The organism is Streptomyces blattellae, assembly GCF_009709555.1.
Lineage (GTDB): Bacteria > Actinomycetota > Actinomycetes > Streptomycetales > Streptomycetaceae > Streptomyces > Streptomyces blattellae.
Genome location: NZ_WJBG01000217.1, coordinates 1 through 57671, shown reverse-complemented (window position 1 = coordinate 57671; position 57671 = coordinate 1). Strand labels below are relative to the sequence as shown.

Annotated in this window: 42 protein-coding genes and 3 pseudogenes; 26 read left to right on the top strand and 19 right to left on the bottom strand. The window is 71.5% G+C overall.

The genetic code is table 11. The features are described from left to right. Positions 1-265: 265 nt before the first annotated feature. Positions 266-1135, bottom strand: coding sequence for a helix-turn-helix domain-containing protein (locus GFH49_RS30660; protein WP_155059316.1), 870 nt, complete (start codon positions 1133-1135; stop codon positions 266-268). A 247-nt stretch (positions 1136-1382) separates the two neighbouring features. Here GFH49_RS30660 and GFH49_RS30655 point away from each other — a divergent pair, with 247 nt between their 5' ends. Next, the gene (locus GFH49_RS30655; RefSeq protein WP_155059315.1) at positions 1383-2300 is read left to right on the top strand and encodes an alpha/beta hydrolase; all 918 of its coding nucleotides are present in this window, start codon (positions 1383-1385) and stop codon (positions 2298-2300) included. A gap of 382 nt (positions 2301-2682) precedes the next feature. Then, a pseudogene (locus GFH49_RS41765) lies at positions 2683-2967 on the top strand (hypothetical protein); the annotation flags it as partial. Between the two features lie 29 nt (positions 2968-2996). Here the strand turns inward: GFH49_RS41765 and GFH49_RS30650 are convergent. The 3 genes from GFH49_RS30650 to GFH49_RS30640 form a co-directional block, all read right to left on the bottom strand. Continuing rightward, positions 2997-3530: a TerD family protein gene (locus tag GFH49_RS30650; protein ID WP_155059314.1), complete on the bottom strand. Its 534-nt coding sequence runs from the start codon at positions 3528-3530 to the stop codon at positions 2997-2999. A gap of 1404 nt (positions 3531-4934) precedes the next feature. Beyond that, the gene (locus GFH49_RS30645) at positions 4935-6248 is read right to left on the bottom strand and encodes a type III PLP-dependent enzyme domain-containing protein (RefSeq protein WP_155059313.1); all 1314 of its coding nucleotides are present in this window, start codon (positions 6246-6248) and stop codon (positions 4935-4937) included. Between the two features lie 94 nt (positions 6249-6342). Continuing rightward, a complete protein-coding gene (locus GFH49_RS30640) occupies positions 6343-7224 on the bottom strand; it encodes a MurR/RpiR family transcriptional regulator (protein ID WP_155059312.1) in 882 nt (293 codons plus the stop codon). 275 nt (positions 7225-7499) lie between these two features. Between GFH49_RS30640 and GFH49_RS30635 the strand changes: the two genes are divergently transcribed. The 10 genes and pseudogenes from GFH49_RS30635 to GFH49_RS30595 all read left to right on the top strand — a co-directional run bounded on the left by GFH49_RS30635 (position 7500) and on the right by GFH49_RS30595 (position 18367). Then, complete coding sequence (locus tag GFH49_RS30635) at positions 7500-9041, top strand: ABC transporter substrate-binding protein (RefSeq protein ID WP_155059311.1); 1542 nt, start codon at positions 7500-7502, stop codon at positions 9039-9041. Further along, positions 9038-10018 (top strand): ABC transporter permease, encoded by a 981-nt coding sequence (locus GFH49_RS30630; protein WP_155059310.1) that lies wholly within the window; start codon positions 9038-9040, stop codon positions 10016-10018. Before GFH49_RS30635 ends, GFH49_RS30630 begins: the two co-directional genes overlap by 4 nt. Further along, positions 10015-10902 carry an ABC transporter permease gene (locus GFH49_RS30625; protein ID WP_155059309.1) on the top strand — a complete coding sequence of 296 codons (888 nt, stop codon included), beginning with the start codon at positions 10015-10017 and terminating at the stop codon, positions 10900-10902. Before GFH49_RS30630 ends, GFH49_RS30625 begins: the two co-directional genes overlap by 4 nt. Then, complete coding sequence (gene murQ, locus GFH49_RS30620) at positions 10899-11819, top strand: N-acetylmuramic acid 6-phosphate etherase (protein WP_155059308.1); 921 nt, start codon at positions 10899-10901, stop codon at positions 11817-11819. Before GFH49_RS30625 ends, murQ begins: the two co-directional genes overlap by 4 nt. Further along, the gene (locus GFH49_RS30615; RefSeq protein ID WP_155059307.1) at positions 11819-13000 is read left to right on the top strand and encodes an anhydro-N-acetylmuramic acid kinase; all 1182 of its coding nucleotides are present in this window, start codon (positions 11819-11821) and stop codon (positions 12998-13000) included. Before murQ ends, GFH49_RS30615 begins: the two co-directional genes overlap by 1 nt. Next, entirely contained in the window at positions 12997-14217 is a 1221-nt protein-coding gene (locus tag GFH49_RS30610) for a serine hydrolase domain-containing protein (protein WP_155059306.1), read from the top strand. Before GFH49_RS30615 ends, GFH49_RS30610 begins: the two co-directional genes overlap by 4 nt. Next, positions 14214-15881 (top strand): ABC transporter ATP-binding protein, encoded by a 1668-nt coding sequence (locus tag GFH49_RS30605; RefSeq protein ID WP_155059305.1) that lies wholly within the window; start codon positions 14214-14216, stop codon positions 15879-15881. Before GFH49_RS30610 ends, GFH49_RS30605 begins: the two co-directional genes overlap by 4 nt. Then, positions 15878-16429 (top strand): annotated as a pseudogene (locus tag GFH49_RS40590) (type 1 glutamine amidotransferase); the annotation flags it as partial. The gene GFH49_RS30605 and the pseudogene GFH49_RS40590, both read left to right, overlap by 4 nt. A 129-nt stretch (positions 16430-16558) precedes the next feature. Then, positions 16559-17623, top strand: a complete 1065-nt coding sequence (locus tag GFH49_RS40585) for a dipeptidase (protein WP_230396593.1) — start codon at positions 16559-16561, stop codon at positions 17621-17623. 96 nt (positions 17624-17719) lie between these two features. Further along, a complete protein-coding gene (locus GFH49_RS30595) occupies positions 17720-18367 on the top strand; it encodes an ATP-binding response regulator (RefSeq protein WP_155059303.1) in 648 nt (215 codons plus the stop codon). Here the strand turns inward: GFH49_RS30595 and GFH49_RS30590 are convergent. Genes GFH49_RS30590 through GFH49_RS30575 form a run of 4 tightly spaced genes read right to left on the bottom strand, consistent with a single transcriptional unit; the run spans position 18348 to position 24954 of the window. Next, on the bottom strand, positions 18348-19874 hold the full coding sequence (locus GFH49_RS30590; protein ID WP_155059302.1) for an aromatic amino acid ammonia-lyase: 1527 nt from the start codon (positions 19872-19874) through the stop codon (positions 18348-18350). The genes GFH49_RS30595 and GFH49_RS30590 overlap by 20 nt on opposite strands. A gap of 24 nt (positions 19875-19898) precedes the next feature. Further along, a complete protein-coding gene (locus tag GFH49_RS30585; protein ID WP_155059301.1) occupies positions 19899-21488 on the bottom strand; it encodes a class I adenylate-forming enzyme family protein in 1590 nt (529 codons plus the stop codon). After that, on the bottom strand, positions 21481-23025 hold the full coding sequence (locus GFH49_RS30580) for an NAD(P)-binding domain-containing protein (protein ID WP_155059300.1): 1545 nt from the start codon (positions 23023-23025) through the stop codon (positions 21481-21483). The genes GFH49_RS30585 and GFH49_RS30580 overlap by 8 nt, the downstream gene beginning before the upstream one ends. Positions 23026-23076: 51 nt before the next feature. After that, complete coding sequence (locus GFH49_RS30575) at positions 23077-24954, bottom strand: ABC transporter ATP-binding protein (RefSeq protein WP_155059331.1); 1878 nt, start codon at positions 24952-24954, stop codon at positions 23077-23079. 216 nt (positions 24955-25170) lie between these two features. Here GFH49_RS30575 and GFH49_RS30570 point away from each other — a divergent pair. From GFH49_RS30570 to GFH49_RS30550, 5 genes and pseudogenes are all read left to right on the top strand, one after another. Continuing rightward, positions 25171-25796: pseudogene (locus tag GFH49_RS30570) on the top strand (TIGR00374 family protein); the annotation flags it as partial. Between the two features lie 361 nt (positions 25797-26157). Next, positions 26158-27270 (top strand): mechanosensitive ion channel family protein, encoded by a 1113-nt coding sequence (locus tag GFH49_RS30565; protein WP_196218171.1) that lies wholly within the window; start codon positions 26158-26160, stop codon positions 27268-27270. A 287-nt stretch (positions 27271-27557) separates the two neighbouring features. Beyond that, positions 27558-29777, top strand: coding sequence for an NADP-dependent isocitrate dehydrogenase (locus tag GFH49_RS30560; RefSeq protein WP_155059299.1), 2220 nt, complete (start codon positions 27558-27560; stop codon positions 29775-29777). A 312-nt stretch (positions 29778-30089) separates the two neighbouring features. After that, the gene (locus GFH49_RS30555) at positions 30090-30881 is read left to right on the top strand and encodes an N-formylglutamate amidohydrolase (protein WP_155059298.1); all 792 of its coding nucleotides are present in this window, start codon (positions 30090-30092) and stop codon (positions 30879-30881) included. A 250-nt stretch (positions 30882-31131) separates the two neighbouring features. After that, positions 31132-32355, top strand: a complete 1224-nt coding sequence (locus GFH49_RS30550) for a cytochrome P450 (RefSeq protein ID WP_155059297.1) — start codon at positions 31132-31134, stop codon at positions 32353-32355. Positions 32356-32791: 436 nt separating this feature from the next. On the opposite strand, the gene GFH49_RS30545 is transcribed toward GFH49_RS30550, so the two are convergent. The 3 genes from GFH49_RS30545 to GFH49_RS30535 are packed head-to-tail and all read right to left on the bottom strand — an operon-like array spanning position 32792 to position 35348. Then, entirely contained in the window at positions 32792-33268 is a 477-nt protein-coding gene (locus tag GFH49_RS30545) for a hypothetical protein (RefSeq protein WP_155059329.1), read from the bottom strand. 20 nt (positions 33269-33288) lie between these two features. Then, a complete protein-coding gene (locus GFH49_RS30540) occupies positions 33289-33858 on the bottom strand; it encodes an RNA polymerase sigma factor (RefSeq protein WP_155059296.1) in 570 nt (189 codons plus the stop codon). Between the two features lie 59 nt (positions 33859-33917). Beyond that, positions 33918-35348, bottom strand: coding sequence for a S8/S53 family peptidase (locus tag GFH49_RS30535; protein WP_155059295.1), 1431 nt, complete (start codon positions 35346-35348; stop codon positions 33918-33920). A gap of 111 nt (positions 35349-35459) precedes the next feature. Here GFH49_RS30535 and GFH49_RS30530 point away from each other — a divergent pair, with 111 nt between their 5' ends. Further along, positions 35460-38063: a CHAT domain-containing protein gene (locus GFH49_RS30530; RefSeq protein ID WP_155059294.1), complete on the top strand. Its 2604-nt coding sequence runs from the start codon at positions 35460-35462 to the stop codon at positions 38061-38063. A 107-nt stretch (positions 38064-38170) separates the two neighbouring features. Here the strand turns inward: GFH49_RS30530 and GFH49_RS30525 are convergent, their stop codons facing one another. Continuing rightward, the gene (locus tag GFH49_RS30525) at positions 38171-40000 is read right to left on the bottom strand and encodes a LuxR family transcriptional regulator AbsR2 (RefSeq protein WP_155059293.1); all 1830 of its coding nucleotides are present in this window, start codon (positions 39998-40000) and stop codon (positions 38171-38173) included. A 97-nt stretch (positions 40001-40097) separates the two neighbouring features. Between GFH49_RS30525 and absR1 the strand changes: the two genes are divergently transcribed. Both absR1 and GFH49_RS30515 read left to right on the top strand, forming a co-directional pair. After that, the gene (gene absR1, locus GFH49_RS30520; protein ID WP_155059292.1) at positions 40098-41183 is read left to right on the top strand and encodes a beta-glucuronidase AbsR1; all 1086 of its coding nucleotides are present in this window, start codon (positions 40098-40100) and stop codon (positions 41181-41183) included. 134 nt (positions 41184-41317) lie between these two features. Beyond that, complete coding sequence (locus GFH49_RS30515; RefSeq protein ID WP_230396591.1) at positions 41318-41701, top strand: hypothetical protein; 384 nt, start codon at positions 41318-41320, stop codon at positions 41699-41701. Between the two features lie 189 nt (positions 41702-41890). Here GFH49_RS30515 and GFH49_RS30510 read toward each other — a convergent pair whose 3' ends face one another. Next, positions 41891-43330 (bottom strand): MFS transporter, encoded by a 1440-nt coding sequence (locus tag GFH49_RS30510; protein WP_230396590.1) that lies wholly within the window; start codon positions 43328-43330, stop codon positions 41891-41893. Between the two features lie 201 nt (positions 43331-43531). Here GFH49_RS30510 and GFH49_RS30505 point away from each other — a divergent pair, with 201 nt between their 5' ends. Beyond that, the gene (locus GFH49_RS30505; RefSeq protein ID WP_155059291.1) at positions 43532-44110 is read left to right on the top strand and encodes a TetR/AcrR family transcriptional regulator; all 579 of its coding nucleotides are present in this window, start codon (positions 43532-43534) and stop codon (positions 44108-44110) included. 45 nt (positions 44111-44155) lie between these two features. On the opposite strand, the gene GFH49_RS30500 is transcribed toward GFH49_RS30505, so the two are convergent. Beyond that, positions 44156-44920 carry a sugar isomerase domain-containing protein gene (locus tag GFH49_RS30500; RefSeq protein WP_155059290.1) on the bottom strand — a complete coding sequence of 255 codons (765 nt, stop codon included), beginning with the start codon at positions 44918-44920 and terminating at the stop codon, positions 44156-44158. Between the two features lie 161 nt (positions 44921-45081). Between GFH49_RS30500 and GFH49_RS30495 the strand changes: the two genes are divergently transcribed. Further along, on the top strand, positions 45082-45966 hold the full coding sequence (locus GFH49_RS30495) for a MurR/RpiR family transcriptional regulator (protein ID WP_155059289.1): 885 nt from the start codon (positions 45082-45084) through the stop codon (positions 45964-45966). Here GFH49_RS30495 and GFH49_RS30490 read toward each other — a convergent pair. Both GFH49_RS30490 and GFH49_RS30485 read right to left on the bottom strand, forming a co-directional pair. After that, on the bottom strand, positions 45926-48115 hold the full coding sequence (locus GFH49_RS30490; protein ID WP_155059327.1) for a glycoside hydrolase family 3 N-terminal domain-containing protein: 2190 nt from the start codon (positions 48113-48115) through the stop codon (positions 45926-45928). The two genes, GFH49_RS30495 and GFH49_RS30490, sit on opposite strands and share 41 nt — an antisense overlap. 56 nt (positions 48116-48171) lie before the next feature. Beyond that, positions 48172-49152, bottom strand: coding sequence for an N-acetylglucosamine kinase (locus tag GFH49_RS30485; RefSeq protein WP_155059288.1), 981 nt, complete (start codon positions 49150-49152; stop codon positions 48172-48174). Between the two features lie 142 nt (positions 49153-49294). On the opposite strand from GFH49_RS30485, the gene GFH49_RS30480 reads away from it, so the two are divergent. Then, positions 49295-50446, top strand: a complete 1152-nt coding sequence (locus GFH49_RS30480; RefSeq protein WP_155059287.1) for a Gfo/Idh/MocA family protein — start codon at positions 49295-49297, stop codon at positions 50444-50446. Here the strand turns inward: GFH49_RS30480 and GFH49_RS30475 are convergent. Beyond that, positions 50436-51458 (bottom strand): LacI family DNA-binding transcriptional regulator, encoded by a 1023-nt coding sequence (locus tag GFH49_RS30475; RefSeq protein WP_155059286.1) that lies wholly within the window; start codon positions 51456-51458, stop codon positions 50436-50438. The two genes, GFH49_RS30480 and GFH49_RS30475, sit on opposite strands and share 11 nt — an antisense overlap. Before the next feature lie 127 nt (positions 51459-51585). Here GFH49_RS30475 and GFH49_RS30470 point away from each other — a divergent pair, with 127 nt between their 5' ends. From GFH49_RS30470 to GFH49_RS30460, 3 genes are read left to right on the top strand one after another with little or no spacing between them, the layout of a single operon-like run. Then, on the top strand, positions 51586-52728 hold the full coding sequence (locus GFH49_RS30470) for a phytanoyl-CoA dioxygenase family protein (RefSeq protein ID WP_230396589.1): 1143 nt from the start codon (positions 51586-51588) through the stop codon (positions 52726-52728). Between the two features lie 16 nt (positions 52729-52744). Next, the gene (locus GFH49_RS30465; RefSeq protein ID WP_155059284.1) at positions 52745-53521 is read left to right on the top strand and encodes an SDR family oxidoreductase; all 777 of its coding nucleotides are present in this window, start codon (positions 52745-52747) and stop codon (positions 53519-53521) included. Between the two features lie 56 nt (positions 53522-53577). After that, positions 53578-54582: a Gfo/Idh/MocA family protein gene (locus GFH49_RS30460; RefSeq protein WP_155059283.1), complete on the top strand. Its 1005-nt coding sequence runs from the start codon at positions 53578-53580 to the stop codon at positions 54580-54582. A 47-nt stretch (positions 54583-54629) separates the two neighbouring features. Here GFH49_RS30460 and GFH49_RS30455 read toward each other — a convergent pair whose 3' ends face one another. After that, positions 54630-55955, bottom strand: coding sequence for a lipase family protein (locus GFH49_RS30455; protein ID WP_155059282.1), 1326 nt, complete (start codon positions 55953-55955; stop codon positions 54630-54632). 245 nt (positions 55956-56200) lie between these two features. Beyond that, positions 56201-57427, bottom strand: a complete 1227-nt coding sequence (locus GFH49_RS30450) for an IS110 family RNA-guided transposase (protein WP_155053965.1) — start codon at positions 57425-57427, stop codon at positions 56201-56203. Between the last annotated feature and the right edge of the window lie 244 nt (positions 57428-57671).

Genomic DNA, 57671 nt, shown 5'->3' with positions numbered 1-57671 from the left:
ACCCGCCGGCGCGTGTCCAACGGTCTGGTGCGTCACGAAAAACCGTGAGCCGCCGGTCGGCCGACGCGCGGGGCGGATCAGTTGCGCGTGCCGGCCGGTGGGCCGACGACGGTGGTGAGCTGGAGTTTGTGTTCGCGGGCCAGCGTGGCCAGGCGGCTGTCCCGGGGGAAGCGGCCGGTGGCGCGGCGCAGGTAGGAGACGAGGGCGGCGTCGGTGGTGTCGGGGTCCGCTGAACAGCCTGCTGGCCCCGGAACCAGGCGAGCGTCTAACGGTCCGCAATCGGGTGGTCGGCGGCTTGCGCGGCCCATGAGGCGAGGATGCGCAGACGGTCGTGGCTGGGTGTGCCGGGCTCGGCGGTCAGGGTGATGAGCTGCTGGTCGGGGTCGTCGGTGGAGGTGAGGAAGGACCAGTCGAGGGTGAGCGGGCCGACAACGGGATGGTTCAGCGTTTTCGTGCCCGATCCCTGGGTGGCGACGCGATGGGCGCCCCACCAGCGCCGGAAGTCGGGGTCCTGAAGCGACAACTCGCCCACCAGTTCGGCCAGTCGCGGATCTTTCGGATCGCGGGCGGCCTCCATGCGCAGCTGCGCCAGGGTCATCTGCGCTACCCACTCCCAGTCCGGGTACAGCGCTCTGATGGCCGGTTCGCAGAAGACCAGCCGTACGAAGTTGCGTTTCTTCTCCGGGATCCGCGCGAAGTCGGTGAACAGGGCGGCCGCCATGGCGTTCCAGGCGAGGATGTCCGTGCGGCGGCCCAGGACGACGGCCGGCGTGGTGGAGAGGTCCTCCAGGAGGCGCTGCAGCTGCGGCTGGACCTTCTGCGTGGTGCGCCGACGCGGCCGGGCGGCGTCTCGACCGGACAGTTCGAACATGTAGGCACGCTCACTGTCATCAAGCCGGAGGACACGCGCGAGGGTGTCCAGCACTGATTCGGATGCCTGGCGGCGGCCCTGCTCCAGGCGCGTGTAGTAGTCGGGGCTGATCGACGCCAGCAAGGCCACCTCCTCGCGGCGCAGGCCCTTGACCCTGCGCCTGCCGGCCGAGTCAGGCAGCCCCACTTCGGCCGGGCTCAGCTCTGTGCGCCGAGCCTTCAGGAAGGCGCCCAGTTCGCTGTCGCGGGTGTTGCTGCTGCTCATAGGTACAAGTGTTACAGCCCGCCGGTCCTGTGACAGTGGGCCTGCCCTGTCCCAGGACCGCGGTGTCCGGGGACAAAAGAAGCCTCTTATCCGCCCGCTTTCCGCGTGCGAGTGTCGATGACGTGGCCGGCGGACGGACCGCCCTGAAGACGACGGCCCCGCCGGAGGTCCTGGCGGAGGTCCTGGCAGTGGAATCCGCGCCGTGGCGGTCACAGCACTTCCCCACCTGCACCAGGAGACACAGACCGTGAAGACCAGCGTCACCTTCCCCAGCAACGATCTCGCCCTCGCCGGGACTCTCTTCACCCCCGACGACCACATCGACGGTCGGCTGCCGGTGATTGTCATCTCCCACCCGGGAGGCGGCGTGAAGGAGCAGAGCCCGAGCATTTACGCCGAGCGCCTGGCCCGCGCTGGATTCGCTGCGCTCGTCTTCGACGCCGCCTACCAGGGCGAGAGCGAGGGCGAGCCGCGCGGCATGGAGAACCCCTTCCAGCGCGCCGAGGACATCAAGTCCGCCGTGACCTACCTGACCACACGGGACGACATCGACCCGGACCGTATCGGAGCCCTGGGCATCTGCGCCTCCGGCGGTTACGTCCCCTACGCCGCACAGACCGACCACCGCATCAAAGGCGTGGCCACGGTCAGCGCCGTGGACATGGGCTCGGTGATCCGTGAAGGACTGGGCCGCACCCAGGACCCGGCGATCCTCAAGGCCCTGCTCGACCGGGCCGGTGCGGCGCGCACCGCCGAGGCACGCGGCGCGGCTCCGGAGCTGGTGGCATGGATTCCCGACAACGCCGAGGAGCTGCTGGAGACCGCTACCCGGCAGTTCCGCGAGACGTTCGAGTTCTACTGCACCCCGCGCGGTCACCACCCTCGTACGGTCCAGGGATGGGTGCTGCGCAGCGTCGACCAGCTCGCCCAGTACGACTCGTACGCGATGATCGAGCTGATCTCGCCCCGCCCCCTGCTGATGATCGCCGGTTCGGAGGCGGAGAGCGCCTACTTCAGCCGGGAAGCGATCGCGCAGGCGGCCGAGCCCAAGGAACTGGTCGTCATCGACGGTGCCACCCACATCGACCTGTACGACAAGGACGAACACGTCACCCCCGCCGTCGCCAAGCTCGCCGAGTTCTTCGGCAAGCACCTGGCGGGGTGACCACCCGCCACTCCGGACCCATGTGCTCGATGGACCTCACCGCCCGTCACCGCGCACCGGCGAGTTGCTGTCCACGGTGAAGTTCATGGGAAGACCGCGCCGGGGCTGCCGCCTTCAAGTTGCCGGCGGTTCGGCTCCGCTCGTCCTGGGGCCCCTGGTCCGGCACGGAGCCTGGGCCACCTGCCTGACAGGGGTGCACGGGAAGGGCGGCGAAGTGGCGGTCGCTCGGACGCGGGGTCCTCGACGGGGCTGTTGCGACACTCGGCGCTCTGGAGGCATCCGATGCCCCTGTGCGCTGCGCCGAGATCACGCGCGCGACGGGATACCCAAGCAGACCGCGTCCCGGTTGCTGGCACAGCTGGAGGCGATTTTCTGGATTTACCTGCGCTGGCCCCGGGCGCGGCTCGTAGGGTCTGGAGTCGCGTACGTGAAGACGACGAAGCGGGAGAACAAGTCCGGCACAGTCCGGTACCTGCATCTGGCCCACAACGAGTGGGACCCGGCCAAGGGGCGGGCGGTGCCGAAGGTGCCGTTCACCTTCGGGCGCGAGGACCAGCTCGACCGTGACGCGGTCAAGCGTCTGGTCGTGTCTCTGTCGAGGCTGCTGGAGCCGGGGGACGCGCTGGCCGCGACGGCCGCATGCGACCTGGAGTTCACCTCCTCGGTGCTGCCGATCGCGCCCGGCGCGCGGCGTCGTCAGGGCTGTGGGAGGCTGCCCATCTGCGCCATGAAAGCCACAGGGTCGCCGTCGAACCCCTGGATCATCTCGCGAAACTCCCATCCTCCGGAGCCGCCCCTGACGAACTCCGCGACCGTCGTGGCGGTGGAGTCGGCGACTCCACCGAAGTCGTCCGCCAGCAGCTCCGTATAGCCCTCGACGGCCACCACCCCCGCGTTCGATAGCTCGCCGAAGGTTCGCGGGCCGTGGTCTTGATGGATGGCCACCCCCACCACCACCCGCCCGTAGACGGACGACAACCGGTCGAACTCCAGGACCATCACCTCGACAAAGCCGAAGCCCTGGCCGGTCTGGCTGTGCCGACTCATATTGATGGTGCCGTCCGGCGAGCGGCTGTCGTAGTGGACGACGTACACCGGCCGACCGTAGGGGTCGTCCGCGGAGTAGGTCGCCGCGATGATGTCGAGATGACGGGGCGGCTCACCCAAGGGGCTCGGATCCCACCGGAGCTTCATCTCGACTTTTCCCAACCTCTTGCTGACGCTGCTCACGCTTCCGCTCCCGAATCAGGCCACACGGGATCATCCCCCGCACACTCAAGTATGGCCCGTGACCTGCCCCTTGATGCCGTCTTAGCTCTGCCCGGGACGGCCGGAACGTCACTGTGCTGACAGGCTTAGGACCTCGCGGAGCGATGGTCGCGGCTGCGGCATCATCGGCTGGGCGCGGCCGGGGTGTCTCCACACGACCATCGTCGCGGTCGCGGTGCTCGACGGCGCCTTGGACGACCTTGTGGACAAGCATCCCAGCGTCGTCGTACACCCCGTGTTCGCCGAGGGCCCCGTACGCCATCTGTCGCTCGCCCGTTACGCCATCTGCCGCTCGCCCGTTCGGCGGCGGCCGACCTCCTCGGCGTCGGGGCACGTCGACGGCACGGTCACTTCGGACTGCTGCTCAACCGGGCGGGCCACGCACTGTTGCATCACGCCGAATGACCGGTGGCGGAGGCCTCCCAGCAGGGATGACGGAGTAAGCGCCGCCCGCGATGAGGAACCCGGTCAGCGTGGTGCCGATCGTGTCGTTGCGCACGGCGAGGTTCCAGGCTCCGAACTGGTCCAAGCCGACGAGCCACGCGGCGCCCATGCCGAGGGCCACCAGAGCGAACGCCCAGAGTTCCGGCAGCAGTTGCAGAAGCGGTGCCCGACCTGCGCGACGGTCAGCAAGGCCAGCCCGAGCAGTGCCAGCCTCCCGAACAGGGCTTGAGATCTGCCGCCTTTCTGGCGTGGAGTAACGGACGTTGAGGGAAGGGCAGGTCGGTGAGGCTTCTGCCAAGGGCCGGTTGACCTTCCAGCGGGCATGTCAACTTCTCCTATTACTGGCCGGTCGGGCCGGTCGGCCCCTCAGCTGAGCCGTTCAGCCCCTGCTCCAACGTCACCTGTGATGTGAGGATGAGAGACGAACCCGCGAGACGAGCGGCGACGAGGTTCCTCCCTCACAGGGACTCATCGCCCCTGTCGCCCGGCCGAACAGGGTGGCGGCCCGGACGGGATTTGTCTCACGGGTGGCGTCGGCGTGGGGACCGGCGCAGGCCGCTTCGGCGGCTCCTCGGGAAGGGGCGGGCAAGGTATCCCGCCCCTATGCCGGGCCCGTGCAGGGCTGAGGGGGGAGCGGCACCGTCGTAGGAGGCGGCTCCGTACGGCCCACGGGCCCGGCGCCTGGCTTGTCTACCCACCCGGCAACGCCCCCAGCGCGTCCCACGGCAGCCGTGAAGGAGCATCTGGCGCGAGGCATACTGCGCGCAAGGCCCCAGGGATCGAGACCGTGGGAACGGGGCCGCCCGGGGCGATCAGCGCCAGCAGCGCGGGGCCGCCCGCCATGAGCGTCGCGGCCAGAGGGACGGCCCCTCGCCGGCGTCGTACGCCTGAAGGCTCAGCAGCCGATCGCCCAGGAACGGGTCAGCCGCCGCTTTCCGCGACGAGTTGGTCGAGGGTTTGCGGCTTGCGGAGGATCTCGAAGTGCACGGAATCAGCTGCGCCGGTGGTGTACCCGTACACCGCGGGTCTCGGCAGGGAGTTGTAGGCGAAGTGGTTTGAGAAGTAGTAGGCGCCGGTGTCCAGGAGTGCGACCAGGTCCCCCTGCTCCAGAAGCGGCAGCGGGCGGTCCCGGGCAACCAGATCGCCGGCGAAGCAGCATGGGCCGGCAACGTCCTGCGGTACCTTTTGCCCGGTTTTCGGGTTCCCGGAGGCGTCCCGTGCTTCTACGCGCAGCGGCCAGGATTCGGGGGCGAACACCGTGCGGGTAGCGATGTGCGCACCTGCGTGGGTGACGGCGATGGCCCGGTCACCGGCGGACTTGGCGTATTCGACACGGGCCAGCACGACGCCCTGCTTGGCGACGAGGGACCTTCCGAATTCGGTGACGATGCCGTACCGGCCGCCGAAAAGGCCGGGCACAGCCGTCTGCAGCGTCTGCGCGTACGTGCGGAAGGACGGCTTGGTCTCGTCGGAAGAGAAGTTCACCGGCAGCCCGCCGCCGATGTCGAGGACGGTGATCTGTTGTCTTCCGGCTGCTGCGTTGATCTTCTCGGCCAGTGTGTACGCGGTCGCGATGCCCTCGGCCATCAGCGTCAGGGGCATGCCCTGGGATCCGGTGTGGGTGTGCAGCCGGGTGAGCCAGGGGCGCTGAAGGAAGGCTTGCACGATCCATTCCTCGGCGCCCTCATCACGCAGGGCGACACCGAATTTGCTGGTGGCGGTGGCGGTACTCATCGCGCCGATGCTGCCTCCGCCGACCTGCGGGTTGACGCGGACGCCGATGGGCGAGGTGGTGGGAGCCCGGCGTACGAGTGCGTCGATGCGGGACAGTTCCTGGGGATTGTCGGCGTTGATGGCGATGCCCGCGGCGAGGGCTTCCTTGAGTTCCGTTTCGGTCTTGGCCGGTGAGTCGAGCACGATGTGAGGGGCGGGTATCCCGGCGGCCCGGGCGATGGCCAGTTCGCCGGGGCTGGCGACCTCCGCGCCGACGCCCTCGCGTGCGAGGTGGCGCAGCACAGGAACGAGGGCAGCGGCCTTCACTGCGAAGGTGTGCAGAACGTCGACTCCGGGGAAGGTGAAGGCCGCGTGGAGTTCGGCTGCCGTACGCCGCACGCCGGTCAGGTTCAGCAGGCCGACCACGGGCTGCTCCTGGTTGATCAGTTCCTGCCGGACGGCCGCCGTGATGGCTCGCTCTCGTTCCGCGCGGACGCTGGAGGTTCGGGCATCGTTACTCATGGCCTTGCGCTGCTGCCCTTCGAATGGGTTGGCCTTCAGTGGACGGGGAGCGTGGTCGTGGGGCGTTCATACGGTGTTCCGGGCGGCAGGTGCCTCAGTCGGTCCGGTTCGCGCGTTCATGCCGGGTGGCGATCGCGTCGTAGGTCGCGGTGAGGGAGACGGTGACGGCTTCGGGTGCACGCTGCGCGACCCTGAGGAACAGGATGTCGACCACGGTCAGTTGGGCCATGCGGCTGGCCATCGCGCCGGGGCGGAACCGGGTCTCTCGTGACGTGGTCGTCAGGACGGAGTCGGCCGACTTCGCCAAGGGGGCGTCGGGGAAGTTGGTCACGGCGACGGTGTGGGCGCCTGCCGCCGCGGCTGTCCGCAGACAGGAGAGGGTCTCCGAGGTGCGTCCGGAATGGGAGAACCCGATGGCGACACTGCCCGGGCGCAGCACCGCGGCACTGGTGATGCCCAGGTGCGAATCGATCCAGCAGTTGGCCTGGTAACCGATGCGGTGGAGTTTCTGCATCAGGTCCTGCCCGGCCAGGCTGCTCGAACCGGAACCGTAGATGTCGACCACGGGCGCTTGGACGATGGCGTCCACCACGCGGTCCAGTTCCACCACATCCAGCGCCTCGGCCGTCTCCTCGATCGCTCTCGCCTCGTGGTAGGCGAGCTTGCGGGCTACGTCGCGGACATCGTCGTCGGGTGCGATGTCGGCGTCCTCGACGCCGAAGCTGAGCCGTCTGCCCTGCTCACCGGCGGCGGCACGGGCGAGAGCGATGCGAAAAGCGGGGTATCCGGTGAAACCCAGCGTGCGATACAGGCGGGTGACGCTGGCCGGTGAGGTCGCGCACCGCTCGGCGAGGGTGGTGATGGTCATCTCCGCCGCCTCGGCCGGGGACGCCAACGTCAGATCCGCGATGCGGCGTTCGGCTGGACGCAGCCCAGGCAGAGCCTGACGCAGCCGCATCGTCACATCATCGATCATCTCTGCTTCTCCCTAATCCCTGACCTCGTCAACCGCCTGCGGCCCGGGGCCGGTTGGGCCGCAGGCAAGGCCGGGCGAGTCCTCGTCGTCCGGGCCGTCCACACCTTCCCACGTCACGGCACCCGCGCCGCCCGTGGGCGGCCGACGAGCAGGCCATGGAAAAAAGTTACACGACGGATACTGCGCGTGGAAGTTTTTATGTCTAGTGTGCTCGCCAACGCCCCTCAAGCACCGGGCGCATCCCTGATGCCGGTCCGCATCTCAGGAGGAAGCACGTGCTCACCCGACACCGCCGCACGACCAGGTCCCTGATAGCCGCCGGCGCCTCAGTGGCCGCGCTGGCCACGGCGACCGCATGTTCCGATACCGGCGCCTCCGCCAAAGGCGCGAACGGTCCCCTGGTGTTCGGCATCAGCGCGGACGCCACTCAACTGCTGCCCTGGACGGCCACAGCCGTTCAGTCGCAGCAGGTACTGGGGCAGGTGTACAGCTCGTTGCTGAACCAGGACTCCCATCTCGCCCCGGTGGCCGGCCTCGCCGACCTGCCCGCCGTCTCCAAGGACGGCCTGACGTATACGTTCGCCCTGAAGTCCGGTCTCACCTTCACGGACGGATCCACCCTGGACTCCACCGACGTGAAGTACAGCATCGACAAGATCCTCGACCCCGACACCAACGCCGTGGCCAGAACCTCGCTGTCCGCGGTGAAGAGCGTGAGCGCGCCCGACGCACGCCATGTCGTGATCGAACTGCGCACCCCGGACGCTTCGCTGGTCTCCGCGCTGACCGTTGTCAACACCGCGATCCTGCCCTCCGGCAAGCCGCTGGACAGCCTCAAGACCAAGCCCGTCGGCTCCGGCCCGTACGCCTTCGAGAGCCGCACGCCCAACCAGTCCATCACCCTGGTGCGCAACGCCGGTTACTACCGCGGACGCCCCGGGCTCAGCTCATTGGAGTTCCGCGTCATCCAGGACGAGAACTCCATGGTCTCGGCACTGCGCTCCGGCACCATCGACATGGCGGTCTTCGACGACTACGTCACCGCCAGGACCGCCAAGTCCGCCGACGTCACCACCCACACCGTCGACCAGCTCGACTACCACGCGCTGCAACTGCGCCCGGATTCCAGCGTCTTCAAGGACACGGATGTGCGTCTCGCCGTCCAGTGCGCGATCGACCGCGAGCAGGTGGTCAAGACCGCAGCGCTCGGACAGGGCGATGTCGCGGGCCCCATCACCTCGCCGGCCTACGCCTCCGACCCCGACGCCCGCCCCTGTCCGACCCGCGACGTGAACGCGGCCAAGAAGTACCTCGCCGACGCCGGCAAGCCGGGCGGCTTCACCTTCACCGCGATCGTGCCGCAGGGACTCTATTCGAGCGCCGCCGACGAGGCACAGAACATCCAGGCCCAGCTCGCCGGAGCCGGGATCACCATGAAGATCGAGACTCTGGACTCCAGCGCCTACGTCGACCGCTGGCTGGCCGGCGACTTCGACGCCGCCGTCGCGCTCAACGGCGCGGGCCCCGACCCGGCCACGACATACACCCGGTACTTCACCAGCGACGGAAACTTCAACAAGGTCGCCGGCTACCGCTCCGCGAACCTGGACAAGCTCTTCGCCGAGGGAATCGCGACCACCGACACCGCCGCACGCAAGGCCGCCTACCAGAAGATCTCGCGGGAGCTTGAGGACAAGGCCGTGTGGATCTGGCTCTACACCGGCCGCAGCTACATCGCCACCAACACCCGCGTACAGGGCTTCCAGCCGATCACCGACGCGAGCCTGCAGAGCCTGTGGGAGACGAAGCTCGTATGAAGTCCACGCTCCTCTTCCTCCAAGGGCATCCGGTGACGCGCCGGGTGGGAGAGGCCCTCCTCACCCTCCTGGGCGTATCCGTCCTGACCTTCGCACTGCTCCGTGTTCTGCCCGGTGACCAGGTCACCGCCTCCTACGGCATCGACGCCGGTGACCTCAGCAAGACCCAGCTCGCCCAACTGCATGCCTACTACGGGCTGGACAAGCCGCTGGCCGAACAGTTCCTGTCCTGGCTCAATGGCGTTTTCAGCGGAAACCTCGGCTTCTCCTCCAACGCGGGCCAGAGCGTAGCGGACATGACCGCGCAAGCCCTGCCCGTCACGCTGGAGCTCGCCGTCCTCTCCATCGTGCTCGCCCTGGTGATCGGCATTCCCGGCGGCATGATCGCCGCATCCAGGCCCGGCGCCCTGCGCGACAACGCGGCCCAGACGGCCAGCCTGCTCGTGCTGTCGGCGCCCGTCTTCCTCACCGGCTCCGTCCTGGCCAGCGTCCTCGCCAATTCGTTCGGCTGGAACCCCAACGGCGAGACATACGCGCGTCTGACCGAGGACCCGCTGATGAACATCCAGCAGATGCTGCTGCCCGCGCTGGTCCTCGGAGTGAGCATCGCCTCACCGATCATGCAGACGACGAGGACGGCGATCCTCGACATCCGGGGTGAGGACTACATCAGAACCGCCCGGGCCAAGGGAGTTCCCGAACGTGCCCTCCAGGTGCGGCACGTGCTGCGCAACGCCCTGATCCCCATCGTCACCATCAGCGGTCTGCAGTTCGGGTTCCTGCTCGGCGGAGCCGTCGTGGTGGAGCAGATCTTCTCCCTGCCGGGAATCGGGCGCCAGGTGCTGCTCGGCATGGAGCAGAAGGAGTATTCCGTGGTCCAAAGCACTGTACTGGTCATCGCGGTGCTGTTCGTCCTGGTCAACCTGCTGACCGACCTCGTCTACCGCATGGTCGACCCGAGGGTGTGGTCGCGATGAGCACCGTCGTGGAACCTCCTTACACCCCTTCCGCACCGGCCCGCCGGGAATCCGCGCTGCGCGCGCTCCTGCGGAACAGGTCCGGGCTGATCGGCACCGTTCTCACCGTGCTCGTGATCGCCACCGCTGTCGCGGGATCCGTGGGCGCGCTGCCGTACGACCCTGACACGCAGGACGTCGCCGCCGCGCTGCAGTCTCCGAGCGGTGCCCACTGGTTCGGCACCGACCAGTTCGGCCGCGACGTCTTCTCCCGCGTCGCCTCCGGCCTCGGCAGCTCCCTCCTCGTGGCCGGCGTCTCCGTCGCCCTCTCCGGAAGCCTCGGCGTCGTTCTCGGCATCCTCGCCGGCTATTACGGAGGGCTGCTGGACCGGGTGATCGGTGTGCTGACCAATGTCCTGTTCGCGTTCCCGTCGCTGCTGCTGGCCCTCACCCTGGCCTCGACCCTGGACCGCAGCTGGCGGACGGTCGCCCTCGCCATCGCCGTGGTGTACCTGCCGATCTTCGTACGCGTCGCGCGAGGCCCCGTGCTGACGCTGCGCAGCGCGGACTACGTCACCGCGGCCAACGCCATCGGCCAGCGGCGGCTGGCCACCCTGTTCACACACGTTCTGCCCAACATGCGCGGCATCGTCCTCGTCCAGGTCACCCTCACCCTGTCCTGGGCCGTCCTGACCGAAGCCTCGCTCAGTTTCCTCGGGTTCGGCACTCCGCCGCCCGCGGCGTCGCTCGGCGTGATGGTCTATGACGCACGCACTCTCTCCAGCATCGCGCCCTGGCTGCTGGCCGGGCCCGGTATCGCGCTCATCGTGTTCGTCATCGGCCTCAACATGTTCGGCGCCGGCCTGCGTGATGTCGTCGACCCGCGCGCGGGGGGCCGCCGATGACCCCCGCCACGCCACCGTCCGTCCCGCTGGACACGCTGGTGACCGAGCGCATGGACGGCATCGGCCCCATGCTCGACGCGCTGCCCACCGCCGACCTCGTACACCTGATGAACGACGGTGACGCCGCCGTCGCCGCCGCGGTACGACAGCAGGCGTCCGCGATCGCCGCGGTCGTCGATGCCCTGGCCGCCCGCATGGCGAGCGGGGGCCGCCTCGTCTACGCCGGGGCCGGCACATCCGGTCGGCTCGGCGTCCTCGACGCTTCGGAGATCCCCCCGACCTTCGGCGCCCCGCCGGGACGGGTCGTCGGTCTGATCGCCGGCGGTACGCGGGCCCTCACGGATGCGGTCGAAGCCGCCGAGGACGATCCGGAGCTGGGCCGGTCCGACATCGAAGCTCTCGGCGCCGGAGCGCTGGACACCGTGGTGGGCATCGCCTCCAGCGGGCGCACGCCCTACGTACTGGGCGCGGTCCGGCGGGCCGCCGAACTCGGCTGCCTCACCGTGGGCCTGTCATGCAACGCCGACGCCCCGCTGTCCGCGGCGGTCGACCTCCCGCTGGAGGTGGTCGTGGGCGAGGAGATCGTGCGCGGCTCGACCCGGCTGCGCGCCGGCACGGCCACCAAGATGGTGCTGAACATGCTGTCCACGCTGGCCATGGTGCGTCTGGGCAAGACGTACGGCAGCCTCATGGTCGACGTCCAGGCGACCAACGACAAGCTCCGTCACCGAGCTGTCCGCATCGTCACCACAGCCACCGGCACCGATGAAAGCAGCGCCCGTCGGGTGCTGGAGGCAGCCGGCTGGCATGCCAAGACCGCCGTCGCCATGATCGCCCTGGACAGCGACGCGGACACCGCACGCGCAGCGCTCGCGGCTGCCTCCGACCGGCTCGGCATCGTCCTGGAGGGGCGCTGATGCGCGTACTCGGCATGATTTCCGGCACCTCGCACGACGGCATCGATGTCGCCGTCGTCGACTTCACCCAGGACGCCGCGACCCTGCGCGGCCGGATCGCCCACCACGGTTCGCTGCCCTACCCCCCGCAGCTGCGGGCCGGCCTCGTCGCCGCGCTGCCCCCACGGCACATCACCGCCGCCGACGTCTGCGCGCTGGACACCCGCATCGGACAGGCTTTCGCGCAGGCCGCGCTCGCCGCACTCGCCGAGGCGCCCGCCGACGCGGTCTGCAGCCACGGACAGACCCTCTACCACTGGGTGGAGGACACCTCCGCCCGCGGCACACTGCAACTGGGCCAGCCGGCCTGGATCGCGGAGGCGACCGGTCTGCCCGTCGTTTCCGGCCTGCGCAGCGCCGACATCGCCGCCGGAGGCCAGGGTGCCCCTCTGGTACCGCTGCTCGACCGGATGCTGCTGGAGCCGACCGTGGAGCGCGGTCAGCGGGCCGGCGCCCTCAACCTCGGCGGTATCGCCAACATCACCGTCATGGCGCCCGAGACCGAGCCCGTGGCCTGGGACATCGGACCGGCCAACGCGCTGATCGACGCCGTGGTCGCCGCCGATCCGGACAGCGTCGACGACTTCGACCGCGACGGCCGGCTCGCCGCGTCCGGAACCGTCGACGAGGAACTGCTCGACCACCTGCTCACCGAGCCCTACTACACGCTCACCCCGCCCAAGAGCTCCGGCAAGGAGCTCTTCGACTCCCTGTACGTCGAGAAGGCGTTGCTGTGCACCGACCGCCGGCCCCCGCTGAACGACCTGGTGGCCACGGTGACGGCGCTCACCGCGGAGATCGTCGCGCAGGCCGTGCGAGACGCGAAGCTGGACGTCCTGTACGCCTCCGGCGGCGGCGTGCGCAACCCGACGCTCATGCGGGCGATCACGGACCGTCTGCCGGGCCTCGCGGTACGGACGACCGACGTGCTCGGCGTGCCCTCCGACGCCAAGGAGGCCATCGCCTTCGCGCTGCTGGGCTGGAGCACGCTGCACGGCCTGCCCGGAAGTGTCGCCGCCTGCACCGGCGCCTCGCACGAGCGGGTACTCGGTCAGATCACCCCCGGCACGGGGCCGTTGGTCCTGCCCGGCATACCGCCGGTGCGTCCCCTGCGGCTCGTTGTCAGCGGAGGGACGGCATGAGTCCCGACCTGACCACGGCCGCGCGGGAGGTCCTGGACACCGGCGGCCCCGGACAGCGGCCGGCCGGGGTGTGCCTGGGCGTGGCCACCCCCGCGACCGGCACCGTACTGGCCGCCGCGGGGTACGCGATGCGTCCGGACGGCGCGACGCCCGGCGACCCCATGGCCACCCGGATGCTGTTCGACCTCGCCTCGGTGACCAAGGTGGCGGCCACCACCGCTGTGGCCATGCGGCTGACGGCGGCCGGACGACTCGATCTCGACGCCCCGGTCAGTCCCCACCTGACCGGTTTCCGCGGCGGGGACAAGGACCGGGTCACCGCCGCCGACCTGCTCGCCCACCGGGCCGGTCTGATCCCCTGGTGGCCGCTGTACTGCCAGACCACCGACCGGGAGACGGCGCTGGACCTGGCCGAGCGTCTTCCGCTGCAAGCTCCGCCCGGACACCGCCGCACATACTCCGACGTGGGCTTCCAACTGCTCGGCCGCATCGTGGAACGGATCACCGGTACCGGCCTGGCCACGGCCTTTCAGCAGTGGGTCGCCCAGCCTCTCGGCCTGACCCGCACCCGGTACGGGCCCGTCGATCCGGCGGCTGCCGCGGTGTCCGCCGACGATGACCGGATCGAGTCGTCGATGGTGCGGACGGGCGAACCGTACCCGGTGCCGTTCACCACGGCGGATTTCGCCGGCTGGCGTACCACGGCGGTGCGCGGAACGGCCGCCGACGGCAACGCGGCCCACGCGCTGGCCGGAGTCAGCGGACACGCCGGGCTCTTCGCCCCGCTGGACGAACTGCTCGGGCTGGGAGCGGCCCTCGTCCATGACGAAGCCTTCGTTCCGGCGGCTGTCCGATCCCGGTTCACCGCCGCGGCCGACTCGCGGGACCTGGAACAGGGCCTCGGTTTCCGCCGGTTCGAACTGGCCACCCCGAACGGGCCGGTCCCCATGGTGGGCCACGGCGGTTTCACCGGAACCCATCTCGCGGCGGCCACCGACCGCCCGCTGGTCATGGCCGTCGCCGCCACCCGCCTGCACGGAACTCGCGGCGCCAGGGCCGATCTGGTGCCTGTGGACGTGCTCGCGCACCGCGGCCACCTCGGCATCGTGCGAAGCCTCACCCAGGCGGACGCCTTCCCCTCCGCCCGACCCGGCCGGCCGCTTACGGCCCGTACCCCCGGTTCTGGCACCCCCACGCACGTTCAGGAGTCACCATGACCGCATCCAACGCGGCCGCGGCCGGCCCGGCGGCCGGCAATTCCCACGCCGAATCCAAACTGTGCATTCGCGACCTGAGTGTGGTCTTCCGGACGGCCGGCGGCGACCTCACCGCCGTGGACCGGGTCGACCTGGACCTGGCAGCGGGAGAAACGGTCGCCGTGGTCGGGGCGTCGGGATCAGGCAAGTCAACGCTGGCAGCCTGCGTCAACCGACTGCTGGCGGACAACGGGCGGATCACCAGCGGCTCGGTCCGTCTCGATGACCTCGACATCACCGCAGCCACCGAAAAGACCATGCGCCAGATACGCGGGGCACGAGTCGGCATGGTGCCGCAGGATCCCATGACGAACCTCAATCCGGTCGCCACGATCGGGTCCCAGATCGTCGAGGCGTTGCAGGTCCACGGCCGGGCCCAGGGCGAACAGGCACGCAAGGAAGCGATCGCGCTGCTCGAACGAGCCGGCATCACCGACGCCGATTCCCGTTTCAAGCAGTACCCGCACGAATTCTCCGGAGGCATGCGCCAGCGCGTCCTGATCGCCATGGCCCTGGCCTGCCGCCCCGGCGTCCTGATCGCGGATGAACCCACCTCCGCGCTCGACGTCACGGTACAGCGCCTGGTGCTCGATCAGATGGCCGAACTCACCCGCGACCTGGGCACTTCCGTGCTGCTCATCACCCACGACCTCGCCCTCGCCGCCGAACGGGCCGACCGCGTGGTGGTGATGCACAACGGCCGTGTCGTCGAAACCGGCCCTTCCCGCACGGTCATCGACGATCCCCAGGACGCGTACACGCGCCGGCTGCTCGCGGCGGCCCCCGGCATGGCACGGGCCAAGGTCACGCCGGTGACGGAGGACGCCGCGCGCGGCGGACCCACGCCGTTGCTGGAGCTGCGCGGCGTCTCCAAGGACTACCGGCTGCGCGGCCGCCGTGAGCCGCTGCGAGCCGTCGACGGCGTCAGCTTGAGCGTGCTGCCGGGCCGCACCGTCTCCATCGTCGGCGAGTCCGGATCCGGCAAATCCACCACGGCACGCATCGCGCTGCGTCTGGAGGACTGCGACAGCGGCGAGGCGCACTTCGACAACTCCGACATCACCAGGCTGAAAGGCCGGCGTCTGCTGCCGTTCCGCAAGGCCGTCCAGCCCGTCTTCCAGAACCCGTACGCCTCCCTCGACCCGCGCCACACCATCGCCCGGATCGTCGCCGAGCCGCTGCGCGTTCACGGCATCGGCGGCAGTCGCACCGACCACCGGGCCACCGTGGTCGAACTGCTGGACCAGGTCGCGCTGCCCGCGTCCTGCGCCGACCGGTACCCGCACGAACTGTCGGGCGGCCAGCGGCAGCGAGTGGCCATCGCCCGCGCCCTTGCTCTCAAGCCACGGCTGATCGTGATGGACGAAGCCGTGTCAGCGCTGGACGTACTGGTCCAGGAGCAGATCCTCGACCTCATGGTCGAGCTCCAGCGCGAGCTGGGCCTGGGCTACCTGTTCATCAGCCACGATCTCGACGTGGTGCGGCTGGTCTCCCACCACGTCCTGGTGATGCGCAAGGGACGCGTGGTCGAACAAGGCACCCCGGAGGCCATCTTCGGTCATCCGGCCGATCCCTACACCCGGGAACTCATCGACGCGATCCCTGGAAAGGGTGTGCACAAGTGACCACGCGCCCCACGCCCGCACCTCGCGTTCTCGTTGTGCGCAACGCCGAACGCAGCGGCCCCGGACGTCTGAGCCCGTGGCTGCGGGATGAGGGCCTGACTCCGGTGGAGATCGACGGTGCCGACGCCCCGGACACACCCGACGGATACGACGCCGTGGTGCTGCTCGGTGGAGGGTTCCTGCCTGACGACGACGCCCGCCACCCCTGGCTGCCGCGCGAGCGCCGACTCGCCCGGCGCACGGTGGACAGCGGAGTCCCTCTGCTCGGCATCTGCCTGGGGGCCCAGCTGCTGGCGTCCGCCCACGGCGGCACCGTCGACGGCGACCACGGAACACCCGAACGGGGATCCTGTCCCATCACGCTGCGCCCCGCGGCCCTCGACGACCGGCTCCTGCACAACGTGCCCGACTTCTTCCACGCGATACAGAACCATCGGGACCAGATCACCGCGCTTCCACCCGGGGCCGTTCATCTCGCACAGAGCGCACAGTGCCCGGTGCAGGCCTTCCGGCTGGGCGAGCGGGCCTGGGGCGTGCAGTTCCACCCGGAGGTCGGCGCCGAACGGCTCACCCAGTGGGACGAAGCCGCACTCGCCGATGACGGACTCGACCTGCGGGCCCTGCGCGCCCGCGCCGAGCAGACGGAACCGGAGTCCGCCCGCACAGCCCGGCAACTGGTGGCGAACTTCGCCGCCGTCGTACGCGACCGTGCCGCCATCCCTCCGGTGGTCTTCGACGGTCACAACGACCTGCCGTGGGCCTATCGCGTCCACCGCGACTCTTCCGTCGTGGACTTCACCGGATCAGTCCCGGAGTTCCATACGGACCTGCCGCGGCTGCGTGCCGGCGGAGTGGGCGGCCAGTTCTGGGCCGTCTACGTTGACTGCAAGGACCCCGACCCCGTACGGAGCACACTCCAGCAGATCGACTTGGTGCACCGCCTGGTAGCCCGTCACCCTGAGGACCTGCGACTGGCCTGGAACGCCACAGAAGCCAGGCAGGCCATCGAAGACGGACGCATCGCCTCACTGCTCGGCGCGGAAGGCGGGCATTCCATCGGCGACGACCTCGCCGTACTGCGATCCTTCGCGCGGCTCGGCGTGCGCTATCTCACCCTGACCCACAACGACAACACGTCGTGGGCCGACTCGGCCACGGACACCCCCCGAAACAACGGCTTGTCCGACCGGGGACGACAGATCGTCCGGGAGATGCAACGCCTCGGCATGCTGGTCGACCTCTCTCATGTCTCCGTGGCCACCATGAACGACGCCCTCGACATCGCCGAAGCACCGGTGATCTTCAGTCACTCGTCGTGCGCTGCCGTCAACCCCCATCCGCGCAACGTGCCCGACGACGTGCTCGCCCGTGCCGCAGCCGGAGGCGGAGTCATCATGCTGACCTTCGTGCCGTCGTTCGTGTCCGGCGAGCACTGGGCCTGGTCGAAGCTGCCCCGGGAGGAACGCGACCGCACAGAACGGCCACTGGTGACGGTCGCCCAGGTGGCCGATCACATCGACCACGCACGCGAGGTGGCGGGCATCGCCCACGTCGGACTCGGCGGCGACTACGACGGCACCCCGGCCCTGCCACCAGAACTCGCCGACGTGTCCCGCTATCCGGCCCTGTTCGACGAACTCGCCGCACGCGGCTGGTCCCCCGCCGAACTACGTGCCCTCGCCTCGGACAACATCCTGCGTGTACTGGCCGACACCGACGACGCCTTCGCCGTGAACCGCTGAGCCAAGTGGTGTCCCTCCCCTCGGCGCCCGCGGCCGGGAACTTCCGCGTCAGGCAAGGGCGTTGATAGGCGACGCGGGGGCGAGGGGAGTCAGACGATGGCGCAGGGGCATGAGCGGGATCCTTGGCGGCTGCTGCTGGTCGAGGACGACCGTGAACTGGTCACCATGCTCTTCGAGGTACTGCGGGACGAGGGGTATGCGGTAGACGTCGCGACCGACGGCCAGCGGGGCCTGCATCTCGGCCTCACGCGGCAGTACGACGTGCTCGTCGTCGACCGCCGCCTGCCGGCACTGGACGGCCTCGACCTGCTGGGACGGCTGAGGTCCCGTGCGGTGCGCACTCCGGTGCTGGTGCTGACCGCGATGGGCGCCGTGCACGACCGGGTCGACGGGCTGGACGCCGGTGCCGACGACTACCTGGTCAAGCCGTTCGAACTCGACGAGCTGAGTGCCCGGTTAAGGGCGTTGTGCCGAAGAGCGCTCGACGTCACCGACGTCCTGAGGATCGGCTCGGGCCACCTGTACGTCGGCCACCGGGAGGTCGAACTGGCCGACGGCGAGCGGATCGCCCTCGCCGCGCGGGAGTTCGCGCTGCTGCGCGAGGTCGTCACGCACCACGGCGGCACGGTCGTCGCCGTCGGCCGCCCGGGACGCGGCGCCCGGTTCACCATCCGGCTCCCGGAGTGCGCTCCCGCCCCGCCCGCCCCGGCCCAGGCGCGTCCGGTCAGGGCAGGTCGTACGTGACCAGCAGGCGTGCCGCGGCGCGCACGTCGGCGTCCAGCGGGCGGTCCGGCTCGACCGGAGGGATCGCGTCGACGAGCGCGTCCAGGAGTCTGCCGCACCGGGGCGCGGTGGGGCGGCGGGCTCCGACGTGGACGGCCTGGCGCAGGCCGAGTGCCAGCGACCCGCACAGCAGGCCGAGCAGCTCCGCCATGTCGTAGGAGCGCAGGGCCGCCTGGGTGCCGAACGGGACGACATCCTGGTTGTGCAGGTTCGTCGGCAGGCTCTGCATGGCGGCCGGTGCCGCGGCGCGGCGGATCTCCGCCACGAACGCGGTGGTGGCCAGTTGCACGCCCTGCAGGCCGTGCTGGGCGCCCGGCGTGGTGGCGAGCATCGGCGGCAGGCCTCCGTTGCGCGCCGGGTCCACCAGGAGGTCGAGCTGGCGTTCGGCGAGGTTGCCCAACTGGGCGGTGACGGAGGCGAGCAGGTCGGCGGCGAAGGCGGCGGGCTGCCCGAAGAAGTTTCCGCCGTGCACCACCTTCCCCGGCTTCCCCGGCATCCCCTCCTCGTCGTCGGGGAAGAACAGCGGATTGTCGCTGACGCCGCCGAGGTCCGCGGCGACCACACCGTCGACGTAGCGCAGCGCGTCCTCCGCCGCGCCGAGCAGTTGCGGGGAGCAGCGGATGCTGTACGGCTCCTGCAGCGGCCGGGTGGCCGAGGGCGTGGTGCCGGCGAGCGTCCGCCGCATGCGCGCGCCGGCGTCGGTCGCGCCGGCGTGGCCGTAGGCGCGCAGCAGGTCCGCGTCGAGGAAGCCGGCGTCACAGCCGAGGAGGTCGGCCAGCAGGCAGGTGAGCGCGGTGAGCGAGCGGTGGGCGGCGCGCACGGCGTCGCGGGCCAGAGCCAGGGCCGCGGAGGTGACGGAGGTGCCGTTGACCAGAGCGAGCGCGTCGCGGCCGTCCAGCACGAGCGGGCTCAGTCCGGCGGCCGTCAGGGCGTCGGCGGCCGGGATGCGGCGGCCGTCCAGGTAGGCGTGCCCCCGGCCGCGCAGCGCCTGGGTGGCGTAGGCGAGCGGGATCAGGTCGCCGCTCGCGCCGACGGAGCCGTAGCGGGGAACGGCGGGCGAGAACGTGGTGGCGAACATCGCGGCGAGCCGGTCGACGACCTCGGTGGACACGCCGGAGACGCCCTGGGCGAGGGACCAGGTGCGCAGCAGCAGAGCGGCACGCGTGATCTCCTGCGCCAGGTCGGGGCCCTGGCCCGCGCCGAGATGGGCCAGGGTGTTGTCGCACTGGTCGGCCTCGTCCGCGCGGCCGGCGTACCCCACGAGTGCGCCGAAGCCGGTGGTGGCGCCGTAGATCCGGCGCTCCTCGCCTCCGTCGCCGTGCCGCAGTGCGTTGAAGAGGTGCCGGCCCCGGTCGACGCGCACGCGGACCTGGTCGTCCACGGTGACGGTGAGCGGGGCCGCCGCGCGGCGCAGGGCGGCGGAGTCCAGAGGACCAGTGAGCGATACGGTGTCCGTCGTGGTGAGCACCCCCGGAAACGTAGGCGGGCAATCTCAGAGCTCTCTGAAATCCGGTGGACGGCGGGACTTTCGAAACACGCCCTGGGGGCCATGGCGTACGTCCCCCTGATCACCCCCGGCTGCGAGCCGCCGCTTGTCGGGCTTTCCGGCCGGCGTGAGCGGCACCTCCTCGATGAGGGTGAGCCGGGTCGGCGCACACGCCCGGCCCAGGTTCGCCGCCACCAGCGCGCGCAGTGCGCCGAGGTCCGGGGCGTGACCGGCGGCGGGCACGACGAAGGCGTGGGCGCTCTCCCCGGTGTCGTCGTCGGGTACGGCGACGACATACGCCTCGGCCACCGCGGGGTCGGTGGCGAGCAGCCGCTCTATGGGTCCGGCGTAGTACAGGTTGGCGTTGACGATGATCACGTCGCGGGTTCGTCCCGTGAGCCACAGCCGGCCCCCGGCGTCGAGGTGGCCGAGGTCGCGGGTGCGCACCCAGCCGTCGGTGAACACCTCGGCGGTGAGGGCGGGTTCCCGCCAGTAGCCGGTGCTCTGCGACGGGGTCCGGACGTAGAGCTCGCCGTCGGCGCCGGGCGGGACGGGGCGGCCGGAGGGGTCCCGGACCTCCAGGTCGACGGGCGGCACGCCCAGCGAGCCGGGCTCGTCCGCGGGGGTGGCCATGGAGATCGTGCCGGTCTCGGTCTGGCCGTACCCGTGGAAGACGACCGGTCCGAGCACGTCGGCGGCCTCGCGCAGCCGCCCCGGCTCCATCGGGGACCCGGACACCATCAGCGCGCGCAGTCCGCTGAGGTCCACGGGTGAATCGCGCTGACTCGCCACGAGTTTCGCCAGACGGGCCACGGTGATCACGCCGGCGGTCGCCCGGTGCCGCACGAGGGCGTCGGGGAAGGCCGGCGGGTCGGCGGTGACGAGGGTGCCGCCGGCGGCGAGTGTGAGCAGCCCGTACTCCATCATCACCTGACTCGCCAGGGTCCCGAACACCAGGAACCTGTCCAGGCGGGCGGCGAGTTCACGGATGGCGGGCGGCCAGTCGTCCGGCCGGAGCGTCCAGGCCGCGGTCATCGCCGCGTAGGTCTGGGTGCAGGCCTTGGGGACGCCGGTGCTGCCGCTGGTGTGGATGAGCCGGGCGATGTCCTGCGGCCGTGCCGTGACCCGGGGCGGGGCGCCGTCGTCTGCCGCCGAGAGCAGGTCGTCGAGTGCGAGGCGCTCCGCGGGCCGCCGGTCGTCTGCGGGCGCGTTGCGGCTGGTCGCTCGCCCACCGGTCGCTCCCCCGCTCCCGGCTGGGGGCGCTGCCCGGCCGTCGGCCCGTTCGGTGACCCGGAAGGCGACGTCCGCCAGGAGGTGGTTCTGCTGACGCTCCGTCAGGCCCGGTCGTACGCCGACGACGCGGGCGCCGACGACATGGGCGGCGGTGATTGCGGCGAACGCCTCGGGGCTCACGCCGAGCAGGACGGCCACGCCGTCCCCGGGTCCGACGCCGTGCTTCCGCAGACCGTTCGCCGCACGCCGTACCGACGCCAGGAGCCCGGCCCCGGAGACCACCCGGTCGGCGTGCTCGAACACCGGGCGGTCGCCCGCCGCGTCGAGGAGGTCCAGTACGCCGCCGGGGAACAGCTCAGCCAAGACAGGCCTTCACGAACGCGGTGAGCGGCTGCTGGTGCACCTGAGGGATGTCCCACTCGTTCTCCAGGTTCTCCGCCAGGTGATGGGTGCCGGCGAGGACGCCGTCGCGGTAGTGGCGTACGACGGGGTGGAGGTAGGTGGAGTCCATGGAGTGCTCGACATCGTTCTCCGTCACGCGCGGGACGGTGACGTCGAACGGGTCGACGTGGTCGTGCGCGGGCCCGTACTCCAGGTCGACGACGAACCGGTGCGCGGCGGGGCCGAGACCGCCGTCGGTGACGTGGTCGAGCGGGACCTCCTCCTGGTAGAGGACCTGGTCGCCGTCGACCGCGACCACGTCGCCGAGGACCCCGAACTGCTGCCACAGGCCGGACGAGCGGTTGACGCGGGCGACGATGGCGTCGGCGATCGCCTCCGGTTCCGCGGTGAGCGGCTGGGCGGGCCAGGGTGTGTCGTGGTACCGGGAGGCGAGGATGCGGTACAGGGCGCGTACTCCGTAGCGGAAGCCGTGGATGAAGCCGCTGGTGGACTTCTTGAAGTCCCGCTGCTGGGTCAGTGTGCCGGCGAAGTAGAGGTCCGGGACGTTCACCGACTCGTAGGCGGGGGTCTGCTCGGGGAACCGGTCGTCGATGACGAGCGCGGGGCGGCAGGTCTCGTCGAAGACCCCCGCGTCGAAGCGGAAGCCGGTGCACGCGATGATCCGGTCGTAGTGGAGTTCGCGGAGCCGTTCCGTGGTCCGGGCGTAGCGGAACACCACCCGGAAACCGCCGTCGGCGCACTTCTCGATGGTCTCCACGGTGCCGTCCAGAACGGCGTTCTGCGACTTGAGCTGGTAGGTGTCCAGGAAGTTGTTGTTCACCGCCCGCAGATGCCCGACGAAGTGGGTCTTCCAGGCCATCTTGAGCGAGTGCGGGCCTGCGACGTGGATGACCGCGGCCTTCTCCATGAGGGCGTCGGCGGTCTCGAACGCGGAATTGCCCTTGCCGACGATCAGCACCCGCCGGCCCGTGAAGGACGCCGGGTCGGTGTCGAACTCGTCGTAGCGTTCGGCGAGTTCGATGCCGGGAATGGGCGGCACGTTGAGCCGGGAGACGCCGGTCGCCACGACGAGCCGCCGGGCCCGCCAGGTCCGTCCGGTGTGGTCGAGGACGGTGAAGGCATCGTCCGTCCGGGAGACCTGGACGACCTCCGTGCCGTACTCGACGCGGACGCCGGTGCGGTCGGCGAAGTCGGCCAGATAGCGGACCAGGTCGTCCGCGCGGGGGAAGTAGCGCTCGCTGTACCGGGTGAACAGCAGCTCCGGGTCGTCGCTGAGCAGCGAGTTCCAGTCCATCCGCAGCCGCAGCTCCGGATCCTCGTACCCGGTGTTCACCTTGTTGATCGAGATCAGCTGGCGGTGTCTGGGGAATGTGGTGAAGAAGGTTCCTGGCCCGTCCCCCCGCTCCAGGACGGCGTAGTCGCGTCCGTCGCGTTCCAGTTGAGCAGCGAGCTGAAGTCCGGCCGGTCCGGCCCCGATGATCAGGTAATCGCGTGCCATGGGCCGGACGCTAGCGGCGCGACATCAGAAGGCTCTGAGATTGGGGTGGGCCTACGCCGCCGCGGCCTCCGTCACATCGCCGGGCTCGAACTGTGTCCGGTACAGCTCCGCGTACCGTCCGCCCGTCGCCAGCAGTTGTTCGTGTGTGCCGCGCTCCACGATGCGGCCGGCCTCGACGACCAGGATCAGGTCCGCGGCGCGCACGGTCGACAGCCGGTGGGCGATGACGACGGCGGTCCGTCCCTCAAGGGCCTCCGCCAGTGCCTCCTGGACGGCGGCCTCGGAGGTGTTGTCCAGGTGGGCGGTGGCCTCGTCGAGGATGACGACGCGCTGGCGGGCCAGGAGCAGCCGGGCGATGGTCATGCGCTGGCGTTCTCCGCCGGAGAGGCGGTAGCCGCGTTCGCCGACGACCGTGTCGAGGCCGTCGGGCAGGGACCGTACGAGGTCGGCCAGGCGGGCGCGGCGCAGGGCGTCCCACAGGTCGTCCTCGGTCGCGGCGGGGGCGGCGAGGAGCAGGTTGGCGCGGACGGTGTCGTGGAAGAGGTGGCCGTCCTGCGTGACCATGCCGAGGGCGGAGCGCAGGGAGTCGGCGCTCAGGTCACGGACGTCGACGCCGCCGATGCGGACGGCTCCCTCGTCGACGTCGTACAGGCGCGGCAGCAGTTGGGCGATGGTGGACTTTCCGGCGCCGGAGGAGCCGACGAGGGCGACGGTCTGGCCGGGTTCGGCGCGGAAGGAGATGCCGTGCAGGACCTCGTCGCCGCCGCGGGTGTCGAGTGCGGCGACCTCTTCCAGGGAGGCCAGGGAGACCTTGTCTGCGGAGGGATAGCCGAAGCGGACGTCCTCGAAGGCGACGGAGACCGGGCCGTCGGGCACCTGTCGCGCGTCCGGTTTCTCCTCGATCAGCGGCTTCAGGTCGAGGACTTCGAAGACCCGCTCGAAGCTGACCAGGGCGCTCATCACCTCGACCCGGGCGCCGGCGAGGGCGGTCAGCGGCGCGTAGAGGCGGGTCAGCAGCAGCGCCAGCGCGACCACGGCACCGGGCTCCAGCGTGCCGCGCAGGGCGAACCAGCCGCCGAGGCCGTAGACGAGGGCGAGCGCGAGGGCCGACACCAGGGTGAGGGCGGTGATGAACGCAGACTGGGCCGTGGCGGTCCGTACGCCGATGTCCCGGACCCGGCGGGCGCGGGCCGCGAACTCCTCGGACTCCTCCTCCGGGCGGCCGAAGAGCTTGACGAGGGTGGCGCCCGGCGCCGAGAACCGCTCGGTCATCCGGGTGCCCATCGCCGCGTTGAGCGCCGCCGCCTCCCGCTGCATACGGGCCATGCGGCTGCCCATCCGCCGCGCGGGGACGACGAACACCGGCAGCAGGACGAGCGAGAGCAGCGTGATCTGCCAGGAGAGGGTGAGCATGACGGCGAGGGTGAGCACGAGGGTGACGAGGTTGCTGACCACGCCGGACAGGGTGTTGCTGAACGCCCGCTGCGCACCGATCACATCGTTGTTGAGACGGCTGACGAGCGCTCCCGTACGAGTGCGGGTGAAGAACGCGACCGGCATGCGCTGCACATGATCGAACACAGCCGTCCGCAGATCCAGGATGAGCCCCTCCCCGAGCGTCGCCGACAACCGCCTGCCGAGGATGCCGAATGCCGCCTCGACGACCGCGATCAGCGCGATGAGAAGCGCAAGGCGTACGACGGTCGTCTCGTCGCCGCCCGTCACGATCGCGTCCACGACGCCGCCGGCCAGGACGGGTGTGGCGACGGCCAGCAGGGCCGTCACCACCCCGAGCACCACGAAGCGCGCTATCCGCGCCCGGTGCGGGCGGGCGAACGCGCCGATCCGGCGCAGCGTCGCGCGGGCGAGGGGACGGCGCTCCTGGGCGCTCATGACACTCTGCAGCTGTGTCCAGGCCGTGATCTCGATACTCATGAGAGGGACCGTAGAACCTCAACCATCCTTGAGGTCAACGCCGTATCGGCACCGTCCGCGCGCAGGACGGATGTGATGCCGTGCCCGGCGTGTCAGCCGCCGTCTCCACGCCCGCAACCTGCAGTTGACCTGACGTGGAAAACCTCTCCCGCTGTGATGGTCGTGCGTCGCCCCCGAGGCCTCGGGCGCCTCCCGTACCGGCAGATCCTGATGCTGGTCCCGCTCGCGCTCGTGCTGTGGGCCGCCGTGCGCCACTGGTCCGTGCTCGTGGAGGGTTTCGGACATCTGCGCCGCGCCGAGTGGCCGTGGCTGCCGGCCGCGGGCGCGGCCACCTGCGGCACCTGGGTCGCGGCGTCCGCCGCCCGGCAGGGCGCGCTCGTCGAGCGGCTGCCGGTACGGCGGCTGCCGGCCACGCAGTTCGCGGCGGGCACCGCCAACCACCTGCTGCCGACCGGCCTCGGGGCCGGCGCGGTCAGTCTGCGGTTCATGGCGGTGTGCGGCGTTCCGCCGGCCCGCTCCTCCGCCGCGCCCGCCCGCTGTCTGCCGCCGGAGTCGATCGCCCGTGTGGGCCTGCTGACGGCCCTGCTGATCGCCTTCCCGCACGCGCTGCAGATCGGCTCGCTCCTGCCGGACGGCGCGTTGGGGCCGCTCCTGATCGGCAGCGGCGTGGTGGCCGCCGTGGCGCTGCCGGTCCTGCTGCCCGTACGGAAGCTGCGCGCCATCGTCCTCACCTGTGGGGCGGCTCGCTCGCCTTCCCCTCCCTACCGGCAGCCGGACTGGTCGCGGTGGGGCTGGCGTTGGGGCTGCCGGTGCCGCCCGCTGCCCCGGTCGTCGCCGGTGACGCTCGACACAATGGACGACGCCTCCACCGCACTCACCGTCGTACCCGCCCTCGCCACGCTGTGGTGGTGCGCCGCCCGGCGTTCGTACGGAACGCCCACCACAGCGGCGTACGGCGAGGACACCGGGAACAGGGGGAACCGGCCGGGGAAGCGGCTGAGCTGTGCGATCCGGCCGTCGGACCAGATACGAACTCCAGTGCCCGGTACGGCAGGATGAGCGGTCGCGCCGGACATCGAAGGGCCGTCCGGCGCGAGGCGCACATCACGGAAGCGAGCAGGTGAAACACGTGACGAGACTTCACATCCGGCCGTCGGCGAGGAACGTCCCCGCGGATCTTCGCACCGGAGGTGACCGGTGAATCGCGACCTCACCACGCACGACCTGATCGTCGCCGGCATCGCGATGGCCGCGGGTCTGCTGGCGGCGTTCCTGCTGCGCATGCTGCTGCGCTGGCTGGGCGGGCACGCGGACCGCACCCGCTGGACCGGCGACGAGGTCATCGTCTCCGCACTGCGCACTGTGGTGCCGTGGTCGTCGGTGGTGGGCGGCGCGGCGGTCGCGGCGACGGCGCTGCCGCTGACCAGGACGGTTCATCACAACGTCAACCAGGGTCTGACCGTCCTGCTCATCCTGGTCGTGACGGTCGCGGCGGCCCGGTTGGTCGCCGGACTGATCCGGACCGTCACCCAGGCCCGCTCCGGAGTCGCCGGATCGGCGACGATCTTCGTCAACATCACCCGGGTCGTGGTCCTGGCGATCGGCTGCCTGGTGGTGTTGCAGACGCTGGGCATCTCCATAGCACCGCTGCTCACCGCCCTCGGTGTGGGTGGTCTGGCGGTCGCCCTGGCCCTCCAGGACACGCTCGCCAACCTCTTCGCGGGCATCCACATCCTCGCCTCGAAGACCGTCCAGCCCGGCGACTACATCCGCCTGGCCAGCGGCGAGGAGGGCTATGTCGAGGACATCAACTGGCGGCAGACGACGGTCCGCGCCCTCTCCAACAACCTGATCGTCATCCCCAACGGCGAACTCGCGAAGACGAACATGACCAACTTCATGCGTCCCGAGCAGCAGTTGACGATCCTGGTCCAGGTGGGAGTCGCCTACGACAGCGACCTGGACCACGTCGAGCGGGTCACCTGCGAGGTCGTCACCGAGGTGATGACCGAGATCGAGGGCGCCGTCCCCGAACACGAGCCGCTGGTCCGCTTCCACACCTTCGGCGACTCCCGTATCGGCTTCACCGTCATCCTCGGCGTCGGCGAGTTCAGCGACCAGTTCCGGATCAAGCACGAGTTCATCAAGCAGCTGCACAAGCGGTACCGCGCGGAGGGCATCCGCATTCCGGCGCCCGCGCGGACGGTGGCGTTGCAGCGGGGTTCCGTGGCGATTCCGCAGCAGCGCAGCCCCGAGGACACGGGGACCGGGATCGCGCCGGACGACATCCCCGCCGCCCGGCTCGACTGAGTGCCGAGGTTCGGGTGGACGGGGTCGCCTGAGACCTCCGGGCCGCGGCGGCCCGGCAGCCCGGGCCGGCCACCCGGCCGCCCGGCCGCCCGGCCGCCCGGCCGCCCGAGCCGAAGCGGACCATGGGATGTGGCGGTCACCACGCACGACCACACGATTCGGACGCGCTGGATCTCCCGGCAGACGCACGGGATCCGCGAAACCGTGCGAGGACCCCTGTCGAGCCCGGGTCGATCACGAGATATCTTGATGTCGAGCAATGTTGCAGACGTGGAGCGGAGCACCCGGTGACTGACTCGACCATCATCTATACGCACACTGACGAGGCCCCTGCCCTGGCAACGTATTCCTTCCTGCCGGTGGTCCAGGCGTACGCCTCGCAGGCGGGTGTCGCCGTGGAGACCCGGGACATCTCGCTGGCCGGCCGCATCATGGCGGTGTTCCCGGAGTACCTCACCGAGGACCAGCGCATCCCGGACGCCCTGCACGAGCTGGGCGAGCTGGCCAAGACGCCCGAGGCCAACATCATCAAACTGCCGAACATCTCGGCGTCCATCCCGCAGCTCAAGGCCGCGGTCGCCGAGCTGCAGGCCCAGGGCTACGCGCTGCCGGCCTACCCGGACGACCCGAAGACCGACGAGGAGCGGGAGATCCAGGCCCGCTACGACAAGGTCAAGGGCTCCGCGGTGAACCCGGTCCTGCGTGAGGGCAACTCCGACCGCCGTGCCCCCGCCTCGGTGAAGAACTACGCCAAGAACCACCCGCACCGCATGGGCGCCTGGAGTTCCGAGTCCAAGACCAACGTGGCCACGATGGGCGTGGACGACTTCTGCTCCACCGAGAAGTCCGCCGTGATCTCCGAGGCGGGCTCGCTCCGGATCGAGCTCAAGGGCGACGACGGCTCCACCACCGTCCTGCGCGAGTCGGTGCCCGTCCTGGAGGGCGAGGTCGTCGACGCCTCCGTGATGCGCGTCGCCGCGCTGCGCGAGTTCCTGACGGCACAGGTCGCCAAGGCCAAGGCCGAGGGCGTGCTGTTCTCCGTGCACCTCAAGGCCACGATGATGAAGGTCTCCGACCCGATCGTCTTCGGCCATGTGGTACGCGCCTTCTTCCCGAAGACCTTCGCGCAGTACGGCGAGACGTTCGCCGCGGCCGGCCTGACCCCGAACGACGGTCTGGGCGGCATCCTCAAGGGCATCGAGTCGCTCCCCGAGGCCGCCGAGATCAAGGCCTCCTTCGACGCCGAGCTGGTCGAGGGCCCGGCGCTGGCGATGGTCGACTCCGACAAGGGCATCACCAACCTGCACGTGCCGTCCGACGTGATCGTGGACGCCTCCATGCCGGCCATGATCCGCACCTCCGGTCACATGTGGGGCCCGGACGGCCAGGAGGCCGACACGCTCGCGGTGCTGCCGGACTCGTCGTACGCCGGTGTCTACCAGGCCGTGCTCGACGACTGCCGCGCCAACGGCGCCTACGACCCGTCGACCATGGGCACGGTCCCGAACGTCGGTCTGATGGCGCAGAAGGCCGAGGAGTACGGCAGCCACGACAAGACCTTCGAGATCCAGACCACGGGTACGGTCCGGCTGGTCGACCAGAACGGCAACGCCGTCCTGGAGCAGACCGTCTCCGCCGGTGACATCTTCCGCGCCTGCCAGACCAAGGACGCGCCGATCAAGGACTGGGTGAAGCTGGCCGTCACCCGCGCCCGCGCCACCGGCGACCCGGCGGTGTTCTGGCTCGACGAAACCCGCGCCCACGACGCGCAGCTGATCGCCAAGGTCAACGCGTACCTGCCGGAGCACGACACCGAGGGCCTGGACATCCGCGTCCTGGCTCCGGTCGAGGCCACCAAGCTGTCGGTGGAGCGCATCCGCCGGGGCGAGAACACCATCTCGGTGACCGGCAACGTGCTGCGTGACTACCTCACCGACCTGTTCCCGATCCTGGAGCTGGGCACCAGCGCCAAGATGCTGTCGGTCGTCCCGCTGATGGCGGGCGGCGGCCTGTTCGAGACGGGCGCCGGCGGTTCGGCGCCCAAGCACGTCCAGCAGCTGGTCAAGGAGAACTACCTGCGCTGGGACTCGCTCGGCGAGTTCTTCGCGCTGGTTCCGGCCCTGGAGCAGTACGCGACGACCACCGGCAACCCGCGCGCGAAGGTCCTCGCCGACACCCTGGACCGCGCCACGGCGACCTTCCTCAACGAGGACAAGTCCCCGACCCGTCGTGTCGGCGGCATCGACAACCGCGGCAGCCACTTCTACCTGTCCCTGTACTGGGCGCAGGAGCTGGCCCAGCAGACCGACGACGCCGACCTGGCGAAGGCCTTCGCGCCGCTCGCCGAGACGCTCACCACGAACGAGCAGCAGATCGTCGACGAGCTGAACGCCGTCCAGGGCTCCCCCGCCGAGATCGGCGGCTACTACCAGCCCGACCCGGCCAAGGCCGCCGCGGTCATGCGCCCGTCCGCCACATGGAACGAGGCGCTCGCGTCGCTGAGCTGACGCCAAGGGGCGTTCGGGTCCGCTTGTGTGTTCCGCCCCGGCCGGGGTCGCCCGGCCGGGGCGGGGCCATGTCTCATCGCCGGGCGGTGCGGGGGTGCTCGGGGGCGGGTTGCGCAGCCCGGCGCCGACGGGGTGCCGCCTGCGCCCACCCGTGCCGCCTCGGGCGGCACGCATGCCCGCAGCTTGGCCGGGCCTGCCCGCAGCTGAGCTGAATCTGCCCGCGGCCTGCCGGGTGGGCGACGGCCTCGTGGCACCACTGCCCACAGCTTCACCGCCGCCCGCAGCCTGACGGCCTTGCCCGGGAGCCGCCCGATGCCCCACCCCTCGCCGCCCCCTTTCGAACTACTCCCCGGCGCCGCCGGCTCCTGCGTGATCCTCCATGTACCGCACGGAGCGCGGGACATGCCGTCCGATGTGCGCTGCGGCATCGTGCTGGACGACGAGGCGCTGGAGCGGGAGCTGGACCACATCACCGATGCGCATACGCGGGAACTCGCCGACGTGGCTGCCGAGTTGGCCGCGGTCACTCCCTGGCGGTTCGTCAACCGGCTCTCCCGGCTGGTCGTCGACCCGGAGCGGTTTCCGGACGGGCGGGAGGAGATGCTCGCCGTGGGGATGGGCGCGGTGTACACGCGGACGGCGCACCGGGATGTGCTGCGGCCCGCGGACACGGACCCCGAGCCGCTGCTCGACCGGTACTTCCGGCCGTATGCGAAGGCCATGACGGACGCGGTGGCTCAGCGGCTGGCCGTGACCGGCCGGGCCGTGATCGTCGACGTGCACTCCTATCCGAGCACCGCGCTGCCGTATGAGCTGCACGGTGCGGGCCCACGGCCGCCGGTCTGCCTGGGCACCGACGCCTTCCACACGCCGCCCGAGCTGGTGGCCGCCGCGCGGGAGGCCTTCGGGGAGACGGGGCTCGACAGCCCGTTCAGCGGTACGTATGTGCCGCTGGAGTTCTACCGGACCGAGCCGCGGGTGAGCGCCCTGATGGTGGAGATCCGCCGGGACACGTACATGACGGAGCCGGGCGGGCCCGCCGGTACCGGGCTGTCCCGGCTCGCCTCGGCGCTGGCGCGGCTGGTCGACGCCGTGCCGCACTGACCCGACCGCGCTGATCCGACCGCACTGACCCGACCGCGCTGATCCGACCGCACTGACCCGACCGCGCTGATCCGACCGCGCTGATCCGACCGCGCTGATCCGACACGGCACGGAGACGAACGCACGGAAGACGAGCGCGCCCCGCGTGACGCGAGTTCGGGCGCCCGTCCGGCGACCCGCGCGCGCCACTTGGCCTCCGGCTGGAGCACTCCCGCGCGACAGGCGGCGCGGTGGCGGTGAGGGTGGGGGCATGACCGAGGAGATGACCACCACGCTGACCGACCAGGCTCCGCCGCCGGTACGGGACTGGCCCGCGCTCGACCTGGAGGGAACGGATTTCGACCCGTTCCTCGCGGACCTCATGCGCGAGGGCCCGCTGACCCGGATCCGGCTGCCGCACGGCGAGGGGTGGGCGTGGCTGGCCACCCGCTACGACGACGTGAAGATGATCACCAACGATCCGCGGTTCGGCCGCGCGGAGGTCACGAAGCGTCAGGTGACCCGAATGGCGCCGCACTTCAAGCCGCGGCCGGGGTCGCTGGCCTTCGCCGACCAGCCCGACCACAACCGGCTGCGCAAGGCCGTAGCCGGTGCGTTCACCGTGGGCGCGATGAAGCGGCTGCGGCCCCGGGCGCAGGAGATCCTCGACGGCCTGGTGGACGGAGTCGTCCAGGACGGGCCGCCCGCGGACCTCATCGAGCGGGTGCTGGAGCCCTTCCCGATCAACCTGGTCAGCGAGGTGATGGGCGTACCCGCGGCGGACCGGGAGCAGGTGCACGCCTGGACGCGGCAGATCATCTCCACGTCCGGCGGCGCCGAGGCCGCCGAGCAGGCGAAGAACGGCATGTACAGCTGGATCACGGAGACGATCCGCGGGGGTGGCCGCGGGGGCGACGGCGTGTACTCGCTGCTGGGCGCCGCCGTCGGGCGCGGCGAGATCAGCGAGACGGAGGCGGTGGGCCTCGCCGGTCCGCTGCAGATCGGCGGCGAGGCCGTCACCCACAACTGCGGCCAGATGCTGTACCTGCTGCTCACCCGGCCCGAGCTGATGGAGGGGGTGCGCAACAGGCCCGAGGTACGGGATGCCGCCCTGGACGAGCTGCTGCGCTACATCCCGCACCGCAGCTCGGTCGGCCTGGCCCGCATCGCACTGGAGGACGTCGGGCTGCGCGGGCAGCGCATCGCCGCGGGCGACGCCGTCTACGTCTCCTATCTGGCCGCCAACCGTGACCCGGAGGTCTTCCCGGAGCCGGACCGGATCGACCTCGACCGTGCCCCCAACCCGCACGTGGCCTTCGGCAACGGCTCGCACTACTGCACCGGCGCCGTCCTCGCCCGCCTGCAGACCGAACTGCTCATCTCCACCCTGCTGGACCGGCTGCCGGGGCTGCGGCTCGCCGTCCCCGCCGACCAGGTCGTCTGGCGCCGCAAGACGATGATCCGCGGGCCGCAGACCCTGCCGTGCGCGTGGTGAGCCACGCGACCTGCGAGCCCCGGGGGCTGCGAGCCTCCCGACGGGTGCCGTGCGGTGGCAGGCCTGTCCCGACCTTGCCTGCGCCTGGAGAGCGCGGCAGAGCGACGCCCGCCCACGCCCGATGAGCGCCCGACGCGACGACGCCCACGCCCCGTGAGAACACGGCAAAACAACGACCGCGCCCACACCGGTAAAACGCGCGGCGGAACGACGGCCACGCCCACGCCCAATGACCACGCCGCAGAACGACGGCCACGCCCACGCCCAATGACCACGCCGCAGAACGACGGCCACGCCCACGCCCGATGGCCAGGGCGCAATGACGACCACGCCTCGCAAACGCGCAGCGCAACGACGTTCGGCGGCGTCCGTGTTCGTCCCGGTCGGGCCGGTGGCCGTGCTGCGTCGCCCCGCCGCGGCTCCCGGAACGCTCCCGTCAGGCCCGCAGCCACTCCGTGACCACGAGCTGCCCGCCGGTCCGCAGCCGGAGGGCGAACGGCCCGGCCGGGGGTGCGTCGCTGGTGAAGCGGCCCAGGTCGTCGGCGGTGAGCGTGGTGGGGGAGGCCGCCGGCCGGCCGCTGAGCACCTCGATGCTCGCCGACTGCGGCGGCAGCACCTGACCCAGCAGACCCTGCCCGGTCACCTCGACGTCGACGGTCACGTCCCCCGAGCGGAAGGTCAGCATCCGCGGCGCGTCCGTGACCCCCCTGACCGGGATCGCGTCGACCAGCGAGTCGAACGTCAGCTCGGCCAGCCGGGCGTCGAGGTCGCGCAGCGCGTAGGCCTCGACGGCGCTGCGCCGCAGCTCCGCCGGGACCGGGTCGAGGATGGCGGCGGCCTGGCGGAGTTCGTCCAGCAGGCCTTCGGCCAGGTCCTCGGCCAGGTCCTCGGCCGGCCCTTCTTCGCCGCCCAAGCGCTCGTCGTCGGTCTCGTTCACAACGCTCCCTCAAGTCGGGCCCTCAGGCGTCGCAGACAACGCTGGCGCAGCGGCCCGATGCTGCCCACGGCGATACCCAGTGCGGCGGCCACCTCCTGGTAGCTGGGCGGCGGCGTGGCCATCAGCACCCGCAGCAACTGGCGGCAGCGCTCACCCAGTTCCTCGAACTCCTGCCACAGCCGCCGGACGCGCTCGGTCTGCGCCGCGGCGTCCTCCGAGTCGATGACCGACTGCTCGGGCGTACGGTCCTCGCTGGCCCGGTCCAGGAGCTGGGCATCGTCCGTGGGAGTCAGCCGCCTCAAGCTCCTGAGCACCTTCAGGGACTCGTGCCGTGCGGTGCTGGCCAGCCACGCCCCTGCCTTCTGGGGCTCCCGGATGCGTCCGAGGTGCTGGGCGAACCGGAACCACACGGTCTGGTACACCTCGTGCGCGTCGGCGTCGGAGAGCCGATGCGCGCGCACGACGGACCAGACCAGTGGGCTCAGCCCTTCCACCAGCGCCTTCCAGGCCGCCGCGTCGCCGTCGACGGCTGACTGGACGAGCACGCCGACATCTGCACGGTCCACGGCCCCACCCCTCGTGTACGGCAAGTCATCGTACGCCGCGGAAGGGGCGGTTCCGGTCCTCATGCGCCGACGGAGCGCTGCACGACCGGCACCGCACGCCAGGTCGGCGGCCGCAGCGCCGGTACATGCGCTCCGCGCACCTCCGCGAATCCGGTGTTCGCCGCGAGCAGTTGCCGCCGGGCCGCGCGCGGGTCGGTCTCCTTGTGCGCCGTCATGTGGGAGGCGACCAGGCCGGCGACGACAGGGGTGGCGAACGAGGTGCCGCTCCAGTGCGCCAACCCCTCGAACATCACCCGGTTGGGTTCGGCCTTGCCGGTGCCGTCGCTCAACATCCCCGCGTGACGGGGGTGTTCGCAGGTACAGGCGTAGGTGAAGCCGTACCGGCAGGCGTCGTACGTGGAGTGCTGGTAGACGTACGGGACGGGTGTGTCGAAGCCGGTGAGGGAGCTGGTGAGGCGCTCGCCGGGAGCGTAGACCTTCACCCAGGGGCCGTGGTTGCTGAAGCAGGCGCCGAACTCGCCGTCGCTGCGCAGCGCTCCGACCGACAGCACGACGTCCCGGTACTCGGGCAGGTCGGCGTAGGCGGCGGGCCAGAAGGGCGTGGCGCTGGCGTTGTTGCCGGCCGCGGCGACGAGCAGGGTGCGCTGGGTGCGCAGTTCCCGCATGAAGGCGTCCAGGCCGAGGAGGCCGTCGGTACGGCCGTTGGAGGTGCCGGCGGACAGGCTGATGACGTCGGGCCAGCCGTCCCGGTCGACGGCCTCGAAGAGCTTCTCGCCGAACTCGGACTCAAGGACGGCGCCCGCGTCGTTGAGGGTGTTGCGGACGGTGACGTCCGTGTTGGGGGCGACGGCGGCGACGAGTCCGGCGATGAACGTGCCGTGGCCGACGTACTGCTGGAGCACCCCGTCGTCGTCGGTCTCCTTGATCTGGCCGTCGCCCTGGGTGTGGGCGAGCAGCGGATAGGACCGGTAGTCGCGCATGAGTCCGGTGTCGATCACGAGGACTCGCACGGCGGTGTCCGCGTCGTGGTCCGCCTCGGCGGCGGCCGGGTTGGGCGGCTGGGTGTGCCGGGCGGGCACGGGCTCGTCGCCGGGGCAGGCGTTGACGGCGATGGACACCACGTGGTTGCGGCTGACCAGCCGGTGTCCGGCACGCCCCTCCGCCTCCCGCACCGCACGCAGGGCGCCCGCGACGGCACGGTCCCCGCCGCGGTCCCCCTGGCCGGGGTCGCCGACCCGGATGCGGGTGATGCCCGACCGGTTGGTCTCCGGGCCCGCCCGGCGTACCTGGTCCGAAGTGAGGCCGGTGGACTCGGTGAAGTGGGTGCGCACGGCCTCCTCGACGACCCGGGCCTCCGCACCGTCGCGGGCGAGGACGACGCCCTTCTCGTAGAAGAACTCGGCGGAGTCGTCCGGCCCCATCGCCAGCGGCACGTCGGGCATGGAGCGCTGGATCTGGTCGAACTGCTCATGGAATCGCTGAGGTGCCATCGCGTGTCCCCTCCCACTGAGGCATCGGTCGTCAGTCAGAGTCAGTGAGCCGTAGGTTGATACAGCGCCAAACCGGTGTGGCGGGTATCCGCGGCCACTACCATCCTTGGAGTGACGGCGGGAAGCGACTCGGTTCTCGAACTGCTGCCGATGGTGTTCGCCTCACCGAAAGAGGCTCTGGCGCGGGCGGAACAGGTGCTCGCCGACGATCCCTCACCGCTGCACGCCAGTGTCGCCCACCATGTGATCGGCATGTGGCAGCGGGACTTCGGCGACCTGCGGATCGCCCTACGGCATCTGCGGCGTGCCCGTGACCTGGCGGCCCGTGCCGGTTCGGCCGACCGGGAGGCGGACGTCCTGGGCACCCTCGGCGTGGCGCTGGTCCACGCGGGCAGCACCCGGCAGGGCCTGGAGGCGTTCGAGCGTGGTGTCGCGCGCGGCACCGGACTCACCCGGGCGCGGGTCCTGTACCGCCGGGCCTACGTCTGGTGGGTGCTGGGCCATCACCGGGAGGCACTGGAGGACGTACGCCGGGCCATCCCCGTGCTGCGGCAGGCCGACGACGTCATCTGGACGGCGCGGGCGCTGACACTGCGGGCGACGGTGCATCTGGCGCTGGGCGCGGTGGAGCGGGCCGAGGCCGACTTCACCGCCGCCGAGGCGCTGTGGGACACCACCGGCCAGGAGCACGACAAGGCGGACGCGGTGGAGAGCCGGGGGCTGGCCGCGTTCCGGTCGGGAGACGTGCCGGCCGCGCTGCGGCTCCTGGACCAGGCCGAGGAGCGGTACGCCAAGCTCGGTACACCGACCTTCATGCTCAACATCCGGCGCTGCGAGGTCCTGATGGCGGCCGGTCTCGCCCCCGAGGCGCTCGCCGAGGCCGACACGGCGACAGGGGTGCTCGACGGCATCGGCGGCCAGTCCACGCGGAAGGCGGAGCTGCTGCTGGCCGCCGCCCGCGCGGCACGGCTCGCGGGCGATCCGCAGACCGCGATCGCCCGCGCCGATCTGGCCGTACGGCTGTTCGCGGCGCAGCGGCGCACCTGGTGGGAGACGCACGCCCGGCTGGTGCTGATCGACGCGCGGGTGGCCGCCGGGCGGTGCTCGGGCCGGCTCGTCGCGGACGCCGCGGCGGTGGCGGACCGGCTGGCCGCGTTCGGCGCCCCGGCGGCGCCCGAGGCGTCGCTGCTCGCGGGCCGGATCGCCCTCGCGCTGGGCTGGCGGACCGACGCGGAACGGCACTTGACCGTGGCCGCCCGCAGCCGGCACAGCGGGCCGCCGCTGGCGCGGCTGACGGGCTGGGCGGCGCAGGCGCTCCGCGCGCAGGCCGCCGGTTCCGGCCGACGGGTGCTTCAGGCGTGCCGGCGCGGTCTCGACGTACTCGACGATCACCGGATGACGCTGGGCGCCTCGGAGTTGCGGGCCCGCGCCACGGAGCAGGGCGCCGAGCTGGCCGCGCTCGCCCAGCAGGCGAGTCTGCGCTCCGGCGGGCCGCGGCAGCTGCTGGTGTGGAGCGAGCGCTGGCGGGCCACCGTGCTGTCGGCGCCGCCCACCCGGCCGCCCGCCGATCCGGCGCTGCAACGCGGCCTCACCGCCTACCGGGAGATCGCCGCGCGCGCGGAGGCCGCCCGGATGGAGGCCCGGCCCGTCCCGGCCCTGGAGCGTGAACAGCGGCGGCTGGAACGGGAGATCCGCTCCCGCACCCTGCACATCCGCGGCGACGCGCCCGGCGACGGGTCCTCCTTCGACCCGGCCCGGTTGCTTCAGCGGCTCGGCGAGGTGCGGCTGGTCGAACTCGCGGTGCTCGACGGGCGCGTCCAGGTGCTGCTGTGCGGGCAGGGGCGGGTCAGGCGGTACGAGGCCGGGCTGCTCGCGGACGCGGTCGTCGAGGCCGAGCACGTACAGGCCGGGCTGCGGCGGCTGGCGCACCCGGGGGCGGAGAGCCGGCTGCCGGTGGTGGAGGCGGCGGGGCGGCGGCTGGAGGAACTGCTGCTCGGCCCGGCCGCGGCGCAGCTCGGGTGCGGTCCGGTCGTGGTGGTGCCGCCGGGCCGGCTGCACCGGGTGCCGTGGGCGCTGCTGCCGTCGCTGCGGGAGCGGGTGCTGAGCGTGTCGCCGTCGGCGAGCAGCTGGCTGCGGGCGCGGGAGACCGGGCCGCCGCCGGCCGGCCGTCATGTCCTGGTGCGCGGGCCGGGGCTCGCCACCGGCGGTGCGGAGGTGCCGGAACTGGCCGACCGGTACGGCAAGTCGACGGTTCTGGAGCACGACCACGCGCGCGTGCCGCGGGTACTGGAGGAACTGGACGGCGCGGCGCTGGCCCATATCGCCGCGCACGGCACGTTCCGCGCGGACAGTCCGCTGTTCTCCTCGCTGCGGATGGCCGACGGGCCGCTCATCGTGCACGACTTCGAGCGGCTGGACCGCAGCCCGTACCGGATCATCCTCTCCAGCTGCGACACCGCCCGGTTCGCCTCCGTCGGCGCCGACGAACTCCTCGGTCTCGTCACGGCGCTGCTGCCGCTGGGCACGGCGGGCGTCGTGGCGAGCAGCGCGCCCGTCAACGACGCGGCGGTGGTGCCTTTGATGCTCGCGCTGCACAAGGGGTTGAGCGTCGGTCTGTCCCTGGCTGAGGCGCTGCGGGACGCTCGGGGGGCGCTGCCGGGAGACGCGGTGCATCAGGCTACGGGGTGGGCGTTCTCGGCGTTCGGAGCGGCTTAGCTCCGCTGGTTGGCTGCTCTTCGGGTACGGGTCGGTGGGGGCTGGTCGCGCCCACGCGGCGGAGCCGCATGTCGATACAGCCCCGCGCCCCTGCCGGGCGCCTTGGCTCACGCCGGTTGTGTGTTCGGGGGTTCCACCAGCCACGGCAAAGACGCTCGGTCGCTTGCGCCGAGTCTGGTGTAGGCGCTGTAGAGGTGGTTGCCGACGGTGCGGATGGAGAGGGTGAGGTGGTCGGCGATCTGGCGGTTGGTGAGGCCTGCGGCGGCGAGGGTGACGATCTGGCGTTGGCGGGCGGTGAGCTCGCCGAGGACGAGGCCGGACAGGGCCGGAGTGCGGGCGCCCTGGCAGCGGCGGGCCAGGGCGACGGCGCGGGTGCGGGAGGTGCGGGCGGCGCGCGGGTCGCGGTGGGCCCGTACGGCCTGGGCGTGCGCCTCGGCCGCGAAGAGCAGGAGGCCGCGCTCCTGGAGGCGTTCGGCGGCACGGTCCAGGGCCGCTCCGTCGCCGCGGGCGAGCGCGTCCGCGTGGGCGGCGAACACGCTGCCCCTGGGCAGCAGAACGGCGGCCTTCGCGGGAGCGCCGAGGCGTACGGCGTCGTAAAGGGCCGGCACATCGTCGCCGGTGATCGACCGGACGGCGGAGCCGATGTCGCCGCGTGCCGCCGCCAGCCAGGTCGCCGCCTCACCCGACGCCGGACGTCCGGTGGGGGCGTCGTGCGTGGTCGTCACCTCGCCCGACTGTGCGGCGGCGAGGGCGAGTTCGAGGAGGCAGCAGGGGTCGTCGGGCGATTCCCGGAGGCCCTCGCGCGCCCAGGCCGCGGCCTCTCGCAGTGCGCCGCGCAGCCGCACGGCACGCGCGCGTACGGCCGCGTACTCGGCGGGGACCGGCTCCCCTTCCGCCACGAACCACTCCCCCACGGGCGCCCGCAGCGCTCGTACGTCGGCCTCGTCGATCTGCTGTGCCAGCTCGGCCGCCTCGTCCTTGAGGGCAGGGCCGCACTGGTCCGGGGTACCGGCCAGTCTCCGTGCCCGCAACCGGCCGGCCGCGGCCCGCAGCACCGGGCCGTGCAGGGGGTGGGCGAGTCGTACGGCACCCTGGTCGTCGATGTCGATCAGGCCGTCGGTCTCCAGGCGTTCGAGGACGCGCAGGTCGAGGTCGTCGGCGGTCGGCGGCAGGGGGTCGGCGAAAGCGAGGCGTTCGAGGGTCTCGCGCTCGTCCGGGTCGACGCGGTGGATGACGTGAGCGGTGCGTTCGCGCACGGCCGGGGTCAGCGGTACCGGGCCGCGCCAGGCCCGTTCGTCCGAGCCCGGGATCCCGGTGAGCAGCCCCTGTTCGCGCAGCGCGCCCGACAGGTCGCGCAGCAGCCGCAGGTCGCCGCGGCACAGTCGGTGCAGCCGGTTCACGGTGAGCGGCTCCAGTCGGCCGCCGGCGCCCGCGGCGGCCAGCCGGTCGGTCTGCTCGCGCGGCAGCGGCTCCAGGGTGAAACGCGGCAGCAGCTCACCGGTCCACAGCCGGGACACCGCGCCGGGCACCGGCACGGCGTCCGTGGCCACGACCAGCAGCCGGGTGCGGCCCTGCACCGCCAGCTGGTGGACCAGGGCGGCCGAGGCGTCGTCGAGCAGATGAGCGTCGTCCACCAGCAAGGTCCGTACGGTGGCCAGGAGTTGGACCGCCCTGTGCAGCGTGACCGTCCCGGGCAGCAGGTGCGCGAACGCGGCGAAGGGGATGTGCCGGGCCTGGGGCGTGCCGGCCGCCTTGGCGCAGTCGGTGCCGCGGACCGCCTCCGTGACCAGCCGGGTCTTGCCGCAGCCCGCGGGCCCCGTCACGACGATGCCGGACCGGCCGGCGCCCAAGGAGCGGCGGATCAGTTCCAGTTCGTTCTCCCGGCCGGTGAAGGGCCAGGGCAGCTCCAGGGTCTTCGCGTCCCGTTCGTAAGTCATCACGTCAGCAAGAGCACGGTTACTCACATCTGATACACGGGGACTTGAGTAGCCCCCGACTCAGGCGCCCGGGACCGGTCGGCGGCAACCTGATCGCATGACCGCACGCTACTGCTCCCTCGCGCAGGCGTCGGCCCCTGCTTTCGCGCCGGGGCTGACCGCCGAGCGGCTCAGTGCGCTCATCAGCGGTCGCCGGATGTGGGTCAACGGCACGGTGCTGCACTACTACTTCTTCGACGGGGACGGCGACGGATCCGTCATCGCCGTACCGGGAACCGGTCAGACCCGCCGGGTGTCGTGGGTCGGTCCCAAGGAGCAGCGGGACGTCGTGCGGGAGTGCTTCCAGGAGTGGCGGGACCTGGGCATCGGTCTGCGCTTCGTGGAGGTGGGCGAGCGCTCGGAGGCCGAGCTGCGCATCGGGTTCCAGCTCGGTGACGGCTCCTGGTCGACCGTCGGCAAGGACGCGCTGCGGGTCGGCCGTGGTGAGCGGACCATGAACTTCGGCTGGGACCTGACCGCGCCCGGGGAGCGCGGGACGGCCCTGCACGAGATCGGGCACGCGCTCGGCATGCTGCACGAGCACCAGAACCCGTTCGCCGGCATCCACTGGGACGACGAGGCCGTGTACGCCGATCTGGCGGGCCCGCCGAACTTCTGGAGCCGCGACAAGACGTTCTTCAACATCCTGCGCAAACTGGACCCGGACGAGGTCAACGGCTCCGTCTGGGATCCGCAGTCGATCATGGAGTATCCCTTCTCGGACGGGCTGATCCTGGAGCCGGAGCAGTACCGCGCGGGACTGAATCCGCCCGGCACCCTCTCCCCCGCCGACAAGGAGTTCGTGCTGCGCTGGTACCCGCCGGCGGAGGTGTCGCGGCCACCCGCGCTGCGGCCTTTCCGCTCGGCGCCGCTCCGCCTCGCCCCCGGCGAGCAGGCCGACTTCACCGTCGAGCCGCCGGAGACCCGCGAGTACAGCGTGGGCACCTTCGGCGACAGCGACACCGTCGTCGTGGTCTTCGAGGAACGGGACAGGGAGCCCCGCTACCTCTCCGGCCGGGACGACGGCGGCACACCGCACAACGCAGCCGTCAAGGTCAGGCTCGTCAAGGGCCGCCGCTACTTCGTCCGTGTGCGCCTCCACTCGACGTGGGGATCGGGGGATACGGCGGTCATGTGCTGGTGACGGCACATGACCGCCCCGCACGGACGGTCGGACCACTGTCCGGCACCGGGGGAGCGGTGGCGGGACGCCACCTTCGGGGGAGGGTGACGTCCCGCCACCACGCCACTGTCAGTGGCAACGGCTAGCTTCGGGGTATGAGTTCACACGTGATCACCGGCTACGTCATCGGCGAGAGCCTCCGTCCGGGTGCGCGGTTCCAGCCGCGGGGCCTGCGCCTGCGTGGGATCCGCCGGATGGATGTCTCGGCGAGCGCGACAGACGGACAGCCGAATCTGTGGACGTTCGTCGAGTGGGAAGCGGACGCCGACGACAGCACGGCCGTCGCGGACGCCCTCGCTTCCGCGCTCGAACCGGAGAACGGCTGGTACACGGACTTCACCGCGGGCGACGAGCGTGTCGTCGTCTTCGCGGGCAAGGTCTTCCGCTACCCACGCGGCGACGAGGCCGGCCGTGCGGCAGTGATCGCGTACGGGCGGTCGGTGGGGACGCCGGAGCATCAGCTCGACTGGGCGGATTGAGCGTGGAGGCCAGAAGCGCTCCGTCAAGGGAACCGCCCGCATGGAGGACACCGACTGCGGTGATCCTGGTCGCGCCGGCGTTCGCAGTCGCTCCAAGGGGTCGGCAGCTCCAGCGCGACCCAGGAGAGCCGACCGACCGCGAGCGGGTGTCGGGGACCCTCCCGAGGCCGGTTCCGTGGAACGCGCGGGTCAACTTTCACGCACGCGTACGGGTACTGCTGCCTGGTCCTCGGTGGAGCGTGCCCGGGCGGGGCTGATGGCGGTTCGGCGGGCCGGGACCAGCAGGGCCGCCAGGGCCGCGGCCAGGCAGAGCAGGGCCAGCAGGGCGAAGCCGTGGGTGTAGCCGGATTCGTAGGGCAGGCCGGAGGGCTGGAGGTGGCCGGTGACCAGGACGCTGGTGACCGCGGCGCCGATGGACCCGCCGATGGTGCGGATGTTGGCGTTCATGCCGGTCGCGGCGCCGGTCTGGTCGGCGGGGACACTGCCCACGATCAGGTTGGCCATCGAGGCGAAGGCCAGTCCGATGCCGAGGCCGAACACGCCTGCCACGAGGGCGACTTGCCACTGCTCGTCATGCCACAGGGCGAGGAAGCCGCAGGCGAGCGCACCGAGCGCCGCACCTGCCGTGAGCAGTGTCTTGGCGCCCAGGACCGGTTCCAGGCGCCCACTCAGTACGCCGGAGAAGAACATCGCGAGCAGCATCGGCAGCATGAGCAGTCCGGCGGCGGTGACGCTGGAGCCGAAGCCGTACCCGGCGGAGCCGGGAGTCTGTACGAAGCCGGGGAGGAAGGACCAGATCGCGTACATGCCCGCGCCGAACAGCAACGCGGCGGTGTTGGTGGTCCACACGGCGGGCAGCCGCATCACCCGCAGGTCGATCAGGGGCGTGCGGGACCGGGCCTCGGCGAGCAGCCACAGCGCGAAGAGGACGACGGCCGCGGCGAACAGGCCCGTCACCCGGGCCGAGCCCCACCCCCAGACGCTCGCCTGGCTGAGCGGCAGCAGCAGGGCCACCAGCCAGGCCGACAGGAGGCCGGCGCCGAGCCAATTGACGTTTCCTGCCGCCCGGTTGGGCGACTCGGGGACATAGCGCAGGGCGATCAGCGTGGTGACGGCGACGATCGCCACGGGGATCCAGAACAGCCAGCGGTAGCCGAGCGCGGACACGATCGGTCCGGCCGCGACGATGCCGACGCCACCGCCCGCGGCGATCACCGCGGACAGGTTGCTGATGCTGCCGCTCACCTGGGAGGGGGCGAACTCGTCCCGGATGATGCCGAAGGAGAGCGGGAACAGGGCACCGCCGACGCCCTGGACCACCCGGGCGACGATCAGTACGCCGATGGTCGGCGCGAGCGCGGCGAGCAGACAGCCGACCGCCACGACGGACAGCACGGCGACGAGGGTGCGTTTCTTGCCGATCAGGTCGCCGACGCGGCCCAGGATCGGGGTGAAGATCGAGGCGGACAGCAGATATGCCGTCATCACCCAGGTCGCGGTGGCCTGCGAGGTGTCGAGCGCGTGCTGGACGGTCGGCAGGGCCGGCGCGATCAGGGACTGCAGCATGGAGAACACGCCGGCACCGCTCGCGAGGACCGCGAAGGTGAGACGGGTGGACTTGCGGGGCATGGAGAGCCTCTCCGAATCCGAACAGGGTGCGGCCGGCAGCGGCCGACCGCGGACGGTGTGAGCGGAGGAGCGTGCGGGGTCTTCGCGTCGGTGACGTCATGCGCCCACGGCGAACACGCCCCGCACTGCTAAAGTGGAGGTACCCCTCCACTGTAGCGGAGGTGAACCTCCGCTTCAACCCGTCGCCCCCGGGAGGCAGCAGTGACGGCCCAGCCCTACCCCGTCAGCGAGATCGTCGCGTCGCGCCGGCCGCACCGTAAGGACGCAGCGCGCAACTACGACGCGCTGCTGGTCGCCGCCCGCGAGGCGTTCGCCGAGCAGGGCGCGGATGCCTCCCTGGAGGACATCGCCCGGCGGGCCGGTGTCGGCATCGGCACGCTGTACCGGAACTTCCCGACCCGCCGCCATCTGTTCGAGAGCGTGTACGCGAGCGAAGTGAACGACCTGTGCCAGGTCGCCGTGGCGGTCGCCGGCCAGGGGCCGTGGGAGGCGCTGACCTCGTGGCTGCGGCGATTCGTCGACTACACCGTCACCAAGCGGGCCATCCGTGAGGCCCTCAACGACGAGTCGGAGATCTTCCTGGCCTGCCGGGAGTCGATGTACGCGGCGGGCGGCCCGCTGTTCCAGCGCGCCCAGGAGGCGGGCGAGGCACGCAAGGACATGGACTTCGACGACCTGCTGCGGATGATCGCGGGCATCACCGCGACGAACTTCCTCGACGAGTCCCAGCGCGACCGCGTGCTGACCGTCGCCCTCGACGGCGTACGCGCCCGGGACTGAGCGCGGCGTACGTCACCACCGCGCCCGTACCCGTTCCGTAAGGCCTCAGCTCGCGGTGCGCCGGATGCGGCCGGCGTACCGCTTCTCCAGCTCCAGGTTGCCCTCGAAGCCGCCCGGGACGTTCGCCGAGACGTACACCGGCGGGCGGTCGCCGGAGGAGAGGAGGAGGGAGGCGGCCTCGGCGACGGCCATCTGGACCAGCATCACGCCGGTGAGTGTGGACAGGGCGCACACGGCGCCGCCGCCGGGGAGTTCGAGGAGGGCGTCGCCGCGGGGAGCCGCGTTGTCGAGGACCACGTCGGCGATGTCGGCGAGCTTCTTGCCGCTCGGGTGGGCGGCGGGGACGGCCCGGGTGTGGGCGAGGGAGGTGACGGCGAGGAGGCGGTGGCCTTGTTCCCTGGCATGCAGGGCCATCTCGACGACGACGCTGTTGACGCCCGAGTTGGAGATGACGACGAACAGGTCCTGGGGGCGTGGGCCGGCGAGGTCGTAGATCCGCTGGGCGACTCCTGCCCGGCGCTCCAGGAGCGGGTCGTCCAGGACGCCGGGCGCGTCACCGCCGTAGAGGACGAGGTCGGCGATGCTCAGCCGGTTCGTGGGCACCAACCCCCCGGCGCGGCCCGCGAGTTCGAGGACGATGGCCTGGGAGTGACCGGTGCCGAAGGCCTGGATGACGCCGTCCGAGCGCACACACCGGGCGATCAGTTCGGCGGCGCGCGTCACCTCGTCGCGGGCGGACTCGGTGATGCGGTCGAGGACGGCCGTACTCTCGCGGGCGAAGCCCTCGGCGCTCACGGACTCGACGGACACAAGACGCTCCCCACTGATGGATCGAACCACCTCAGACAAGTGTCAGAAGTGAATCAATAAATCACACCCCGGGGCGCACGGGCAACGAGAGGCCGTGGCCGCCCATCGACGGGTCCTGCAATTCAAATCGCCCCCTCAACGGTGGCTGGTACCTTCTCCGCATGCCTGCGACCGACGTCACCGCCCTGATCCGCACCGAGCTGCCCCGGCTGGCCGGGTCGCTGCGGAAGGTCGGCGAGCTGATCCTTCAGGACCCGGCCGCCGTCACCCACTGCTCGGCCGCTGAGCTGGGGCGCCGTACCGGCACCTCCCAGGCGACGGTGACGCGGTTCTGCCGGGCCGTCGGGCTCGACTCCTACCAGCATCTGCTGATCGAACTGGCCCAGGAGCGGGGCCGCGGCGAGGTCTCCGACTGGGGCACCGCCGAGATCGGCCCCGACATCTCCCCCGACGACAGCCTGGAACGGGTCGTGCAGGTCGTCGGCACCGCGGATCTGCGCGCGGTGCAGCAGACCATCGACCGGATGGATCTCGACGCCGTCGAGCGCGCGGCCCGCGCCACGGCCCGCGCCCGGCGTATCGACGTCTACGGAGTGGGCGGCAGCGGCGCGGTGGCCCAGGAGACCGAGACCCGGCTGTTCCGCATCGGCTGTGCGGTGCGCGGCTGGACCGAGGTGCACGCGGCGGCCACCTCCGCCGCGCTGCTCACCCCGGCGGACGTCGCCATCGGCATCTCGCACTCCGGCGCCACCCGCGAGACCATCGAGCCCTTCGAACTGGCGAAGCAGCGGGGCGCCACCACCGTGGCGATCACCTCAGATCCGCGCTCGCCGCTGGCCAAGGCCGCCGGCATCCGGCTCATCTCCGCCGCCTCGGAAACCAGCTTCCGCACCGGCAGCATCGGCGGCCGGCACTCCGTACTCGTCCTCATCGACTGCCTGTACGTCCGCGTCGCCCAGCTCTCCTACCAGCGGGCCAGCGCCTCCCTGGCGCTGACCGACCACATCACTCCGCAGCACGCGGTGAAGTCCCGGCGCACCCGCTGAGCGTCAGCTGCAGGGGTACGGCCTTCAGCGCGGCCCGCGACGACTCGGCGACGCGGATCTCGACCACACCGGTCAGTTCGGCACCGAGGGCCAGGGTGACCGTACGCCGCTCGCCCGGCGCGAGGCCGACCCCCTCGAACGCGCACAGTTCGAGGGTGCGCGGCCAGACGGACGTGATCAGGCGTCGCAGATAGACCTGCACGACCGTACGCCCGTACCGGTCCCCGGTGTTGGTGACATCGACCTCGACCGTGCGCCCCGACAGGCGTGGTGTGCCGTACTCGAAGGTCGTGTACGACAGCCCGTGCCCGAAGGAGTAGAGCGGCTCGGCGCTCTCGTCGACGTATCCGCCGTACTCGGTGTCCTTGTGGTTGTAGTAGACGGGGAGCTGGGCGACCGAGCGCGGAACGGAGACGGGGAGCCGGCCGCTCGGCTCCGCAAGCCCGAGCAGCACCGCGGCGATCGCGTCGCCGCCCCACGGGCCCGGATACCAGGCGGTGAGCAGGGCCGCCGCGCGTCCGGCCTCGGGTACGGCGTGCGGGCGCCCCTGGATCAGCACGACCACCGTGGGTGTGCCGGTCGCGACGACGGCGTCCAGCAGGGCGTGCTGGGCCGCGCCGAGCCGTAGTCCGGCGAGGTCGGCGCCCTCGCCGCACGTCATCTCGGAGACGGCCGTCACGGCGGCGCCGTTGGCGGCGAACCCGGTGTCGGGGGTGCGGGCGCTGCTGCCGCCCAGCACCAGCACCGCCAGGTCGGATGCGGCCGCCGTGGCGACCGCCTCGGGGATGCCGGACCGGTCGTCGCCGGTCAGGGCGCAGCCGCGGGCGTGGCGCAGGCCGACGCCGGCGGGGGCGAGCCGGCGCAGGCCGTCGAGCACGCTCGTTCCCGTTCCGGGGCGCTGCGGGGCGGTGTAGTCGCCGAGTTGGTGGGCGCTGGTGGCGGCGTGCGGGCCCAGGACGGCGATACGGGAGACCGTGGGGCGTACGGGCAGTACGCCGGCGTCGTTGTGGAGGAGGGTGACGGCGGACCGGGCGAGGGCGGTGCTCAGCTCGCGACCGTCCGGCGGCGCCGACTTGCCTGATCCGTAGGGCTGTTCTCCGTAGGGCTGTTCGAAGAGGCCGAGCCGGAACTTCAGGCGCAGAACGCGCGCCACGGCGGCGTCCAGGGCCGCCAGGCTCACCAGCCCCCGTCCGACCGCCTCCTCCAGGTGCGTGAAGCCGTCGTCCCACAGGCTCAGATCGACCCCGGCGTTGAGGGCGAGGGCTCCCGCGGAGACCGTGTCGCCGGTGATCCGGGCCAGCCGGTCGACGGCCAGCCCGTCCGCCATGACCAGGCCCTCGAAACCCCAGCGCTCGCGCAGGAGGTCATGGAGCAGGGCGCGGTTGCCGGCGCAGGGCAGGCCGTCGACCTCGTTGTACGCGGCCATGACGGCGGCGGCTTGGGCGCGGACTCCGGCACGGGCGGCGGGGAGATGGATCTCGTGGAGTTCACGCGGCCCGAGTTCGGACTCGGCCGAGTTGCGTCCGCCGACGGTCGCGCCCTGTCCGGCGAAGTGCTTGAGGACGACGGGGGCCTTGTCGGCGGCGAAGAGTTCTCCCTGGCCCTGCATACCGCGGACGAGTGCTTCGGTGAGGCGGGCGGCCAGATACGGATCCTCGCCGAAGCACTCCTCGGTGCGGCCCCAGCGCGGGTCACGGGCGATGTCCAGCGCGGAGACGAGCGCGACATGGCCGCCGCGGGCGCGCAGTCCGGCGGCGGCATGGGCGGCGGCGCGCTCGTACAGTCCGGGGTCCCAGGTGGCGCCGACGGCCAGGTTGACGGGGAAGACCGTGCCGTCCAGGGCCATGTGGCCGTGCGGCACCTCCTCGACGAAGAGTGCGGGGATACCGAGGCGGCTGGACTGCACTATGTGACATTGCACCAGATCGGCGAGTGCCGCGCTGTCGGCCGCACCGGCACCGGACGTGAGGTCGACGCCGGACCAGGCGTCGGCGCGCAGCAACCCGTAGAGGGCGCCGAGTCCGGCGAAGCGCTCGGTCTCGGCGTGCAGGGCGTCGGTGAGTTCGAAGCGGCCGTCGGGGGTGCGGCGGTAGGCGTCCCAGCCGTACATGCGCTGGTTGAGCTGACCGGCCTTCTCCCGCAGGGTCATGCGGGCGAGCAGATCACCGACCCGGGCCTCGACGGGGGCGGCCGGGTCCCGGTATGTCAGCACCGTCCCAGCTCCAGCCGGGCCAGGGCGACGGCTCCGAGACACCCGTCGGCCACCCAGTCGATCGTGAACTCGGGCAGCCGGTCGGCCAGGGGGGTCAGCAGCGGGTCGATCAGCCCTCCGGTGGCCACGATCCGCTCCCCCAGCTGCGGGTCCAGCGCGCAGAGGGTGTCGGCCAGCCGGACGGCCGCTTCCTGGAGGATCGCCTCAGCGACGGCGTCCTTGTCGCCGGCGGCCTCCACCACCAGGGGTGCGAACCGCGCGAGCTGGACCGGCGGACGGGCCATCACGGCGGGCAGCACATGCATGCGGTAGACCTCGCGCCGCTCGCGGGTCCACTCCTCGTCGCCGTACGGCAGCACCTCGGCCGGGAGGCCCAGCTCGCACCCGACCGCGGCTGCCAGCAGGGTCGGCCCGCCGCGCCCGTCGGCCATGCGCAGGGCCGCCCGGACCGCGCTGCGGCCGATCCAGAAGCCGCTGCCGTCGTCGCCGAGCAGCCAGCCGTCACCGCCCGCGGTCGCGGTGCAGCGGCGTCCGGTGATCCGGGCCGCTACCGCACCGGTGCCGGCGACCAGGGCGAGGCCGTCGGTGGGGAAGCCCGGCGCGGAGGCGAACGCCGCCTCGATGTCGCTGTAGATCTCGACCGACACCGCGGCGATGCCCAGCCGCCACAGCGCGGCGGAGAGCGCGTCCTGCGCCCTGAGTCGCCCGGGCTCGTCGGCGGCGGTCCGCGAGGCGCCCGCGAAGCCGCCCACGACGGCTCCGACCCGGGCGCGCAGCACCTCCGGCACGGCCTGAGCGAGGGCCTCGACCAGATGGCCGGTCAGTTCCGGCACCGGTACGGTCAGGGCGTTGCCCGGTCCGCCGGTACCCTCGCCCCGCGGGACACCGTCGCAGGCGGGCGCCAGGACGGCACGTGTCCGGGTGCCGCCCGCGTCCAGGCCCACCACGAGGTCCCGGTTCAAAATATTGTCCATCGGCGACCATGGTGGTTGATACATTCGCCGGAGACAAGCCCCGACGCCGGAGGAGCCGGGAGCGCCCCCACGCTCCGCCTCGGTGTCAGAGGCCAAACCATCCAAACAGGCCGAACAGGCCGAACAGGCCAGAGAGAGGCTCATGGTGGACGCACTCGGTGTCGCCGTCGTCGGATTCGGCTGGATGGGCCGGGTGCACACCCAGGCGTACGCCCGAGTCCTGCACCACTACCCGGCGCTGGGCCTGCGTCCCGAACTGGTGACCGTCGCCGAGGAGGTGCCGGGCCGGGCCGAGGAGGCCGCCGCGCAGTTCGGGTTCGCCTCGACCACCCGCGACTGGCGCGAGGTGGCCGCGGACCCCCGCGTCCAGGCGGTCAGCATCACCGCGCCGAACTTCCTGCACCGCGAGATCGGCGTCGCGATGGCCGAGGCCGGCAAGCACATCTGGATCGAGAAGCCGGTCGGCCTCACCGCCGCCGACGCCCGGTCGGTCGCCGACGCCGTGGCCGAGGCGGGCGTGCGCAGCGCGGTCGGCTTCAACTACCGCAACGCGCCTGCCGTCGCCACCGCCCGCGAGCTGATCGCCACCGGCGGCATCGGCACGGTCACGCATGTCCGCATCCGGCTCTTCAGCGACTACGCGGCGCATCCCGAGGGGGCGCTGACCTGGCGGTACGAGCGGGAACGCGGCGGCAGCGGAGTGCTGGGCGACCTCGCCTCGCACGGCGCCGACCTGGCCCGCTTCCTGCTGGGTGACATCGCGTCCGTCACCGCCGACACGGCGATCTTCGTCCCCGAGCGGGCCCGCCCCCTCGGCGCCACCGCCGGGCACACCCGCGCGACGGGCGGCGCACTCGGCCCGGTCGAGAACGAGGACTATGTGAGCTGCCTGCTGCGCTTCGCCTCCGGCGCCCGCGGCGTCCTGGAGGCCAGCCGGGTCGCGGTCGGCGAGCAGAACAACTACGGCTTCGAGGTGCACGGCACCGAGGGGGCCGTCTTCTGGGACTTCCGCCGCATGAACGAACTGGGCGTCAGCCGCGGCACCACGTACCAGGACCAGCCCGTCAGCACGGTCTACGCCGGCCCCGGCGACGGCGAGTACGCCGCCTTCCAGCCGGGCGCCGCCAACAGCATGGGCTACGACGACCTCAAGGTCATCGAGGCCCACCGCTTCCTGCGCTCGATCGCCGAGGGCAGGTCGTACGGGGCGACGCTCGCGGACGCCGTGCACAGTGCGGCCGTACTCGACGCGATGGCGCGGTCCGCCGAGAGCGGTGCCTGGGTCACGCCGTAGGCATGTTGTACGGGGTCACGACCTGGATCGCGGACGGCAGGGTGGGCCCCGCTGGCGGCAGCGCTCCATGGGCCCGCATCACGATGTGGCAGGCCTCGCGCATGTCCTGGCGCAGGTCGTGGTGGAGGACGGCGGACAGCCGGTGCTCGCGCAGCAGCCGGGTGTTGTCGTGGTCGAGGTCGTGCGCGACGAACACCACGCACTCCCGGCCCAGGTCCTCGAAGGCACGCAGGGTGGCGATGTTGCCGCCGCCGATCGAGTAGACCGCGCGGATGTCCGGGTCGCGTTCCAGGGCGGCGCGGACGAGGTCGTACTGCGTGGCGTCGAGCCCCTGTCCCTCGGCGATCTCGACGAGGGCGCGGTCCGGGTGCCGGGCGCGCATGGCACTGCGGAAGCCCATCTCGCGCTCCTCCTCGTTGCGGAAGAACCCGCTGCTGAGGCTGGTGAGCACGTTGCCGGGGCGGCCTGAGAGCCACTGGCCCATGAGGTACGCGGCGGTCGCCCCGGCGGCCCGGTTGTCTATGCCGACGTAGGCGAGGCGGGGCGTGGCGGGCAGGTCCGTCACCAGGGTCACCACCGGGATGCCCGCCTCCGCGATCCTGGTGGCGGCGGCGGTGACCTCGGGGACGTCGGGCGCCTTGAGGATCACGCCCTGCGAGCCGCGCCGGGCGATCCGGTCCAGCGTCGCGGTCAGCTCCCGCACCGGGCCGGTCTCCCGGAAATGGAACCGGGAGCGCACCACGGCCGGGTGCAGGGACGGCAGCTCGGCCTCCAGGGCGGCGCGTACCGCGGTGGAGAACCGCTCCGGTGTCTGCATCACGATGTCGATCATGAAGGTGCGGCCGACCAGCCGGACCTGGGTGCGCTGCCGGTCGAGATCGGCGATGGCCTGCCGGACCTCGCGCGCGGTGCTCTCGCGCACCCCTCCCCGTCCGTTGAGAACGCGGTCGACGGTGGCCTCGCTCAGGCCTGCCTGACGGGCGATCTCCCGGATCGGGAAGGGGTGACCCATGCGGACGGCTCCTCCGGTGGTCCTGAGGGGTTTTTGATGGCTGCCTGCTGGTTGTTCGAAGGGTTTGTACTGACAAGAATGACAGCGCCGAGTCGCCGCTGTCACCGAAGGGACGACGATGCCCTCCGTGCCCTCCGCCTCCTGGCTCGCCGAGCAGGACTGCGACCTCGACGCCTTCCGCACGCTGGTCGAGCGGACGACCGACGCCGCCGACTACCCGCATGCCGCCTCCGTGGAGCGGAACGTCCTGGTGTACGACAGCGACCGGATGCTCGGCGCGAGCCGCCGGGACCTCCAGGCCGAGCTGGTGCGCGCGCTGACCGACGGACCCGGCATCGTCGTCTGCCGGCGGGCCTTCGCGGACCTGGACGCCGTCGACCGGCTGACCGCCGTCTTCGACGCCCTGATCGCCGAGCAGCGCGCCTCGGGCGCGGGCGCCGGCGACCACTTCGCGAAGCCCGGCGCCAACGACCGGCTGTGGAACGCGCTGGAGAAGGCGGCCCTGTACGACCCCGAGGCGTTCGCCGGCTACTACGCCAACGACGTCCTGGCGCTCGTCTCGCGGGCCTGGCTCGGCCCCGGCTACCAGGTCACCTCACAGGTCAACGTGGTCAATCCGGGCGGCGCGGCGCAGACCGCACACCGGGACTACCACCTCGGGTTCCTCTCCGGCGAGACGGCGGCCGGCTACCCGGCGCACGTCCACCGCCTCTCCCCCGTGCTCACCCTCCAGGGCGCGGTCGCGCACTGCGACATGCCGGTGGAGTCCGGCCCGACGATGTACCTGCCGTACTCGCAGTCGTACGAGCCCGGCTATCTGGCGTGGCGACTGCCCGAGTTCCAGGACTGCTTCGAGGACCGGCACGTCCAGCTCCCGCTCGCCAAGGGCGACGCCGTCTTCTTCAACCCGGCCCTGTTCCACGCCGCCGGCACCAACCGCTCGCAGGACGTGCGGCGGATGGCCAACCTCCTCCAGGTGTCCTCCGCGTTCGGGCGGGCGATGGAGACGGTGGACCGGGAGGCGATCGCGAACGCCGTCTTCCCCGTGCTGCTGGCGCGCAGGTCCGAAGGCGAGCGCTGGGTGGAGAACGTCGTCGCCGCGAGCGCCGAGGGCTACCCCTTCCCCACCGACCTCGACCGCGATCCGCCGGTGGACGGTCTGGCCCCGCCCTCGCAGGCCGACGTCGTACGGCGGGCGGTGCGTGAGACATGGACACCCGAGGCTCTCCGTGACGAGCTGCGGGCCGGCGCCGAGCGGCGCGCGAGCTGAAGGGACCAGACCAGACATGGGACTACTCGACGACAAGGTCGTCCTCGTGGCCGGCGGCAGCCAGGGTGTCGGCGCCGCCGTCGCGCGGGCCGCGGTCCGTGCGGGGGCGGTCGTGGCCGTCACCGGCCGGCGCCCGGCCCCCGGCGAGGAGCTGGTGGCTCAGCTGACGGCCGGCGGCGGCAAGGCGATGTTCATCCGGGCCGACCTGTCGGACGCCGGGCAGGCGAAGACCGTCGTCGGCGATGTCGTCGCCGCGTACGGCCGGATCGACTGCCTGGTCAACTCGGCGGGGCTGACCTCGCGGGGCACGCTGCTGGACACGACGCCCGAGCTGTTCGACCGGCACATCGCGATCAACCTCAGGGCGCCCTTCTTCACCATGCAGGCCGCGGTCGAGGACATGCTGTCGCGCAAGGCGCCCGGCACGATCGTCAACATCATCACGTCCTCGGCCCATGGCGGGCAGCCGTTCCTGGCGCCGTACGTCGCCGCCAAGGCCGGGCTCGTCGGCCTGACCCGCAACGCCGCGCACGCCCACCGCTGGGACCGGATCCGGATCAACGGCCTGAACATCGGCTGGACCGCGACCGAGGGCGAGGACGCGACCCAGAAGGCCTTCCACGGCGCGGGGGACGACTGGCGTGCGGAGGCCGCCGCCAAGCTGCCGATGGGGAAGCTGGGCCAGCCGGACGAGATCGCGGACTTCGTGGTGTTTCTGCTGTCGGAGCGGTCCGGGGTGGTCACCGGGTCCGTGATCGACTGGGACCAGAACGTACTCGGCGGACTCGACTAGACGCAGCCTCAGACCTCTCTGCAACAAATCCGCACCATCCAAGGAGCAACACCCCCATGCGTATCGGCATCCTCGGCCTCGGCCGCATCGGCGCCTTCCACGCCGAGACCCTCTCCGGACTCGACACCGTCGACTCCCTCGTCGTCACCGACCCGTTCGCGGACGCCGCCAAAGCCGCCGCGGAGCGGTTCGGCGCCGAGGTCGCGGACTCGCCCGAGGCCCTGCTGGCCGCCGGCGTGGACGGCATCGTCGTCGCGGCGGCGACGGACGCCCACCCCGCGCTGATCCTGGCCGGGGTCGAGGCCGGCGTTCCCGTCTTCTGCGAGAAGCCCGTCGCCAGGACCATGAGCGAGGGCGTCGCAGTACTGAAGGCCGTCCAGGGCAGCGACGTGCCGGTCCAGATCGGCTATAACCGCCGCTTCGACGCCGGATTCGTCGCCGCACGGGCCGCAGTGCGCGCCGGTGAGCTGGGCAGGCTGCACACCGTACGGTCGACCACGCTCGACCCGGCGCCACCGCCGGCCGCGTACATCGCCGCCTCCGGTGGCATCTTCCGGGACTGCTCGGTGCACGACTTCGACATCATCCGCTGGGTGACCGGCCGCGAGGTGACCGAGGTGTACGCCGTCGGCGGCAACCGGGGGGCCGACTACATCAAGGAGGCGGGCGACGCCGACACGACCGGCGCGATCCTGACCCTGGACGACGGCACCATCGCCGTGGTGTCCAACTCCCGCCACAACGCACGGGGTTACGACGTCCGGATGGAGCTCCACGGCTTCACGGACTCCATCGCCGTCGGCCTGGAGGACCAGCTTCCGCTGCGCTCGGTCGAGCCCGGCGTGACCTTCCCGTCCGGCACCCCGCACGACTTCTTCATGGACCGCTTCACCGCGGCCTACCGCGCCGAACTCACCGCGTTCACCGAGGTCGTGGCCGGTTCCCGGCCCTCGCCGTGCACGATCGCGGACGCGCTGGAGGCAGGCTGGATCGCGGACGCGTGCACGCTGTCGCTGCACGAGCACCGGCCGGTGACGATCGAGGAAGTGCGCACGGTCTGACGTACGGGAAAGGGGGCTCGGCGGCCGAACCGCCGAGCCCCCTTTTCTCACGGCTGGGCCGGCATGCTCCCGCAGTTGGACCTGGCCGGCTCGCCCGCCAGACGGTCCGTCAGCCACGAGATCGCCGAACCCTGGTCGGTGAGCAGGGGGGTGAAGTGGTTGATCAGCGCGTCGCCGAGGCTGGGCAGGACCACCGCCTTGTAGGTGACGTCGACGCCCTTCGCGCACCACGTGGCGGCCAGATCGCGGGCCTGCCCGTGCGGTACGAGGTTGTCCGCGGTGCCGGTGGCGAGACGGACCGGGCTGGTCGGTTTCAGCGTGCCGATGCGCTGTTCGTCGAGGAACGCCTGGACCTTGGGCTCGGAGCGGATGATGTCGGTGATGGACCGGCCGTCCTTGGTCCACTTGGTGCTGCTGGTGAAGGCGTAGCCGAAGAGCGCGTCGCCGACGCACATCGTCGACAGGTCCTTCAGCGCGGCCTGGCCCTTGTCGTTGAGGTACGCGTCGGCGATCGGCCGCAGTTCCGGGTCGGACTGCAGGAACCCGTTGAGTGACCAGCCCAGGGCCCCGGCCAGGTCGCTGCCGTCGATGGCCTCGGTGACCACGCTCAGGTCGGCCGGCGGGGCGCCCGCGTAGGTGCCCGCGAGCGTCAGCTCCGGGGCGTACGAGGGCTGCAGTTCGGCTGCCGCCGCCGAGGCCCCGCCGCCCTGGCTGTAGCCGTACAGCCCCACCTTCGATGCCGCGGTGACGGACGCTCCGGTGAGGGCACGGGCCGCGCGGACCGCGTCCAGCACCGCGTGCGCCTCGTCGACGCGGTTGACGTACGTGTGCAGCCGGTCCGTCGCGCCGAGGCCGACGTAGTCGGTGACGACGACCGCGACGCCTCTGGCGAGAAGCCGGTAGATCGCCAGATTCTCATAACCGACGGACACCGTCTGGCCGTTGAGCCGCAGGGGGTGCTCCAGGCCCATGGAGGCCGAGCACTGGTCGCCCTGCCCCATGGTGCCGGGTGCCACCGCGACCAGCGGGCGTGGACCGGGGCCCTTCCAGGCGGCGGAGGGTTCGATGTAGGCGCCGGTGACGGCCACCGGCTCACCGCCCGAGTCGGTGGACTTGTACATCAGACGGGTCGCCCTGCCCGGCAGCGGTCCGGTCAGGCCGGGCAGGCTCAGGGCGAGGTGCAGCGGCTCACTGCGGATCAAGGCGCCGTTCGCCGCCGGAAGTGAGGCCGGCGGGTGGTAGAAGGCGGGGATCGTGACACCGCGGGACACCACCTCGGTGTCCGATTCCGTCGCCGCGGCGGCCGGCAGGACCTGGGCACCGAGGCAGGCGGCGGTGGACACGGCTATCAGCACGCGGCTTCCGAGAGACATGCGTCCTCCTGGGGGGCATGCGGAGCGGCCTGCCCGGCCTCGTGGGGGGGGGGAGGCCGGGCAGGGTGGGGTCGAGGCCGCACGTCGTCCCACGGCGTCCTCGGACCGCTCCACAGCGGATTGCCGCGACCCTACTCACGCGTAAGTTACTCGCGGTATCCCTCGGACTATTACGCTTCAGTAATATGACGCTCTGTTCTCACAAGGGTCATTTCCCGTGGTCAGACACCCCATGTCGTTTGGTGTCAAGCGGTATGGGGTTGTGCGTGGTGCGACCAGGCGGTTGCTTCGTCGTAGAGGGTGCGGGTCTTGAGGCATCCGTGGAGGATGCCGACGAGCCTGTTGCCGACCTGGCGGAGGGCAGAGTTGTAGCCGGCCTCGCGGGCTCGCTGCTTGTCGTAGTACCGGCGGGCGCCGGGTGAGGCCCGCAGGGCGGAGAACGCCTGGCGCTGAAGCGCGTCGGCGAGCCGGTTGTTGCGCACGTAGCGGGCCTGGACGGTGTGGCTCTTGCCGGAGGCCCGGGTAACGGGGCTGGTTCCGGCGTAGTTCTTGCGGGCCTTGGCGGAGCTGTAACGGGTGGGATCGTCCCCGAACTCGGCGAGCACCCGGGCGCCGGTGATCTCTCCGATGCCGGGCATGGAGAGGTAGATCTCAGCGTCCGGGTGCGCGAGAAAATGCGCCTTCACCTGCTCTTCCATCGCGGCTATCTGTTCGTTGAGGGCGATCAGGAGACGAGCATGGGCGGTCGTGGTGGCCCCGTAGGCGGCGGCCACCGGCTCGGGCAGTTCCAGGTGCTTCTCGCGCAAGGCGGCCTGGATGGCCCCGGCCTTCTGGTCCCGGTTGTGGCGTCGGGCGCGGGCCAAGATGGCGGTGATCTGGATGCGGGTGAGCCTGGCCGCCGCCTGGGGGGTGGGCGCCTTGATGAGCAGTTCCAGCGCGTCGGTGCTGGTCAGCTCCAGGCTCGCGTAGGCGTTCAGGGCTGCGGGGAAGTACTCGCGCAGCGTGTTGCGCAGTCGTTGGAAGGTGCGGGTGCGTTCCCAGATCAGGGTCTGGTGGGCGCGGGCGACGACCTTGACGGCCTGGGCCTGGTCGCTGTCGCCGGCGATGGGCCGCAGCTGGTCGCGGTCGATGCGGACCATGTCGGCCAGCGCGTGGGCGTCGCCTCTGTCGCTCTTGGCGCCGGAGGTGCTGTACCGCTCCTTGAACCGGGCGACCTGCCGAGGGTTGATCGCGTAGACCCGGTAGCCGGCCGCAAGCAGGGCCTGCACCCAGGTGCCGCGGTCCGTCTCGATCCCGACGATCACGTCGCAGGGGACGAGGTCCTCACCCGCATGCTTCGCCACAAGCTCGTGGAGCTTGGTGATACCGTCCGCGCCCTCGGGCAACCTTGCGGTCGCGAGGCGGCGGCCGGTGGTGTCCTGGACTTCGACATCGTGGTGGTCCTCGGCCCAGTCGTCGCCGATCAGCAGCAACTCATCCTCCAGGTCAGGTACTTCCCGGTCATGCAGCCCGCGGAAGACACGGCACGCGGCCTAATGGATCCAGTGCTCACGCTCAGCTCGGCGGGCACGCCACCCCATCAGCGGTCATGGCCTTCCGGCCAACCAGCAGGGGCACGGTCTGACCACAGAACTCACAGTGGTTCCGGCGACATAAGTGCTCACCTGCTGGCGGCTACGGCACCGAGTCTCTCCGACCCGGCAGCTCCCATTAGGC

Bases quoted from the DNA above. Each gene is read 5' to 3' on its own strand.
- GFH49_RS30660 (WP_155059316.1), bottom strand. From the start codon at position 1,135: ATGAGCAGCAGCAACACCCGCGACAGCGAACTGGGCGCCTTCCTGAAG.
- GFH49_RS30645 (WP_155059313.1), bottom strand. From the start codon at position 6,248: ATGAGTAACGATGCCCGAACCTCCAGCGTCCGCGCGGAACGAGAGCGA.
- GFH49_RS30640 (WP_155059312.1), bottom strand. From the start codon at position 7,224: ATGATCGATGATGTGACGATGCGGCTGCGTCAGGCTCTGCCTGGGCTG.
- GFH49_RS30630 (WP_155059310.1), top strand. From the start codon at position 9,038: ATGAAGTCCACGCTCCTCTTCCTCCAAGGGCATCCGGTGACGCGCCGG.
- GFH49_RS30625 (WP_155059309.1), top strand. From the start codon at position 10,015: ATGAGCACCGTCGTGGAACCTCCTTACACCCCTTCCGCACCGGCCCGC.
- murQ (WP_155059308.1), top strand. From the start codon at position 10,899: ATGACCCCCGCCACGCCACCGTCCGTCCCGCTGGACACGCTGGTGACC.
- GFH49_RS30615 (WP_155059307.1), top strand. From the start codon at position 11,819: ATGCGCGTACTCGGCATGATTTCCGGCACCTCGCACGACGGCATCGAT.
- GFH49_RS30610 (WP_155059306.1), top strand. From the start codon at position 12,997: ATGAGTCCCGACCTGACCACGGCCGCGCGGGAGGTCCTGGACACCGGC.
- GFH49_RS30605 (WP_155059305.1), top strand. From the start codon at position 14,214: ATGACCGCATCCAACGCGGCCGCGGCCGGCCCGGCGGCCGGCAATTCC.
- GFH49_RS30595 (WP_155059303.1), top strand. From the start codon at position 17,720: ATGGCGCAGGGGCATGAGCGGGATCCTTGGCGGCTGCTGCTGGTCGAG.
- GFH49_RS30580 (WP_155059300.1), bottom strand. From the start codon at position 23,025: ATGGCACGCGATTACCTGATCATCGGGGCCGGACCGGCCGGACTTCAG.
- GFH49_RS30555 (WP_155059298.1), top strand. From the start codon at position 30,090: ATGCCCCACCCCTCGCCGCCCCCTTTCGAACTACTCCCCGGCGCCGCC.
- GFH49_RS30550 (WP_155059297.1), top strand. From the start codon at position 31,132: ATGACCGAGGAGATGACCACCACGCTGACCGACCAGGCTCCGCCGCCG.
- GFH49_RS30535 (WP_155059295.1), bottom strand. From the start codon at position 35,348: ATGGCACCTCAGCGATTCCATGAGCAGTTCGACCAGATCCAGCGCTCC.
- GFH49_RS30525 (WP_155059293.1), bottom strand. From the start codon at position 40,000: ATGACTTACGAACGGGACGCGAAGACCCTGGAGCTGCCCTGGCCCTTC.
- absR1 (WP_155059292.1), top strand. From the start codon at position 40,098: ATGACCGCACGCTACTGCTCCCTCGCGCAGGCGTCGGCCCCTGCTTTC.
- GFH49_RS30515 (WP_230396591.1), top strand. From the start codon at position 41,318: ATGAGTTCACACGTGATCACCGGCTACGTCATCGGCGAGAGCCTCCGT.
- GFH49_RS30510 (WP_230396590.1), bottom strand. From the start codon at position 43,330: ATGCCCCGCAAGTCCACCCGTCTCACCTTCGCGGTCCTCGCGAGCGGT.
- GFH49_RS30495 (WP_155059289.1), top strand. From the start codon at position 45,082: ATGCCTGCGACCGACGTCACCGCCCTGATCCGCACCGAGCTGCCCCGG.
- GFH49_RS30490 (WP_155059327.1), bottom strand. From the start codon at position 48,115: ATGACCCTGCGGGAGAAGGCCGGTCAGCTCAACCAGCGCATGTACGGC.
- GFH49_RS30485 (WP_155059288.1), bottom strand. From the start codon at position 49,152: ATGGACAATATTTTGAACCGGGACCTCGTGGTGGGCCTGGACGCGGGC.
- GFH49_RS30480 (WP_155059287.1), top strand. From the start codon at position 49,295: ATGGTGGACGCACTCGGTGTCGCCGTCGTCGGATTCGGCTGGATGGGC.
- GFH49_RS30475 (WP_155059286.1), bottom strand. From the start codon at position 51,458: ATGGGTCACCCCTTCCCGATCCGGGAGATCGCCCGTCAGGCAGGCCTG.
- GFH49_RS30465 (WP_155059284.1), top strand. From the start codon at position 52,745: ATGGGACTACTCGACGACAAGGTCGTCCTCGTGGCCGGCGGCAGCCAG.
- GFH49_RS30460 (WP_155059283.1), top strand. From the start codon at position 53,578: ATGCGTATCGGCATCCTCGGCCTCGGCCGCATCGGCGCCTTCCACGCC.
- GFH49_RS30455 (WP_155059282.1), bottom strand. From the start codon at position 55,955: ATGTCTCTCGGAAGCCGCGTGCTGATAGCCGTGTCCACCGCCGCCTGC.